Raw genomic sequence first — 57,671 nt, 5'->3', positions numbered from 1 at the left:
GGGTTCAGCAGGTTCACAGGACCTCTGGTTTAACTATTACAATACTCTCGCACAGTTCCGCGAGTTGGAACGTATATACGCAAGCAGGCCTACTGCTGAGCAAAACGATAAAAAGGTTTTCCTGATTACTGCGAAAATCTATTTGTACGATTACACGCAGCGCCTCGTCGACATCTATGGTGCGATTCCGTTCACAGAAGCGGGTATGTTGAGCGCGAATAATGGGGACTATGCTTCTTCAATAGCGAAATTTGATTCGCCCGAATCAATATACACATTGATGTTGGACGATTTGAAATTAATCGCATCAGAATTAAACACCATTAATGCTAACCCAGGTTTTCAAAACTATCAGAAAGCATTCCAAACTGCTGACATTGTAAACAAAGGTAGCCTGGACTTGTGGAAGCGTTACTGCAACTCGCTTCGCCTGCGTATGTTGAACCGTGTTTCAGCAGCCCCGGCTTTCCAGGCAAGAGCTAAGACAGAGATGGGAGAAATCCTGACCAATGCGGGCACTTTTCCCGTGGTGGAGACCAACGAGCAAAACATTCAGATGAATGTTTATGATGTCAATACAGATATTAACTCAAAAGGCTTCCAAGATGGTATCGCTTCCGGCGGGGGCGACTGGTTTGGAAACACTGCAAGCAAGAAAATGATTGATCACATGAATACCAATGCAGATCCACGCTTGAAAATTATTTTCGAACCTGGTCAGAATGCAAAAGGTGTTTATGCAGGTATTGACCCACTTGCAACTTCTTCAGTACAAACGGCACAATACCAGGCAGGAACCGTTGCGATCTACAATCGATTCACATTGAGCCACAATCAATTTTTTCCAGGTGTGATTATTAACGCAGCTCAGGTGAATCTGATCAAAGCTGAATATTACCTCAATCAAGGAAATGATGCATTAGCGAAAACAGCTTATGAAACAGCAATCGCACAATCAGTAAACTTCTATAACAGCATCCTGGCAATTACGAATGCTACAGGTATAACCAATGCTGCAAAGCCTGTTCCGGCACAGCCGGCTTCCATCACGCAATACATAGCAGGAAGTGGTGTAAGCTGGGCAGCCGCGACAACACCGGCAGAGAAACTGAACCGCATTGCTACTCAAAAATGGCTGCACTTCAACATTGTTCAGGCATACGAAAACTGGGCAGAAGTACGCAGATTGGATATGCCAGCGTTACAGTTCCAGACTGATAATGCAAACAACCAGACTTTGCCTCCTGTAAGATGGACTTACCCGGGCAACGAGGTTACCTACAATCCTATCAACTATGCTGCAGTTAGGGATAATGATAAATTGACTCAGAAGTTGTTCTGGGACGTGAAATAAGGATAAGAGATTACAAATAGATTTAGTTAAAATCGGAAAGAGGCGGGCCGCTTGGCTTGCCTCTTTTTTCGTTGCTACTTGTCGTTTTTACGATTGGTGAACACCAGGAGCTGAGGAAAGGAAACGGTGCCGCGCGCCATCAGTTTGCTTACTTCGCCGATCGTGTGAAAATAGGAGCCGAGTACAATGTCGATATCTCCGTCTTTGTCCAGATCGCCGGCTTCCATGGTCAGCCATTTTCCTGCACCTGCCAGCGGGGTTGATGCAGCTTTGAAGTTCATTTTTCCTTCGTTGGAGAGATATGCAAACCCATGCGCTGGATTTTCCAGGTCAGTGTAAAAAGAAGTGGCTGCGATGTCGATATCTCCATCATTATCAAAGTCTCTTGCAATCGCCTTGCTTGCGCCGTAAAACGGATAAAACCAGGCGAGCTTGAAATTGTCTTTGCCATCGTTTAAGTAAAGTCGTACTCCGTGGTAGTTTTTCGGCACATTGGAAAGGTCCCAATTATCTCCATTGGTAACCAGGATATCCTGAAAACCATCTTTGTTAAAGTCCACAAGCTCGAAGTAGCTCATTCCATACGAAGGTGGAAATTGCACTAGCACCTTCTCCCTGAACTTCCCATTACCAAGATTATAGAAAATGGAAATCTCCTCCCGTGCTTGCGCCATTAACGCAATTACATCCGGTTTTTTGTCTTTGTTAAAATCAGCGATCTGCGCACGCCGGGCACCGGGCATTTCTTTCAGGATATGTTCCTTCGCAGGGTCAAAGCCATCCAGCCAGAACAGCTTTCCGGAATGGTTTCCAAACCCGCAAATCAGCGCATCTGCTTTTCCATCCATGTTCAGATCTCCGGTTGTAAACTGTACCGGCCGTGGCAAAGCCTGAATATTCACCAGCGACTGCGCGGGTACCGGAGATTTGGAAACTGCCATTAATCGTCCTGCCCGCCGCTCTGATGGAGCAAAAACGCCAATCGTCAGCAGTCTTGGCGGTGCATTTTCTGGAAAATCAATGTCCGTGGGAGCAGAGTCTATCCAGTAATTTTCTTTCAGCTGCATTGCATTATCCAGTACAAATAATGCTTGCTGATCATCACCTACGTACAATTGTGAGGTACGCGGATCGAATTTGAGCAGCGTGGTTTTAGGTATTGCATTATCTGAAACGGTCAGATGCTGTCCACGGAATAATGGGAGTGAATCAGAGATCACCAGGTTATCTTTTTGTGGAAGCGGTTCCGCAGGCGCTTCATGCCGGTAGTAAGCCATTATCTTTTCCCAATCCGGTTGCGTGATTAATGCAGTCTCCGGGTAAATAGCAAGCCAGCGAATCGCTTTTTCGTCTTCGGGAAGCAGGTCTGCAAATGGGTCTTTGTCAGAAAATCGCAGGCCGAGCCGCTGTCCCATGTTCGGAAGCACGCTGGTAACCCACGTATTTTTATCCAGTAATGCAGGTTTGGGAAAGAGGTGACAGCGCGTGCAATAAGCTTTGGCCAGCTGTCTTCCTTCGGCAACCGAATCAGCGCTCAGGCTTTTAGTGACAAAAACAGAATGCTCCGCAGGCGCTTTCCAGCCTGCATTGAAGGAAAGGCAAACGATCCAGATAAAGGAAGAAATGAGCAATCCTCTTTTGGCGGTAAGCATCGGTTTTATTGACCTAGCAATTGATCCAGGGCATTTTGTACTTTATCATAACCAAAAGCAGCAAGTTCTTTCTGCATTCTCTGCGTGATTTCAGCAGACTGTAAATTGCCGATACTGCCTTCGTGTGTATGTTTCAGTTCACGCGGCGGGCTGTATGTACCTTCGCCGATTTCAGCACCTACCTGCCGGTACGCATCGCGGAAAGGAACGCCGCTGATCACCAATTCATTCACACGCTCCACACTGAACAGCAGGTCGTATTTGGGGTCGGCAAGCAGATTTTCTTTCACTTTCATGTTTTGGAGCATAAAAGCAGCTATATCGAGGCAGTCCAGAATCTCGTCGAATGCGGGCATCAGAATTTCTTTCAGGAGCTGCATATCGCGGTGATAACCTGATGGAAGATTGCTCAAAACCATCGTCACTTCCATCGGCAGCGCCTTCATGCGGTTGGTTTTTGCACGAAGCAGCTCAGCTACGTCCGGATTTTTCTTGTGCGGCATAATGCTGCTGCCTGTCGTAAGATCATCCGGCAAAACAATGAAGCCGAAATTCTGGCTGTTGTACAGACAAACATCCATAGCAAGCCGTGAAACAGTTGCTGCGAGTGACGAAATGGCGGTCAATGCAGCCTGTTCTGTACGTCCGCGGCTCATTTGGGCATAAACCACATTATAATGCATTCCTTCAAAACCCAGTAACTCGGTAGTGAGCTGCCGATTCAATGGGAATGAAGATCCATAACCAGCTCCTGAACCGAGCGGATTGCGGTTCGCCAGGCGATAAGCTGCATTCAATTGAATGATATCGTCGATCAAACCCTCTGCATACGCGCCAAACCAGAGCCCGAAAGAAGAAGGCATCGCGATCTGCAAATGTGTATAACCCGGAAGAAGGTCATTCTTGTGCTGTTCTGATTTCTGGATCAAAACATTGAAAAGCTTCTCTGTCGCCTGCACCACATTAAGCAACCGTGCGCGTGTAAAAAGCTTCATATCCACCAGCACCTGATCGTTGCGGGAGCGGCCGCTATGTATTTTTTTGCCAGTATCACCCAGCTTTCTGGTCAGGAGCAGCTCCACTTGTGAATGCACATCTTCTACGCCGTCTTCAATGACAAACTCTCCTTTTTGAACCTGGGTATAGATATTTTTCAGCTCTTCTTTCAATGCTTTCAGATCTTCGGCAGTCAGCAAGCCAATGGTTTCGAGCATGGTCGCGTGAGCGATATTGCCCAGCACGTCAAACCCGGCCAGATGCAAATCCATTTCCCGGTCTTTACCCACCGTAAACTTTTCTATTTTTTCAGAAGTGACTGTATTTTCCTTTTGCCAGAGTTTCAAAACGAATGTGGTTAGCTGATTGAATTACGGGAACAATTTGTCAAAAATACTTCCAATCCGGATTATACTGCAATAGCGGTCTGTCGAAATCGAAACTATTGGCGTTTATCGGCCAAACCGAAAGTCAGCGTTACTTTCCCGCAGATTCGGCGTCCAAATGGTTCATCAAAAGAAATCATTGATATGAGCTGGACAAGCATCTGGGTACATCTCGTTTTCGCAACCAAATACCGCCATCATTTCCTTCATGACGCAATCAGGAGCAAGGTATTTTTTCACATCAAAAAGAATGCGGAATCAAAAGGGATTCATATTGACGTGGTGAATGGATATTTTGACCATGCGCATTGTTTGATATGCCTTAAACGGGAACAATCGATCAGTAAAGTCGTGCAGATGATTAAAGGCGAGTCCGCTTGCTGGATTAATCAGAACAAAATGACCGAGCGCAAATTTGTCTGGCAAGACGATTACTGGGCAGTGAGCGTAAGCGAGCGGCACGTTGTTAAAGTGCGACATTATATCCTAAATCAGGAAGCCCACCACAGCAAACAAACCTTTACAGAAGAAATCAACCGCTTTGCCAAAAAATACAATTGGCCCCTTTTTCCGTCGGCTGAAGCCGACGGCTAGAGATAGGTGGGCAGCTTGGCTGCGTTTGCGCTGATCTATTTCCGTTCGCGGAGGCGAAGGGAAACGGGGTTTCTTCGCGCCCACTATGCCAGCTTGGATAAATTTGGAATCTCGCATGCGGCGCAGCCCGCATCAATCTATTTCCGCTCGCTTCAGCGAACGGGATCGGGGGTATCTTGGCACGAAATAGACCAGCTTGGATAAATTTGGAATCTCGCATGCGGCGCAGCCCGCATCAATCCATTTTCGCTCGCTTCAGCGAACGGGATCGGGGGTATCTTGGCACGAAATAGACCAGCTTGGATAAATTTGGAATCTCGCATGCGGCGCAGCCCGCATCAATCCATTTTCGCTCGCTTCAGCGAACGGGATCGGGGGTATCTTGGCACGAAATAGACCAGCCTGGAAAAATTTGGATTCTTCCATGCGGCGCAGCCCGCATTAATCTATTTCCGCTCGCTTCAGCGAACGGGATCGGGGGTATTTTGGCACGAAATAGACCAGCTTGGATAAATTTGGAATCTCGCATGCGGCGCAGCCCGCATCAATCTATTTCCGCTCGCTTCAGCGAACGGGATCGGGGGTATCTTGGCACGAAATAGACCAGCTTGGATAATTTGGATTCTTCCATGCGGCGCAGCCCGTATCAATCTATTTCCGCTCGCTTCAGCGAACGGGATCGGGGTATCTTGGCACGAAATAGGCCTGGCAATGCTAAAACAGAAATCTAGCGGAACAACATCGAAAGCCGCCTTATTCCGCTGACAAAATCCGTTTTACGGCAACAAAACGTTTGTGGTAGTAAGATGCGTTGAGCAGGTCGTAGCGAATGCCGCCTTTGAATGCGGAATGGATGAATTTGACATATCCCGGCGAGACTTCCGTAATAATGCCGACGTGACCGATGCGCTTGCTATTGGCACTCTCGCCTTTAAAGAAAATCAGATCCCCTGGCTTGGCATTATCCAGCTCAATAATTTTACCATGCTCTGCCTGGGCAGCGCTGGAATGCGGAAGCGTGATATTCAGCTTATCAAAACAATACCGAACAAAACCCGAACAATCAAAACCTTTCTTAGAAGTGCCGCCAGACCTGTAAGGAATGTGCAGGTGCTTGGTAGCAAATGAAACCAGGGATTCAACATTGCCGAGTGAGTCGGACTTAACTTCATTGGAGGTTAAACTCTTGCCAAACGATCGGTTATCAACAGCATTAAGAAGCAGTAACCCGGCAAAAAGGAAAACAAAACGCTTTACAATTGTCATGAAGGGTGGTAGAATAGCAACTCTTAACTCTCAAACAATAGGTTCTATCGTTTTCGATCTTTGAAACGATATATTGTAAAGCTAAACCCTTCTTTTTAAGTATCCTATATTATTTTTGATTAAAAAATAAGAACATTTCGTAAGTTGCTGATTACAATGAGCTAAGGCGGAAGTCATTAAAGTAAAGCTTTAAATGGCTTTTTGCCTACTTTTGTGGCTGAAAGGAACTGACCGATAATGACCCAGCAAATCAAGAATACCGACCGTTACCTGCAACGCGGCGTCTCGGCTTCGAAAGAAGATGTACATAAAGCCATCGAGAAAATCGACAAAGGGATTTTTCCAAAAGCTTTTTGTAAGATAGTACCGGATACCCTCGCCGGCGATCCCGATTATTGTACCATCATGCATGCAGACGGCGCTGGTACCAAAACATCCCTCGCATATCTCTATTGGAAAGAGACCGGCGACATCTCTGTTTGGAAAGGAATCGCGCAGGACGCAATCGTTATGAATACCGATGATCTGCTTTGCGTAGGAGCCACCGGGCCAATGCTTTATTCGTCCACCATCGATAGAAATAAAAACCGCATTCCCGGTGAAGTAATTGCTGAAATTATAAACGGCGCGGAGGAGGTACTGGAAATGCTGCGCAGCTACGGAGTAGAGATTTACAGCACAGGCGGCGAAACTGCGGACGTCGGTGATCTCGTCAGAACAGTTACGGTTAATAGTACTGTAATTGCCCGAATGCGCCGCGACCAGGTTGTGGATAATGCCAATATCCGTCCGGGTGACGTAATCGTAGGGTTTGCTTCGTACGGTCAGGCGAGCTATGAAGAGCAGTATAATGGGGGAATGGGCAGCAATGGGCTGACCTCTGCCAGACACGATATTCTGGGTAAATACCTCAAAAAATATACAGAAAGCTTCGATCCCGAAGTCAATGAAGATTTGATTTACAGTGGGAGCAAAAATCTGACCGATCCTGTGGAGGGTACGCCGCTGAATGTAGGTCAGCTAATTCTTTCTCCCACACGCACCTACGCGCCGCTGGCGAAGGCACTGCTGGACGAGATCAGACCGCAGATTCATGGCATGGTACATTGCAGTGGAGGCGCGCAAACCAAGATTCTACATTTTGTTGATAACCTGCACATCATCAAGGATAACCTGCTTCCCATACCTCCATTGTTCCGCATGATCAGGGAGGAAAGCGGTACCAGCTGGGATGAAATGTACAAAGTTTTCAATATGGGGCACCGGCTCGAAATTTACCTTCCGGAGCAGTACGCCAGTCAGGCAATCGCGCTTGCTGAGTCCTTCGGAATCGCGGCCCAGGTTGTCGGGAGAGTGGAAGAAGCTGCTTCAAGGAAACTGACGATACAAAGTGAGTTTGGGACATTTACCTACTAGCAAATAGAAAAGCACACAGGTGGAGCCTTCCGATGGATTCGGGAGGCTCTTTTTTGTGCCGCCCACTTTCGCAGGGTATAAATTTTGTAGTACAATTTTATTCTTATAGAAGTATTGTTACGCTTTTCATCAACTAAATGACTGATTATGAAAAAACTTAAACAATTACACTTCATTGCGCTGATCGCATCCTGCCTGTCGATCCTGACATTCGCAAACGCATTTTCGCAAGTTCCGGACATTCAGATCGACGCTGACAATCCCGACATTTCCAATCTGGACGAAGCAATGCAGCTCACGCACGCCGGCGACGGATCTAACCGCATTTTTATTGCAGAACGCGCCGGGTTGATCAAAGTTTTTCTTCCGGCAGAGCCTACTACGGCAGTAGAGTTTTTGAATATGAACAGTCCGTCACCCCGCGTAGGAGTGGAAGGTGAAGGCGGTCTGCTAAGTATCACTTTTCACCCCAACTTTGAGTCCAATGGGTATTTGTACACCTACTTTACCGATCTCGCAGGTGACCTTGTCATCGGGCGCTACACAGCATCAGGTAATACAGCTGCGTCAAATACCTTTTTCGAAATCATGAAAATCCCGCATCCGATTAATAGTAATCACAACGGCGGTGCAATCCATTTCGGGCCTGACGGCTTTCTTTACGCGTCGATCGGTGACGGTGGCGGGCAGAATGACGTTTCCAACAACGGTCAGAACCTGAACAGCCTCCTTGGGAAGATTTTGCGGATCGATGTAAATGTGCCCGGCGGTGTAGCCCAGTCTTACCAGATACCTGCTGATAATCCCATTGCAGGAAGTCCTGTATTCGCTTCCGGCCTGCGGAATCCATTCAGGTGGAGCTTCGACAGACTTACCGGTGACGCGTGGATCGGCGATGTGGGGCAGGGGGCCAAGGAGGAAATAAACTTCCGCGCAGCCGGCACTTTGGGCGGTTCTAACTTTGGCTGGCGGTGTTACGAAGGAGATATTCCCACGCCCAACATTGACCGCACGGGCTGTCTGCCTGCATCCAGTTATATCTCGCCCATTTACACCTACGTAACTGGAATTGCCCGGGGGCGCTCTGTAATCGGCGGGCGGGTCTACCGCGGTACAAGATCAGCTTTAATGCAGGGCTGGTACATCGGGACGGACTTTTTTTCCGGTGAAATTCACAAGATCCTGCAAGGTCAGTCTTACACTGGCTATGAAGAAGGTGAGCTGGCTGGAACGCGGGAGATAGGAGAGGACGAAGCAGGTGAAATTTACGCAGTGAAAGCGGATGCGGTTTACAGGATTTTTGCCGATGAACCATTGCCGGTAACGTTAACCAATTTTCAGGGATCAAAAGGAAACGAGGGAATTAACCTCACCTGGAATACGACTATGGAAGAGCGTTTCAGAGGATTTGATGTGGAGTTTAGCAGGAATGCAAAAACTTTTGAGACTGTCGGATATGTGCCAGCGGGAAATCTGGCAAATGGTACTACTTACCGATTTTCACATTTGACTAAAAACTCCGGAAACCTTTATTACCGGCTCAAAATGATTGATACCGACGATAGTTATGAGCATTCAAGAATTATTACGGTTAAAACCGACGATACAACCCCTGTGAATGTCTACGCCCGGCCGACTATTATCAGCAACAATGAACTGAATCTGATGCTCGACCAGCCTTTTCAATCTGTTGAGCTGGTAAATGCGAGCGGTCAGGTGTTTCTAAAAGAGGAAATTACAGGAAAAAGCGGCGCGGTAAGTATTCCGATTCACGAGGCTGCGTCCGGACTTTACATTGTCAGACTGGAAAACGAGAATGGGGTTGTCCATGAAAAGGTATTGATCACTGATTAAGACCGGGTAGGCAACAGGTCTTTTGCTGTTGTATTCTCACCAAATAAAATGGAAGCTAAACCATCGGGCGCATCGCTTTTGCTCCGCTCATGAATTGTGAAATGACGCACGTTAATGTGCCTGTAAGCAGAAACACCTTGTTCACACAGCGAACAAGGTGTTTTTAATTATACAACCCTAAACCCAATTTGATTCAAATACAAAATTGATATGCGAATATATGGAATATTTCCATATAAAAGGATTTAATCCAAAAAAGTTTAGACTGATGTCTGCGAGATCGTACCGTTACCTTCTTTCAGATTTAGCGTATTGATAAAGTAGATAATGTAATTTTTACTTAATCATATATGCTGATGAAAATGCATTTCCTGTTCAGATTGAGTTTGTTAACCAGTCTGTTTTTTATCCTGCCAGCATCTTTACAAGTGGCAAATGCGCAGGAGTCTTTCCAGGTAAAATGGTCGATGGACTACACACTCGGGGGGACTTCGAGCCATGCGAACTTTACTCCCGCGAATGCAACGCTGCTTGGAGGGAGCAATTCATATGCGCTAGAGTCAGTTTACAGCCCGGGTGGCGCGATCGGGACCGGCTATATTACCCGTCCCTGGCCGACCAGCTTTACTTCGGCCCGGGCAATGGAATTTGCATTTTCTGCCAATTCCTTCAAATACAGCATTACTTCTTTCACATTCCGCTTGCGCCGCTCAGCCACTGGTCCTGATAAGATCAAGGTGCGATCGTCGGCTGATCATTTTACCACGGATATCGACGCTTTTCTGATCAGTAACTCAAACCAGTTCAATACCTATGTTGTGCCGGTTAGCTATTCTTTTTTGTCTAACAACACCTTTTCATTCCGCATTTACGCCTACAATGCGCCGAGTATTCACGGTGTACTTTGGTTTGATGAAATCATTATCAATGGGCTGGTGCACCCGATTATTCTGCCGGTTAGTCTCACCTACTTCAAAGCGGTACCTGCTGAAAATCACGTCGATCTGCATTGGGAAACTGCATCAGAGCACAACAGCAGCAGATTTGTGGTTGAGAAAAGTGTTGATTTGATCCATTTTGAAGCAGTCGATGAAGTACCTGCTGCGGGTGAGTCGGAAGGGCGGAGGTATTATCAATTCAAAGATGATTTACCCGCGGCTGGGGCGAATTACTATCGGCTGCGCCTGGTTGATAAAGATGGAAGCTTCGCATTCTCTCAAACCGTCGATGCTTTGTTTGAAAACAACCACAATGCTTTCATTCAGGTAACGCCGAATCCGGCTGATCCCGAAAAAATTATAATCAGCGGAATAGCGGAAGATCCGCAGGGGCTTGTACTTACTTCATCGGCGGGTTCCAGAATTGCATTTGAATATCAGAAAACAGCAAATAACACGCTCGTTTTGCGGCCATTAACCCGCATTAGTCCCGGTTTATACTTCCTCATTTATCAGAAAAATATTGGGAAAGAACATGTTAAAATACTAGTTCGGTAAAAGATTCTATGCTTAATTTGTGTATATTAAGCATAAAAGATGGTGTATAACCATTTACAATTCACAACGTTCTGAATAATTTTAAAGGCCCGCAGCCAATGTTGAAAAAAGTGCAGCCGAAGGTTTGGTGGACAGCTCTCGCTGTCGTGGTGGTTCTGTTGATTTCCTGGGGATTGGTAAGAAAGAACAAGCCGGAAACAGAAGAAGAAGTAGCTGTACGTGCCAAAGCAATGTCGGGCCTTGACCCGGTTGTTATCAAAAATCCGGATGCGGCCACAGCTGAGAAAATCACCAAGATCGAGGATATTTTCAGACGGAAAAAGCGTGCTGGTTTTAATGGGAATGTATTGATAGTTCAAAGAGGAGAGATTCTTTACCAGGATTCCTTTGGTTTTGGAAACCTCCGTGAGAAAGATACGCTCAGCAGCGCGTCCAGGTTTCAGCTTGCCTCACTTTCGAAACCATTTACGGCAGTAGCTGTACTGAAACTGATCCAGGAAGGGAGAGTAAGTCTTGACGATTCCGTTCAACGCTTTTTCCCGGATTTCCCTTATCATGGTGTCAAAGTGGATATGCTGCTGAGCCACCGTAGTGGTTTGCCCAACTACATTTATTCATTTACAGACAGTATCCGTCACGGTCGCAAGTATCCCGACAACCTGGATATCATGGACTGGTATGCCAAAGTAAAGCCCACGCCCACACCTTATAACCGTCCAGGCCGCTCATTTAACTATTGCAACACCAATTATTGCGTACTCGCCGCCATCGCCGAAAAAGTGACAGGCGAACCCTTTGGCAAATACCTGAACGATCAGATTTTTACTCCATTGGGGATGATAAACACCTTCCTGGTGACAGATACCTCGGCCACCGCAAGGAAATTCAGAACAGTAGGGCACCAGTTTGGCCGCCGTCTTGACAAGGATTACTACGATGAAGTGGTGGGGGACAAGGGGTTATATTCCACTACAGGCGACATTTACAGGTTTTACAATGGGCTTACCAAAGGTTTACTGATTGACAAGAAGCTGCTGGATGAGGCTTTCAAGCCGCGCAGCTTCGAGCACGCGGGTATCCGCAACTACGGCTACGGTTTCCGGATGCACATTACGAAAGACAACAAGCCCCGCTTTATCTACCACGGCGGCTGGTGGAAAGGCTATAATACAATGCTCTGGGTTTCTCCCGAAGATGAAGCTGTGATCATTGTCCTTGGCAATTCTTACAACCGGTCTACTTATGATCTGAAAGAGTTGCTGGAAGTAATTCACGGTTCCGGTAAAATGGAGGATATCGAGAAAGACATCTAGCATTGTTTGAATTCGGCCACGAATTCAGGATATTTGCCGAAATCAACCAGTTCCCAGCCTTATGCCCGATTCTGCGTATTTTTTGCCGGCTTGCCTGCTGCTGGGAGTACCCTTTCTGGGGTTTCTTCTGCTCTGGTTGGGAGGCAAAAAGCTGAATAACGCAGCTGGTTATCTCGGCGCCGCAGCTACATTGACTGGCTTGCTAATCAGCTTCTTCTACGCAGATCCCAATGCAGTTCACATCGTCAGGTTGAACTGGCTCGTGATTGGAAATACCTCCATTGAACTCGCATTCCGCTTCGATTTTCTTACCTGCGTCATGCTCGCCATTGTGCATTTTGTGGCTCTCCTGGTTCAGCTGTATTCCATTTCCTACATGCACGGGGATACGAACCTGCACAGATACTATGCTTTCCTGCAGCTTTTCCTGTTTTCAATGGTAGGGATCGTGCTGGGAGGAAGCTTGCTGGTGATGTACATTTTCTGGGAACTGGTCGGCTTGTCGTCCTATCTGCTCATCGGTTTTTGGTATTTCAAAAAGCGGCCTGTCTGGGCAGCGCAAAAGGCCTTTGTACTCAACAGAATAGGCGACGCGGCCTTCCTGACAGGTATTTTAATGCTATTCTACTATACTGGTTCTACCGACTTTGAGGTACTTCTGGCCGCAGTTTTCAACCTTTCGCCTGGTCTGCTTACTGCGATCGGACTCTGCTTGTTTGGCGGATGTGTGGGTAAATCAGCGCAATTTCCGCTTTCGGGCTGGCTGCCTGATGCTATGGAGGGGCCGACTCCCGTTTCTGCATTGATCCACGCAGCTACCATGGTCGCCGCCGGTATCTTCCTCCTGGCCCGCATTGATTTTCTGCTCACATACGAAGCCAGGCTGGTCATTCTTGCAATTGGCACAATTACCATGCTGACGGGCGCGATCAAAGCTTTGAGAGCCTGGGATATCAAAAGGGTACTGGCTTACAGTACCATGTCACAACTTGGATTAATGGTGGTAGCAGTAGGTTTCGGCAGCTGGCCAACTGCTTTTTTCCATTTGGCGACACACGCATTTTTCAAAGCCGGTCTTTTCCTTTCAGCAGGTTCTGTCATTCACGCAGTAACTCCGGCTGAGGAAGACAATGCATTCGATCCGCAAAATATGCGCACAATGGGCGGGCTTCGGAAAAGCTTACCTGTAACCTTCATTTGCTTCTCAGTTTGCACGGCTGCATTGGCTGGTCTTCCATTCTTTTCGGGCTTTTTGTCCAAAGATGCCATTATAACGGCGGGGTTTGTCTGGGCTGCGGAAGTGGGTCCAGTAGCTTACATTTTCCCGATCCTAGTCATTTTCTCTGCCGGGCTCACTGCCTATTATATGACGCGACAGCTTTGGCTGGTGTTTTTTGGTGAAAAAAGATATACAGCCGCATCAGGTGTACACCCGCACGAATCGCCTGTTATCATGTGGCTGCCGATGGTTTTGCTTTCGGTACTATCCCTTTTCGTCTGGTTTTCATGGAATCCCTTTGATGCGAACGGCTGGTTTTTGCATTTTCTTGGTCCGGAGCATTCCGCGCATTTAAGTTGGGTTCCATTCGTGGCCAGCGCAACTACTTTTCTTTTTATCTTCCTGGCGTATCGGCAGACTAAAGACGCAGATCCATTCAGTTTGGAATCAAGTAGAATGGAAACAGAAACCGGGAAAAGATTTGCATTCAACTGGCTGCGGGACTACTCACAGGAGCGGTACTTCATTATACCATTTGAATTTATTGCCAATACTTTCAAAAGGTTTGAAAAGCGCTTTATCGACTCGGTTGTTGACTTTGTTGCAAAAGGCAGCGTGGTTGCCGCACATGTGATCAGCTGGATTGACAGGAATGTGGTCGACGGTGGGGTGAATCTCACTGTATTGTCGATACGCTCGGCTGGGAATGCGGCAAGGAGTCTGCAAAACGGCAGGATTCAGTCTTACTACCTCGTGACCGTGGCAGGCTTATTTTTTCTGATATTGTGGCTCGTACTGGCTTAGCAATGCCGGCGAAGCTTTAACTCAATTTTGATGATTGACCATATACTTTCCTTACTCATTGCCATTCCGCTTCTGGGCGCTGCTGCTGTGGCTGTGTGGCCAACTCAGAACACCAGCAACTTCCGGGTAATCGCACTGGTCGCGCTACTGCTTGAAGTGCTCGTTTCGGCGATCCTGTACATGAATTTTGATAACCAAAACCCCGGATTTCAACTTTCCGAAACAAGCGACTGGATCACGCTGCCGATTGGTTCCCTGGGGATCGTTTCCATTGATTACGCGCTTGCAGTAGACGGAATCAGTTTCCCGCTGATTTTGCTGGCTGTCATCGTTCTGCTGGTCGGGGTGATCAGCTCGTGGAATATTTCGCAAAAAACACGCGCTTACTTCGCATTATACCTGTTGTTGTCTGGTAGTGTGGTGGGCTGCTTTCTGGCGCAGGACTTCTTTCTTTTTTACCTGTTCTTTGAATTCATGCTTCTGCCGATGTATTTTCTGATCGGATTATGGGGCGGTCCGCGACGGGAATATGCGGCGCTTAAGTTTTTCATTTACACCTTCTTCGGCTCACTGCTGATCCTGATCGTCATGATCGGCTTGTATCTGTCCGTCATCGATCCGATCGAAACTGCGCGGGTAGTCGGCATTATGGGAGCAGACGATGTGGTTCATCCTGATCTCATCCCGCAAATCCAGCAATGGCTGATCGACGGAAAAATTGCCCCTGAACAAATCGTACACACATTCCGCTTCCAGTTTTTGGCCGACCCCGGTAACTACCTTCCTGGCTCGCTGCTGCATCTGGCTTCCCAATATTACATTGGCGACATTCCGCTGCGATTGCTCGCATTCTGGTTCCTTTTTATTGGTTTTGCTGTCAAGCTGCCTGTTGTACCGGTCCATACCTGGCTGCCCGACGCGCACGTAGAAGCCCCAACGCCCATTTCGGTCGTACTGGCGGGGATCTTGCTCAAAATAGGAGGTTACGGATTTATCAGGATCGTTGATGGATTTTTCCCTTTGGAAGCCCAGTACAGCGCCATTCCGCTGGGGATTCTGGGTATGATCTCGATCGTTTACGGAGGCTTCAATGCACTGGGTCAAGCCGACCTGAAAAAGATGATCGCTTATTCTTCGGTCTCGCACATGGGATTCGTGCTGCTTGGTATAGCCGCATTTACAGCGGAAGGAATGAATGGGGCGATTTACCAAATGGTAAGTCACGGGGTACTTTCGGCAATGCTCTTTTTACTGGCCGGCGTTGTTTATGATCGTACCCACGATCGTAAGATTGAGAACTACCGCGGGTTGATCGGCGTCATGCCAAACTATACTGTTATTACCGGTATCGCATTCTTTGCGTCACTCGGTTTGCCCGGCTTTTCGGGCTTTGTTGGAGAGCTTTTTACATTAATGGGCGCATTCCAGTCCAACCTGCTGCCTGCCTGGATTCCCGCACTCTCTACTTTGGGTATTGTGCTGGCGGCCGGCTATTTCCTCTGGACTTACCAGCGTATGTTCTTCGGCTCATTCTGGTATCAGAACGGAAATACTTCCGTCCTGACCGATCTTACAGCAAGGGAAAAAGGCTTGCTGCTGCCGCTGGTGGTACTGACGATTTTAATCGGAATTCTGCCGGGGATTGTGTTTGATATGACTGGTCCGACCATAGAAGCCTGGCTGAAAACCGTTACCCGCTAATAGCATAATTCCGGGTTGTAAGCTTTATCTGCCGAAAAGCTGATCCAGACTAAACCTGCCTTTTTTCGATAATGCTTCGAGCCGCTGCTGCTGCTCGGGAGTAAGTACTTCGATGATCTCATTCCGCTTTTCCTGCGCGAGCATTTTCTTGTCCCGGCGTTTTGTGCCATCACGTCTCGACAGCTTTCTTTCCATTCGGCCGTATCTCCGGTCAATTTTTTTCAACTGTTTTTGTTGCCGCTTACTTAGTTCAAGCTCGCTTGCGAAGCGATCCAGGTTCTTTTCAAGCCGCTTGTTGTTGAGCTTGCTGTTGGTTACTTCGTCGTCGGTACGCAGACTTTCTTTCTTACCAAAAACCTGTGCGTGCGCCGGAGTGATGTTACCAGCCGACCAAACTGACAATGCGATAAGACAAAGCAAAAAGACTTTTTTCATGTGCAAATAACAGATTAGAATGTTGCAGCTAATAACGAAAGCTGGCATCGGAGAAATATAAAAATTTGATTTTTGATACCGTGTGCGGCTGCTACCTGCTGAGCAGAAGCCTGTCTTTCAGTAGGAATTGCACATCCAATCGAAATAAATATGTTTCTCGGCAGGGTATAAGTGGTATTATTTAACATCTTTACAGTAAACATTATTAGTTTTATTTCAAAGTTCACCGCTTTGACCAAATTTTATTTCCTTCTTCTTTAATTGCAAATGAAAGAGAGTACTCCTCCGCAAAGACTTTTGTCCCTTGACACATTGCGCGGTTTTGACATGTTCTGGATATCAGGCGGCGAAGAGATTTTCCATGTGCTGGCGAAAGTAACAGGCTGGTCGTGGGCAATTTTCCTGGCGCACCAATTTACCCACCCGGATTGGAACGGATTTCGAGCTTATGATCTGATATTCCCGACCTTCCTGTTCATGGCGGGAGTTTCAACTCCATTCTCACTAGGCAGCAGGCTCGAAAAAGGAGTACCTGCAAAAGAACTCCTCCGCAAAGTAGTGCAGCGCGGTCTGCTGCTGGTGTTGCTCGGAATCATTTACAATAATGGCATTTTCCAGACTGAATGGGAGAATATGCGCTACCCGAGCGTACTGGCGCGCATAGGTCTGGCTGGTATGTTTGCCCAGATCATCTATTTATATACAGGTAAAAGAGCAAGGTGGATCTGGTTTGCTGGTTTGCTGATCGGCTACTATCTGTTTATGACGTTTTACCCGGTACCCGCCTGCGGTGCTGGAATCATGACGATGGAATGCAACCCGGCCAGTTATTTCGACAGAATGCTGATCCCCGGCCGACTCCACCTGACTATCCACGATCCCGAAGGATTAGTTTCCACAATCCCGGCGATTGCGACGGGTTTAATGGGGATTTTCGCGGGAGAATTGCTCAGAACAAGTGAAGAAACGCTTAGCAAGAACACCAAAGTTACTTATCTTGTTTTTGCAGGAATTGTCAGTTTGCTTGTTTGCGTAGTTTGGGACTACTTTTTCCCGATCAACAAGAATTTATGGACCAGCTCGTTTGTGCTTTGCGCCGGCGGATTCAGCGTTTTGCTGCTTGCATTATTTTACTGGATCGTAGATGTACTGAACTATCGCCGCTGGACTTTGTTTTTTGTCGTAATTGGAATGAATTCCATTGTGATTTACATGGTGGGCAGGTTTATTTCATTCGGTTACACGGCCGAAGCGCTGTTCGGAGGTATCCTAAGCTACTTCCCCGAACCCGCAGAAGCAGTAGGAGAAATCATCGCCTTCATAGTAGTACAATGGGCGTTTATGTATTTGTTGTTCAGGAATAAGTTGTTTTTGAAGGTATAGAAGAAGGAGGATGGAGAAAGGGGTAGGAAATGGCTTTGTCACCCTGAGCGGAGTCGAAGGGTAGGCACCATGTTACCCTTCGACTCCGCTCAGGGTGACAAAGCAGACGACTACTCACTCATTCACTCATTCACTCATTCAAAATTGAAATAAATGTCCATCCAGGTAACAAATCTCAGCAAAGTGTACGGTAGCCAGCGGGCTGTTGATGGGATATCTTTTTCTTTGAAAAAGGGAGAGATTGTAGGTTTTCTTGGACCGAATGGGGCGGGGAAATCTACGACTATGAAGATATTGACCGGGTACCTGAAACCTTCCGACGGGATTGCGAAGGTTTCGGATTATGATGTGGTGAGCCAGGCAATGCCCGCGCGCCGCTCGATTGGCTACCTGCCCGAGCATAACCCGCTGTACCTGGATATGTACGTGACCGAATTACTGCTTTTTTCCGGAAAGCTGTACGGAATGCACGGGGCTGCATTAAATGCACGCGTTAATGAAGTAGTGGCGATGTGCGGACTGGAAGCTGAAAAACGCAAGAAGATCGGACAGCTATCCAAAGGTTACCGCCAGCGGGTCGGTCTGGCGCAGTCATTTTTGCACGATCCCCAGGTACTTATCCTGGATGAACCTACCACAGGTCTAGATCCCAACCAATTACAAGAGATCAGGGAGGTGATCAGAACGGCGGGAAAAGACAAAACCGTGCTTTTTTCGACCCATATCATGCAGGAAGTAGAAGCGCTCTGCGACCGGGTGATCATTATAAATAAAGGGAAGGTCGTCAATGACAGCACGCTGGAAGCATTGCGGCAGACCGGGAGCTCATTGGAAGAAACGTTTAGAAATCTTACACAATCTACTGAAAATCACTAGATAGTTGTCTGGACTATAATCGCGAAAGCAATTATTAGAATTGCATTAAAACACGATGTTTGTTGCATTTATTGAGACTTAAAATTGTTATTATTGTAACTATCGAAAAACTGCCATGTTGTTTTTGAAGTCAGATAACCTAACATTCCCTCTTTAAAGTCAGTGATCTCAGGTATGAAGAAATGGTTTTTAGGCCGATTTCGTGTTATTGTAAGCATAGTCATTCTCGTTTTTTTAAGCACAATGGTTTCCGTTGCCTGGAAATTCATAGGTGCCAGAGAGACAAATGCAGTCGCCGCTCCTGAAAAGCTTGAAAAAGTCGTGGCAAAAGCGCCGAAAAGGAGAGCAGATCCGGTTTTGGTATTACCCGAAAACGAATGGGTAGATAGTACCCTGCAATCAATGAGCACCGAAGAGAAAATCGGGCAGTTGTTGATGGTCGCCACCTTCTCCAACCGTGACGAATCACATTACAAATACATTGACAAGCTGATAGACGAGTACCACCTCGGCGGACTGATTTTCTTTCAGGGCGGTCCGGTTGCGCAGGCTTCTTTGACCAACAGGTACCAGTCACATTCAAAAATTCCATTGTTCATCGGCATCGACGGTGAATGGGGATTGGGTATGCGGCTGGACAGCACGATTTCTTTTCCCAAACAAATGGTACTAGGCTCGATCCAGAACGATGAGCTGATCTATTTAATGGGCCGTGATATTGCGAAGCAATGCCGTAGAATGGGTATTCATATCAACTTTGCGCCTGTATCCGACATTAACAATAATCCAGCAAATCCGGTAATCGGTATACGTTCTTTCGGTGAAGATCGTGAGAATGTAACCCGCAAGGCGATTGCGTATATGAAAGGTTTGCAGCATAATAAAGTGATCGCGACGGCTAAGCACTTCCCAGGCCACGGCGACACAGATGCAGATTCACATTTTACATTGCCTGTACTCAAACATTCTGTCGAGCAGTTGCAGGAAACGGATATCTATCCCTATCGCGCGATGATTGCCGACAGCTTAATGGGCGTGCTGAGCGGACATTTGAACATTCCTGCACTGGATGACAATTCAAATCAGGCGAGCTCGCTTTCTGAGAAGGTAATTACAGGTTTGTTAAGAAAAGACCTCGGCTTCCGTGGGCTGGTTTTTACCGATGCGATGAACATGAAAGGTGTTTTGAAAAACGGAAAAGCAGCCGACGTAAACCTGAAAGCACTTGTTGCCGGAAACGATATTCTCCTTTATCCCGAAAACATTGCGGAAACGATTACAAGGATCAAAGGCGCGATTGATCAGAAAATAATCAGCGAGAAGATCATCGACGACAAGGTAAAGCGTGTATTGCAGGCTAAATATTGGTCCGGACTAAGCAAATACACACCGGTCGACATCAATAACCTGTACGCTGACCTCAACAAAGAAAGCAGCAAAGAGCTTTACCGTGCATTGAGCGAAGCGGCTGTTACCGTTGTTAAAAACAATAATAATATTCTTCCGATCGGATCTGTGCTGGATAATGGAATTGCGTCGGTAAGTATGGGAGAAGGCAGCAGCGTGGCATTTCAGAAAATGCTCTCGACTTACAAGCCTATGCGCTCCTACTCTTTCTACGACAGCCAGGCATCGCAGGAGCAGATCAGTGAAATGCTGAACTACCTCAACCCTTATCATACAGTGGTTGTAGACATTCACGGGATATCTTCCAATCCTGCGCGTAATTACGGGGTTACCAAAAGCATGACTGACTTTGTGAGTCAGTTGAAGCAACAAAACAAAAAGGTGATCCTCTGTATTTTCGGTACGCCTTATAGTATTGGCTTCTTCCCCGAGGCGGACGCATTGATCTGCGCCAATCAGGATGGGAGAGACCAGCAGGAAATTGTACCTCAAATTATATTCGGCGCATTGAGCTCAAAAGGTACGCTACCGGTTTCAGTGCTTGCCTACAAAGCCGGTACCGGCGTTTTTACTACGGCCATTAACCGCATTGCATTTGGTACTCCTGAAAGTGTGGGAATGGATGCGGCTTCTCTGAAAAAAATCGATGAAATCGCGACTGCTGCATTAAATGACCATATTTTTCCAGGCTGCGAAGTGCTGGTGGCGAGAAAAGGGAAAATCGTTTATGACAAACAATTCGGCGGCTTAAACTACCGGACTGGCGAAAGAGTTACTTCGGAAACTATTTATGACCTGGCTTCATTGACCAAGGTATCGGCTACATTGCAGGCGATAATGCTACTTTACGATCGCAAGCAGATCAATCTGGATGAAAAAGCCTCGGCTTACTTACCTGAACTGGTCGGTACCAACAAGCAGAACTTCACGATTAGAGAGCTGCTGCTGCACCGTTCGGGCCTCGTCTCATTTTATCCTCCGCTTTGGGACCGCACCAAAACCAGTGGAGGCGGCTTGCTGCCGGAGTATTATAGTGCGAAAGCGGATACCACCTATTATCTGCAGGTAGCGCCGAAGTTGTTTGCAAAACCTGCATTGCGCGATTCGGTATGGAAATGGGTAATCGAATCGCCGATGAACAACCGCCGCGATCGCTCGGGAAGTTATGGCTACCTGTACAGCGACCTGGGTTTCCTGACTTTGCAAAAGATCGTTGAACGAGTAACCGGGCAGCCGCTGGATATTTTTGTGGCGGCCAATATTTATGAGCCGCTGGGATTGGGCTATCTCGGCTTTAATCCGCTTCGCCGTTTTTCTGAAAAGCAGATTGCGCCGACAGAGAATGATTATCGTTTTCGCGGGCAGTTGCTGCAAGGGACAGTTCACGACCAGATGGGCGCGATTATGGGCGGTGTAGCTGGTCACGCGGGCTTGTTTGGTACCGCCCGCGACCTGGCTGTTTTGTTCCAAATGAACCTTTGGAAAGGAAGCTATGCTGGCAAGCGGTATTTCGAGCAGGCCACGGTTCCTTTTTTTTCAAGAATGTATGATGAATCCTACCATCGTGGGCTGGGGTGGGACAAAGCGCCGCTGGACGGAAACAGCTCCTACGTTTCACAGCTGGCATCTGTCAATTCTTTCGGTCACACCGGGTTTACCGGAACAATGGTTTGGGTAGACCCGGAAGAAGATCTGTTGTTTGTTTTCTTGTCAAACAGAGTAAATCCGGACCCGGAAAATACGGGAATAACGACGCACCGTACCCGCCGGAAAATCCAGGATGTGGTATACCGTTCTTTGCTGGAAAGGAAAAGTCAGCTTCCTTAAAGTGGTGGAAGTGTATTTGAAAAATATCTCTAACTTTACCAATTAAAAAAAGGTTAGCGGAAAGATATTCAGATTGATACATGAAAAAACCATTTACCCTTCAAAGTGCCCTAATTACGTTTTTAGCCACATTTTTCTATGCGGCAACAGCTTTTGGACAAACCACAATCACAACAGGAGTACTAAGTCCGACCACGGTTTGTGCGGGTGGTGAAGTCTCTGTACCATTTACTATCACAGGCACTGCATTGCCGCTCACAAGCTACGTTGCGCAGCTCTCTGACGAAACGGGTTCATTCGGTGCTAATCCGGAAACAATCGGAACGGCAACAGCCAGTCCGATCACTGCTACGATCAAGGCGAATGCAAAGCCGGGCACAGCTTACAAAATCAGGGTGGTCTCTTTTTTGGCGCTTGTTCAGGTTACGGAGGGGACTGAAAGCGCTGCATTAAGAATCAATGCGATACCTGCGGCTCCAACTGTAACTTCTCCGGTTAAAGTAGAGCAGGGTAAAGCAGCAACGCTTACTGCAACAGGAAGTGGTTTGAAATGGTACGCTGCTGCGACTGGTGGACAAGAACTTGCATCGAAGCCTGTTCCCAACACTGATAACCCTGGTTCAATCAGCTATTTTGTTTCTCAAACCGAAGGTGGCTGCGAAAGCGAACGTGCCGAAATTGTGGTGACTGTCGAAGCATGCACACCGCCTGCGAAACCGACAGTAGCAAATGTAAGTTACACTGTCGGCGCCACAGCTCAGCAATTATCAGCGACCCCAACAGATGGTTTGCTTTGGTATACAGCAGATACTGGTGGAGTTGGTTCCGCAACAGCGCCTACACCATCTACCACAGCTGCCGGCACTCAGGATTTTTATGTAAGCCGGACAGTTTCGGGATGCGAAAGTGAGCGCGCTAAAATCACCGTAACTGTCAGCGCTTGTGCGACACCTGCACCGACAGTTTCAAATGTAAATTATACTGTCGGCCAAACTCCCGCGGTACTTAGCGCAACGGGAACCGCTTTAAAATGGTACACTGCTGCAACAGGCGGAAGTGGCTCTGCCACGGCTCCAACACCTACAACAACATCGCCAGGTCAGCAAAGTTTTTATGTATCTCAGACGGTAGGCGGCTGCGAAGGCCCAAGAGCAGAAATTATTGTTACGGTAAGCTGTGCAACGCCGAAGCCGGGTGTTCAGAATCTAAGCTATACAGTAGGCCAGAACGCGCCGGCGCTCACAGCAACAGGTGATAATCTTAAATGGTATTCAAATGCAAGTGGAGGTACAGGTTCAGCTACCCAACCAAAACCTTCCACAGCTTCGGCAGGTACAACCAGCTATTTTGTTACGCAAACACTTAATAACTGCGAAAGCGATCGTGCTGAAATTGTAGTGACTGTAACTGCCTGTAACCCGCCGGCAGCTCCGCAGGTAAGCGATGTTGCGTATTGTATCGGGACAACAACGGTAAGGTTAACTGCCGTAGGTTCAGGTTTAAAATGGTATACAGAAGCTAGCGGAGGCACGGCAAGTACTACTGCTCCGCTACCTTCAAGTGCGACAGCCGGTATCACTTCCTATTATGTGACGCAAACAGTGGGTGTTTGTGAAAGCGCAAGAGCTGAGATAAAGGTTACTATTAATCAAACGCCAGCGCCCGTTGTTGAAGCTTTTGAGTACTGTCTTAATACGACTGTTCCGGCACTTACGGCGACAGGTACTGCATTGAAGTGGTACGCCGCAGCAAACGGTGGCAATGGTTCTGCAAGTGCACCTACGCCCACCACCAATGCGATTGGAACGAAAAGCTATTACGTAACACAGACATTAAATGGTTGTGAAAGCCCGCGGGCTGAAATTAAGGTTACAATCAAAAATGCATCTTCACTTCCGTCGGTAACTGCTACATTGAATATTTGCCAAAACGCTACTGCTACCGCGCTTACTGCAACAGGTACTGCATTGAAATGGTACACCGTCGCAACCGGAGGAAATGCTTTATCTGGCGCACCGGTGCCAGCAACAGCAACAGCCGGCACGACGAGCTACTACGTAAGCCAGACAGCATCAGGATTGTGCGAAGGTCCGCGGGCGAAAATTGATGTCGTAGTAAAAGAAACACCTGCTGCACCTGCTGTAACCACCCCTCTTAATTACTGCGTCGGCACAACTGCTGTCGCATTGACTCCATCGGGAGCTGCATATAAATGGTATGCAAATGCAACAGTTGGAACAGGGACAATTACCGCGCCGGTGCCGAGCACAACAACTGTTGGCACAATTTCCTATTATGTGACTCAATCTAATACTTACGGCACTTTGACTTGCGAAAGCCCGAAAGCAAAACTGGATGTAGTTGTTAACCCAACCCCGGCAACGATTCCTACACTTTCAGAAGCAATTTGCCAGGAAAGAACCGATAAGAATTACAGCTTCGCAACAAGCCCGGCACAGGGTAATACATTGAACTGGTATACCGCTCAAAACGGCGGAACCGGATCTGCAACCAAGCCTTCTGTAAACTTGAAAACAGCTGGAACTACGACCTATTATGTGACGCAGAAAACAGCGCTTGGTTGTGAAAGCAGAACCCGGGCAGTACAAACAATCCGCGTCAAGCCACTTCCGGCAGTACCAACCGTAACTACTCCAACGATCGAGTATTGCCAGTTTATCAAAGCAGATCCATTGAAAGCTACTCCAATGGCCAATGCGACACTGAGCTGGTTTGGTACCAATGCAACCGGCGGAGATCCTAGCACTGTAGCGCCGGTTCCGTCGACTGCCGAGGGAGGAACGACTTCTTATTATGTTGGTCAAACACTCGAAGGTTGTTTGGGAGACCGCGCGAAAATCGACGTGAAAGTCAACACAACGCCAAAGCCAACTACTAAAACTTACCTTGAATACTGCCAGGGTGCAACTGCCCAGATTCTGGATGCAACCGGAACTGTTTTGAAATGGTACCGGACGGTTGACGGCGAGTGGCAGGGTTTTCCATTTACGCCGTTTACAGACAAAGTACAAGACTACTCTTTTTATGTAACGCAGACTGGTCTTGAAAACAAATGCGAGAGCCCGAAAGAAGAGATCAAGATCCATATCAAGTCTAAACCTTCTGCAACGATTTCCGGCAATGCTAACATTGATCTGGGCGCTACCGCAACAATCAATATCAGATTCACTGGCGACGGGCCGTGGGATTACATCTTGTCTGAGGGAACAAAAGGAACAGCGAACGAGGCTAATCACCAGGTTGCTGTAAAGCCAAGTACGACCACTGTTTACTTGTTGACCGAGGTTTCTAATGAATGCGGCAAAGGCACTCCCATTGGCCAAGCTGTGGTTACCGTGAAAATACCTACTATTAACACTGGCAACTCTTCGCTAAGAGAAGCTTGTGCCGGTAAATCTTTCGACGTGCCTTTCCAGCAATCGGGCGATTTCCCCGCTGAAAATTCATTCAAAGTTCAGATTTCGACAGAGAACGAGGACAGCAAATTTTACACAATTCCTTCCGTAGCAACGAATAACTCGGTGACGGCGACCTTCCCGGATACGACAAAAGGAGGTAACTATTATCTGCGGGTGATCAGTTCGGGCGCTAACCCTGCATTCATGGTAAAGGGAAGCGTAAGTGCGATCACGATCATGGCGAGTCCGCTGCCTGTTGCAACATTATCCGGCGCACAGACTATCCTGGCAGGTGAAAGCGCAACGTTGAAAGTAGAAACCACCGGCAAAGCACCGTGGACATTTACGCTAAGTAATGGAGCCAAAGACACGCTGATCACAGCCAATGTGACCCCATTTACGTTTAAAATAGCGCCGCCGGCAACTGTGATCTACAACATCACAAAAGTTACCAACAGCTGCGGAACAGGTACTGGCGCAGGCTCGGCCAGGGTGCAGGTGGATCCAATCCTCGGCGTTGAGCCCCAACAGCGGTCAAACTGGGTGAAAGTGTACCCGACATTGATCCAGTCTGCTGTGACTGTCGAAGTGTCAGGTAACATCAAGCCGAAGCAGGCGCGGGTGGAAGTAATTGATCTGAATGGAAGGTCACGAGCAATCCAGCCGATTGAGCAAAAGACAACAGAAGTTAACTTCGCGAACTATCCTTCGGGATTGTATTTGCTGAGAATCCAGAATGGAAATCTCAGTACAGTTCAGCGCGTGATGAAACCTTGATTTTTGGTAAATAAATAGACACCGGGACATTCATTAATACAATGGATGTCCCATTTTTTTGGTACAATGGACATTCAGGCGGATATACTCGACAACTATTTTATGGCCGAAGCCATGCGAATGGCGGAGCAGGCTTACGACAAAGGTGAAATACCCGTAGGAGCAATTGTGGTGCTGGGAGAGCGGGTAATTGGCAAAGGCCACAATCAGACAGAGCGCCTGAACGATGTAACGGCACACGCTGAGATGATTGCGATTACCGCTGCTGCCGATCATCTTGGTTCGAAATACCTTTCGGATTGTACGTTATACGTGACGCTCGAACCCTGCGTGATGTGTGCAGGCGCACTTTACTGGTCGCAAATGCAACGGGTGGTGATAGGCGCAAGCGACGAAAAGCGTGGATTTTCAAGGCTGGGAAAACCCGTTTTACATCCCAAAACGCAGTTAACGAGCGGGATTCTTGCACTGGAATCCCAGGAGCTGCTGCTCAAATTTTTTAGGCAATTAAGAACATAAAGCGTTTTTCTGCTGTTAGCCATCTAGTCCTACATTCATAATTAATCATTAAACTACACTAAAAATGGCATTTACACTTGATCCCTTACCCTACGCGAACAATGCATTGGAGCCGCATATCGACGCATTGACAATGGAAATACACCACGACCGTCACCACCAGGCTTATGTTACCAATTTGAATGCAGCGGTAGCAGGCACTGAGCTGGAAGGAAAGAGCATAGAAGAAATTATTGCCAATATCAGCAAGGCGCCAGCAGCGGTACGTAACAATGGCGGAGGTCACTGGAACCATGCATTTTTCTGGAAATCGCTTTCTCCAAACGGCGGCGGCGAGCCTACTGGCCAGCTTGCTGAGGCAATCAATGCAAAATTCGGATCATTTGCCGCTTTCAAAGATGAGTTTAAAAAGGCAGCAACGGGCCGTTTTGGTTCAGGCTGGGCATGGTTGATCAAAACCGGTGATGGCGTTGCGATTACTTCCACTCCAAACCAGGATAATCCATTGATGGACATCGCGGAAGCAAAGGGAACACCTGTAATCGGCCTTGATGTATGGGAGCACGCATATTATCTGAAATATCAGAACAAGCGTCCTGATTACATAGATGCATATTGGAATGTAGTTGACTGGAAAGCAGCAGACGCACTTTTTACTTCGGCGAAGTAAACATCTGATATATAAGTAGAAGGTTTGCAGCGTGTAAATTTTTAGATGAAAACTCTTGCAAGCTGTAAACCTTTTGCTACTTTTGTATCCTCGAAAAACGGAGGTTGTAGCTCAGTCGGTTAGAGCGCTAGATTGTGGTTCTAGAGGTCGCGGGTTCGAGACCCGTCTCCCTCCCTTGAAAACAGTTCAAAGTCAAACAAAATGCCTGTAAATCAATGATTTGCGGGCATTTTTGTTTTTCAGATTATATCAAAAAATGCAAAAATTCCCATGTTTTCAGTGAGTCTTTCGTGTAGTTCACTCACTTTGAGAAAAAGACTCACTGGAAACGGCATAACAAATTGATAGCAAGATGTTTACGGCGTAAACATCTTGATTGGCAAGCGTGGTAATTCGATATTTAACCACTTTTAAACGCTTGAGTTATGTTGGAGAAAACATTTGGTCTGCTTTTCTATTTAAAGCCCGCCAGAAATCAAAAAGGAACAGTTCGCTACATCTATCTGCGAATTACCGTCGACGGCAAGGTCGCCGAACTATCTACCAAGAAGTTATGGAATACCGAAAGGTGGAATTCCTCAGTCGGAAGACCTGCTGGAAACAAGGAAGATGCCAAAACGCTCAATGCGTATTTGGACTTGCTTACCGCCAAAGTTTATCAGGCTAAAAAGATTCTTACCGAAGATGACAAAGAAATTTCTGCGGAAGGCCTGAAAAATATATTGCTTGGCAAAAGCAATGAAACCCGTACAATCCTCGAAGTGTTTGCGCACCATAATGAGCAGATGGAAGCACTCGTCGGCCAAGAGTTCGCGCCGCTCACTTTGAAGCGATACAAGACGGCTAAAGAGCATACCGCCTCCTTCATTAAGTGGAAGTACAAGAAGGACGATATGGCGATCAAAGACCTGAATTTCGAATTCATCACAGAGTTTAATTTTTGGCTCCGTAGCGCACGAGGTTGCAACCATAACTCTGCGATCAAATACATGAGCAATCTGAAAAAGGTTGTGCTGATCTGCGTCAATAATAAGTGGTTGAAGAAAGATCCGTTTCAAGGCTTCAAGTTGACGAAGAAAGAGGTTGTTAAGAATCCATTGTCTAGGGATGAGCTGAAACGGCTGACGGAAAAGGTCTTTGAAGTTGAGAGAATCGGCCAGGTGCGGGACATCTTTCTATTCTGCTGCTACACCGGACTCGCTTATGTAGATGTGAAGCAATTGAAGACGACAGATATTGTTGTCGGCATGGACGGCGAGCCGTGGATTGACACGACCCGGCAGAAAACGGATGCCCCTACACGCATTCCGCTTCTGGATACGGCGCTGGAAATTATTGAGAAGTATAAGGATCATCCGCAATGCTGCGCTGCTGGTGTTGTGCTGCCGGTTCTGAGCAATCAGAAGATGAATGCTTATTTGAAGGAGATTGCCAATTTGTGTGGGATTTCAAAGACGCTGACCTTTCATATTGCCAGGCATACGTTTGCAACCACGGTGACGCTGAGTAATAAGGTGCCGATTGAGACGGTTTCTAAAATGCTTGGGCATCGGTCTTTGAAGCAAACTATGATTTATGCTAAGATTTTGGATGTGAAGATTAGTGAGGATATGAAGGGGCTGCGGGAGCGGTTGAAGGGGATGTGACGCATTTGAGACGCAAGCGCTAGCGGTAGTTTAGTGCTTGCTAATCTTATAGCATTGTAAATTAGTGAAACGACGCTAGATTACGCTTAAATTTACTTTGCAGATTTATAGATAAACTAAGCCGACCGGTAAGTTAGTTTTACATTGCATTTTTTCTACCTTCTGTTGGCGGGTCGCCATCTTTTATCATTGAGCCGCTTCGTTCGTTAGCTTGATTAGGTGTTTAAGGTAGTTGCGGCTCGCATGTTTGCGTTTTTCCTGAACCAGCCTTAGGTATCGAATCGGCGATAATGGCCACAACTGCCATTCTGCACCTGTATCTTCACTAACGCATCTGCAAGCGAAACATGCATTACTCAAAACATCCTCAAACGGGTTACCACCGATGAAACGGTTTCGCCCGGTTCGAAATCCATATTCGTCCAATGCCTAATCCTTTGAAACGATCGGCAGAGTAAAACGCGGCGCCAGCTCAGAAGGGGTTTTAGGCCACTACCGTTTTCTCGACCACGAGTCCCAAAGCATGCTTTATTACCGCTTAAAAATGATCGACACAGAAGGCAACTTTAAGTTCTCGAAAATCATTCAATCCAAAATAGTGAGCGATCCGGCGTAGGTGGGTGAATTCTTTTCAAGTCCAGCCCGGGAAGCGACCACCATCGAAATCGACGCACCCGAAAAATCAGAGTGGCTCATTTTCATAATGGATAACTCAGAAAAATTGCTGCATTCACAATAAGCTAGCCCCTCCCCTGGCATCAATAAAATCAAGCTGACAATGCCCAATCTGTATATAGCATCCTCCGGACAACAGGATTCCGGTACTAATTATCGGTGCCCTTAAACCAGAGAGGTATGTTAGTTTCATTTTTCAGTTTCAATCTTGAACCAGTTTAAAGCCTCCACCATGGAGAACATTGCTAGGCAGCACAAAGCAGAAGGCCGAAAAGGCAACACTAATACGGGAGCGAAGCCGAATGGAGCGGGCAGTGCATTTGACGCCTAGAAGGCTTTGTGCAACTTGCATTGTTCTTCCACAAAATCAAGTAACTGAGAATAAACGTGAGATCAGGCTAAATGCGACGCATCCCCTAATCCGCCGACGGGTACAAAATTTCGATAACAGGCGTTATGCTGACCATGGGGCATTTACCCTATCCGTAAAACTACAAATACTGTAAAGCTATACAATCAACTCTATCTTCCTTTCACAAAATACAATAAGCGGGATTTTTTAAGAAGGTTCAGGTAATCGATTGGTGGATGCAATCAGTGACAGTAATATTATACTATAAGTTTGATTGAAATGTAATGTCAATATGCAATGAATTTGTAGTCGATGTTCGGTATTATAACTATCAAATAATTTTAATGTTGCTATTGCATTTTAAGTTTATTTTATTGTAACTTTTGGCCACAAACAATCTTTATCACCATGGTTAATGAACTAAACCTTCGACTAATTAGAGATGCCAAAAATCTTAGTACAAGAACCGTAGCAGACAGGATTGGTGTTTCTCAAAGCACTTATTTAGGCTGGGAACACGGACGATCCTCACCATCTCTAAAGATGTTGAATGCCCTTGCAGAAGCGATAGAAGTGTGCCCAATAAGCTTTGTAGCATACTTAGGTGGGCATATAACTATAAGGGAGTTGCTGGATTTTAGTAAAAACGTATTTAACATCAAAGAGGCAGTTTTATTATATCAGCGCCAGAAAGACGGTATCGTTATTGAAAATTTTGATTCTTTGAAAGAAGCAATTGTAAACCTTACCTGTACGATTAATAATCAATTAAATTCTTCTTCACTTTGACGATTTTCCCTTAGATATTAAGTCGGATATTTAGCCAAAAATCCTATCTATGTATCTCCTGGGGAAGGCAAATAAATCACAAATGCATACTTTTTACTAATATGTACTCAGCAAATTAGTATTTGAAGCAGTCTGTTCTAGCGACTAACAATAGACATAATATACTAACTGAAGAAACTTTTTCTATATTTTCCCTATTTCAACTGCAATCTCCATTGTCATATACTTCTTGGTACTATTATATGTGCTATGCCATATGATTTGACTACCTAATTTAAAGTAATTCAATATGATCACAATTCTATATCATATTGAATACTTCCTGTTGAAAGAATTAAACCGATTTAGTGTAAGTTTGCTGATACTACAATCAATAACTATGTAATGTCAGAAAAAAATACATTTTTATTATATATCGGGCCTATATTATGAATTTGATCAACAAATATTTCCCAAAAGAGGGTGTTATCGAAATAACCATCAAGCTCTTAAAGGAATTAAAAATACGAGTAACAGATCGTACTGTAGAGAACGATCTTCGTCAACATCCAGATTATCCGAGCTTACTGAGCATTAAAGAAACCCTAACTTTATACGGAATCGATAGTCTTTGTTTTAGGACAGATATAAGCAAAATCAATCAAATCCCTTTACCCGCTATCCTGCCTTTGGATACGAATAGCTATGACTCGAAATTTGTCATTTTACTATCGGCAGATGAAAGTTTTGTGAAGTATTACGATCCAGATAGTTGTAAAAGTAAAATACTGCGAAATGAGGATTTGTCTGAGGTTTGGGAATCAGGAGTGGTAATGGTTGTAGATGGACAACAAGGCCGAGATGAACCAAATTATATTACAAAGAGAAATTCTAAGTCTTTGCACATTTTAGGTCTTTTCGCAAGCTCGCTATTGATTATTATTGCCGCTGCTTCAAGAATCGCTGAAGGATTTATGCTGAATGGATCATCGGCATTCAACACCTTATTTCTTTTTGTTTTAACAATTACGGGAATTGTTGCAACATCTCTCATATTGCTTCATGAAATTGATAACGCAAATCCACTTATAAAGCAATTGTGTAAGGCCGGAGAGAGCAGCAGCTGTAACGAAATACTTCACTCAAAAAGCTCAAAACTGTGGGGTGTTAGTTGGGGCGCCATAGGGTTTACTTATTTTTCAGGCAGTTTTATGTCTTTGTTAGTATTACCTGCTACCAGTACAACCGTTCTTTTCATCATTGGCTGGCTAAGTTTATTTTCTGTTCCGTACATTCTATTTTCTCTTTATTACCAATGGCAAGTTGCTAAACAGTGGTGTATACTTTGCCTTTCTGTTCAGTTAACCTTGGGTCTACAATTTATCTCTATAACTGGTTTCGGATCAAATATATTATCTCTCAATAATTTGATACTTGTAGATATTAGAGTGATAGTTTTTTGTTACACGCTGCCTGCTGCCATTTTAATGATATTGATACCGTCGTTGAAGAGAAGTCAATTGACAAGAAATAAAATATTTAGCCTTAGCAGGCTAAAATATAACAAGCAGATTTTTGAAACGCTTCTATCCAAACAAAAACAAATTCAGAGTGATTCGGAAGGACTGGGTATCACATTAGGCAATAGAAATGCTAAAAACAAAATAATTAAAGTTTGTAACCCTTATTGCGAGCCTTGTGCAAAAGCTCATCTTCCGCTTGAAGAACTTATGATGAACAACCATAACATTCAGGTTCAGATAATATTCACTGCGTCTGTGGAAGATTCCGATGTCAGGAGAGAACCTGTAAGACACTTTCTGGCAATACAAGAAGAATTCGGCTCAGACGGCGTACACAAGGCACTTAAAGACTGGTATCACCAGGAGGAAATGAGCTATCCGTCCTTCGCAGAAAAGTATCCTGCCGGCGAGCGCTTGATGAAACAAAATGATAAAGTTAATGCAATGAAGTCCTGGTGTGACGAAACCCAGGTATTTGCTACGCCGACTTTCTTTGTAAATGGCTATCAGCTGCCAGATGTATATAGTGTTGCAGATCTCCGGTTTTTTCTCTCTGCATAGTTAATAGCTAACGAAATTCTTTGCCAGGTGGCAAAGTCTTAATCAATCAATTAAAACATGTTAGTATCATGAAAAAGTTAAAGTTAGACGCAATCAATTTTGGCAATTTGGAGATTCTCACCCGCGAGCAACTAAGGGGCTTGGTAGGGGGAAGCGGAAGTGGCAGTGGAAGCGGATCTACCAATAATTGCTATCAGTGTTGCAATGGGGCGGGATGTAGTCAGTGCGTCAATTTTAGGGCGGGAACCACACCAATATGTGGTCAGGGAGCAACATTGAAATATTGTCCTATCTGCATTTAATAAGTCTATCATTGATTCAATGAGTCCTTTTGGATTAGTAGGGGAGGCTCTATTAATTCAAAAGGACAGGCGGATTACATTCTGTTAAAATGAGCGTTTTTCTGTTGGCAGGTTCCTAAGATAATTTTGTAGATCAGTTTTATAGATGAATAACATCGGTTGTTTCCCCGTATACATAATCAATCTTTCAGAGAGGGTCGACAGGTTAGCACATAGCCAGTGGCAATTCAAGGCAAGAACTGAGTTTTCGCCTGTCTTTTTTAATGCTTGTAAAGATAAAGTGGGTGCAGTAGGATTATGGATGAGTGTTTGCAATATAATAAAAGAGGTATATAGCGATGAAAGCGATTTTGTTATCATTTGTGAGGATGATCATGAGTTTACGGTTCACTATTCTTACGAAGTACTAAATAAATGCATTAACGAAGGAAGACAGGTTGGTGCGGATGTTTTGATTGGCGGGGCGAGCGCTGTCAGTAGCTTGTTTAAAGTTTCGGATAGACTCGTGTGGCTGGATGGATTTACCGGAACTCAATTCATAATAGTATATAAATCGTTTTACACGACATTATTAAATGCGGACTTTCACAAAATAGATTCGCTGGATTACAAGTTAACAGAATTATCGGATCGTATATTGATGATATATCCATTTATTTCAATACAGAAGGATTTTGGCTATTCCGATGTTACGGTATTGAATAATAGCCTGCGGAGAGTTGATGGGTTGTTTCGTGATGCGTCCGATACTACCAGATATTTGCTTGATAATCAAAAGTACTATTCGAATTGCCCGGCTTTAGTATTAAAAGGGGATATCGAAAATATAAGCGTTCCAGTATATATTCTGAATATATCAAAGAATGATAGACATTGCGACCACATTAGCCGACAGTTTTTTGGAAAATCAGAATTTGAAGTGAGATACCTGAATAATGGCAAGTATGATAGTGATAATGCATCGGTCCTAGAAAGTTTTCGGAATATTTTCCAGAATGGACTAACTGATGGAGACGACGTCATTGTGGTCGGGCGCAGTGACTTACAGTTTACGGATTCCTATTCACGGGACATGCTGTTTTGTCACATTATGGAAGCGCATACGCAAGGATGTGATATATTATTTGGAGGCGTAAGCGGTGGTTTTGACTACGCGCTTCCGGTATCTGACATAAGGTTCTGGATAAACGATTACCGGTCTTCTTCATTTGTGGTCTTTTTCCGCAAATGTTTTCAACGCATACTTGATAGAGATTGCAGCTGGGAACAATCGATGGAACGGTTTATATCGGAACTATCCGCAAATAAGATGGTGGCATTTCCATTTTTATGCACACAGCACGATTTTGGCCTTTGTATTGATGAACAAGATCAGAATATATATGCTGGATTGCTTAACAGTATGTATCTGGATTCCCACAACCGACTTCAAAAGATAAAAAAGGCATATGATAAATATGCTTTGATGCACTATGCAATTTGATTGTTCTGTATCCGTAATTATGCCTTGCTTTAACAGCTCCAATTTTATACGGGAGTCAGTTGTAAGTATTTTGGGACAGACGTTTTCTGATTTTGAATTGATCATTGTTGATGATGGTTCTTCCGACAATACTATTTCAGAGGTAATGGGTATATCCGACCGACGGATCAAGCTATATCAGCGTACGAGTCACACGGGAAATTACCCGTGCCGGAATTTCGGTACTGCAATGGCAAAAGGGAAATATATATGTGTTATGGATGCGGATGATATTTCTGAGCCGGATCGGCTACGCAAACAATGGGAATTTATGGAAAATCATCCCGAAATAGGTTTGGCTGGCACTTGCGGGACTTTGGTTGATGAAGTGGGGATTGGCACCGGTAAAATCGATCGGGTTAATAGTTATGCCTCTTTGAAGGTGGGATTATTAGGTGACAATATGGTTATTCATCCCAGCATGTTCGTTCGAAGATTTCTGCTCAGAAAATATAGAATCGCTTACAATGAAAGATATGTATATGCTGCCGATTATGATTTTGTGGTAAAATGTTCCAGGTCATTCAGAGTAATCAATATGCCAGACTATCTGATCAGATATCGTGTGCACGATAAACAGATATCTTTCACAAAGGCTGCAGAGCAACTAAAATATGCTGACCGGATCAGACTTAATCAGTTAAAGCTATTTAATGCAGTATTAACTGACTACGAAGAAGATTTGTACGTCCGATTAATGAACGGTACAGGTATTGTAAAAGATGAGCTGGCCGCATGCGAAATATTATTTAACAGATTGCTGCGTGCAAATCTGCGAAGGCGACTTTATGATAAAACGGAACTTAACAATTACTTCTACTCGGTAACCTTAGGTGCCTGGGCTAAAGCAAATATACTACTCGATATCCGCTAGCATGAACGGGAAATTTAGTTGTTACCGCCAGTTGGATCAAATGGATTGTGGCCCCACCTGTCTTCGTATGGTAGCCAAATATTATGGCATGCATTACACAGCCCAAACATTGAGGGAAAAGGCAAATATCAGCAGAGACGGCGTGTCTATGCTTGGGATAGCCGAAGCTGCGGAAAGTTTGGGGTTCAAAACGCTGGGCGTAAAGATCAGTATCGGCAGATTGATTAAAGAAGCACCACTCCCGTGTATCCTGCATTGGGGCCAAAATCACTTTGTAGTGCTAACTGGTGTCAAAAAGCGTCAGGCTGTGCTAGGGAAAGGTATGTTAGATGCGATTCGGGGCGGGAGAAATGTACCCAGAGATTTGAATGAGTTTGCATCGGAGGGGTTTGGTACTTTTGGGATGCACGAACAGAGATTTACGAACAACGAAACGGAAAGCAGGATTTCTAAAAAGGCCGTTTTTACCGTTGCAGATCCTGCTTCCGGAATGGTGTCATATTCGCAGGAGGAGTTTGAGCTTAAGTGGCTCAGCACGAGAGGATCCACAGATAAAGAGGGCGTTGTTTTGTTGTTGGAACCTACTCCACGATTCTATCAAGAAGAGGAGGAAAAAGGGCGGGGACTGCAGTTACAGGAATTGATCAGCTACTTGTGGCGCTATAAGAGGCTTGTGTTTCAGTTGGCGCTGGGGATGGCGATCGGGACAGGTTTGTCTGTTTTGTTGCCATTCCTCACTCAATCGGTGATTGATGTGGGGATCGGCACACGGAACCTTCCCTTTATTTACATTATTCTCATCGCTCAGCTCGTGTTAATGTTCAGTATGTCAGCAGTTGATTTTCTCAGAAGCTGGATACTCCTTCACATCAGTGTTAGACTTAATCTGACAATTTTGGCTGAGTTTCTTTCGAAGCTAATGCGCTTGCCAGTGGCGTTCTTTGACGCGAAGCAGTTTGGCGACATCATGCAAAGAATAGGCGATCACCACCGCATCGAGTCTTTCTTGACGGGACAAACATTAGGGACGTTTTTCTCTCTTTTTAATCTGGCCATTTTTGGAGTCATTCTGGCTTGGTATAACATTACCATTTTTATTCTGGCGATTTGCACTTCGATACTTTACGCGTTGTGGGTGATATTGTTTCTAAGAATACGGAGAAAGTTGGATACGAAACGATTCGAGATATCATCGAAAAATCAGAGCAAAATAGTGCAACTGATACAGGGCATGCAGGATATCAAGCTTGCGGGGGCGGAAACATTGAAGCGCTGGGAGTGGGAACGGATTCAGGTGCAACTTTTCAAGTGGAACATCAGGAATTTGTCGCTGTCACAAATCCAGCAGGCGGGGACTGTACTTATCAACAATGGTAAAAATGTATTCATAACGTTCCTTGCTGCCAAGGCTGTTCTTGATGGAGAACTCACACTGGGCGGAATGGTGTCCATCCAATATATTCTGGGACAGTTTAACGCACCGATAGAGCAGCTGATCAGCTTCTTGCAGGCGTGGCAAGATGCGCAGATGAGCGTAGAAAGACTAAATGAAATACATGCATTGGATGACGAGGAGCCCGAAAATATTCAAACGCGCTCGACATGGGACCACAAACGGCATATTTCTGTTGAAAAGTTGAGCTATGCGTACCCAGGGGCAGGAAATGAGCCTGTGCTAAAAAATATCACACTCGACATATGGTCTGGTAAAACAACTGCCATTGTCGGCACGAGTGGAAGTGGGAAAACTACGTTACTCAAGCTTTTGCTTCGGTTTTATGAGCCTGTGCATGGTAAAATTTTACTGAGTAACAAACAAACGTTTGACTCAGGTGATTGTCCGTTTCCACTTACCAGTGAGAGAAATATGAGTATAAAATCCATTTCGCATAAGGCATGGCGCTCGCAGTGCGGTGTTGTAATGCAGGACGGGTTCATATTTTCAGATACAATTGCGCGGAATATCGCTGTTCACGAAGAAGTTATTCAACAGGAAAAGTTGTTTCATGCAGCCCGCACTGCCAATATCCACACTTACGTCGAATCGCTTCCGTTAGGGTATCACACGCGCATAGGGGCAGAGGGAAATGGGATCAGCCAAGGACAAAAACAACGCATCTTGATAGCCAGGGCCGTTTACAAAGATCCGCAGCTATTGCTTTTTGATGAGGCAACCAATGCATTAGACGCCAACAACGAAGCGATCATTATGCAAAATCTCAAGGAATTTTTTGTGGGAAAAACTGTCGTTGTGGTAGCGCACAGGCTGAGTACGGTTAAGCATGCAGACCAGATTGTGGTGCTCGACAAGGGAGAGGTCGTAGAGGTCGGAACACATAGAGATCTGGTAGCATTACAAGGCAAATATTTCGAGCTGGTAAGCAATCAGTTGGAACTGGCAGAGGGATAGCAATACTGTGAATGGAATTTGAGTGTACGGACACATTTCAAAGAGGATTACAATGCACAAAACTGAGTATCATAAAGACTTACCGGGTTTTTTTTCCGAAATCAGGAGTGATGAGGTGTATGAGATTATCAGTAGTCCACCTAACTGGCTAGTACGTTGGGGAATTACCTTGTTCTTCTTATTCTTTGTGATATTGATTTCCGCTTGTTGGATTATCAAATATCCAGATATTGTTACTGCCCCATTTTCACTCACAGCTAGCGATCCACCCCGCGGTGTAATTGTTAGGAGCGACGGAAAACTTAAAAAGTTGCTAGTTGTTGACGGCGACGAGGTGAGGGCGGGACAACTTTTGGCTTACTGTGAGACAACGGCTGATCCTATTCAAGTTTTAAAACTGGGTAAGGCCGTTCACGAATTTAATCGCTCAATTTCAAAAGGACGTTGGGAAGTAGTGAAAAACTGGAATGGTGCGGAGTATACCATGTTGGGCGAAGTCCAGAGGGATTTTCAGATTTTTAGTCAAAAGTTGAACGAGTTGGGGACCTTTCTAGAAAACGGGTTTTACCAACAGAAAAGGGTATTATTACTAGAGGAACTCGAAGATCTGGGTTACCTGGAAAAAAACCTTTCCGAACAAGTCAGTCTCCAGCAGCGAGAATATGAGCTTGCGGAGCAGGAGTTCGGAATTCAGGAAACGTTGTATAAAAAAAAGGTAATTCCTATACTGGAATATAAAAGAGAGGAAGCGAAAGCATTGGCAAAGCAAATTCCTCTCAAAAACCTGGCGTCTGCAATGATCCAAAACCAATCATCTCAAACTGCCAAGCGAAAAGAAATTATGGAACTGGATAATGCTGTATTCCAGCAAAAAAATGACTTTTCACAAATACTTCAGTCTCTGGAAAGCAGTATTTATGATTGGAAGCAGAAATTTGTACTGACAACGCCGGTCGCTGGGAAAGTGTCATTTTCTGCCCCCTGGTCAGAGGGACAATTTTTGGTTACTGGCCAGGAATTTTTAACAGTGGAGCCAAAAACTGAAACCGTCCAGGGATTAGTTCGCATTCCTCAAAACAACCTTGGAAAAATTCGCGAAGGCCAACGTGTCATAGTTAAATTGGATGGTTACCCATACAGAGAATACGGAGTCCTTGAGGGGCATCTCAGCAAAATTTCCCTGGTTCCGCGTGCCGATAGCCTATATTGGGGCTATGTCTCCTTACCATATCAACTAAAAACATCTTACAACCAAGATCTTTTGTATCGTAATGGTATGAAGGGCTCGGCCGAGATTGTCACAAGCGACAAAAGAATGTCAGAAAGAATTATATCTGTACTTTACATAGGCAGATAGCACAAATGCTACTGAAAATCGGATGACACTGAGCCGATTTTCGGGTATCCAGCCAGGTATTGGACATTTTCTAAGCGGATTTTTTTGTACGGGTGCCACTTAAAAGGTATGTACGATAAACTGCCCATCTGGGTGGACGTATCAGTTCCCTCAATATACTCAGAAAATCTACCCCCATCGCATTCCACTCAACCATGAGTTTGATTAGTGCAAAAGTTGCTCGGCCCAGGCGATCTATTCGCCATACGATAATTACGGCTCCTCTTCTTAACTCTAAACCGTCTTCGTATACTCCGGCGGCTACTTAGATGCACCCGATATCTTCTCATGAAAAATCTTCTCGTAACCTGCCTTTTTAGAGCATCAAATTGCAGGTCTTAGTTCTGCTCATTTTTCGAAACGCTTGTCTAGCTAAAAATCATTTCAAATTACACTTTAACCCTAAGCCAACTAAATACGGTAATTTGATTTAATGTACAACTGAAATGAACTCATTTATCACCGTTTTTTTGCCTTAAGTTAATCACCCCGGCAGGCAGAGAGAGTACAGTTAAACCCCACCGTTTGATCGAAAACACACCCGTCCTAGGTAGGGGAGTTGTTTAGCTATGGGCATCAGCGTCTTCGGGAAGCTATCCCTTAGACCAAACTCGACCATTCTCGACTGTTTTCGACCAAATTTGACTTTTTTCAGACAGCCAGACTGCCGCTTTCAAAGCTTCTACCCTAAGTCAAATTTACTCAGCATGGGAAAATCTCACTTCTATAAACTAGCTTCGGAAACTCGAAATCGAAATGAGCCGCCTGCTTTGCGCGTCTGGCCAGATGTACGATTGTAATACAATCGCCGGTTGCTGCGCACCCGATCTGGCCTTCCCCTCCAAAGTCGGTCCAGGTTTGTAAAGGATTTTTTAATGTTTGAAAGTGTAGATAGGATCGTGATGAAAGAAGAAAAATCGAACAAGACAAGGCAAGTAATCTTCCGGTTAACACCCAAAGAATACGCCGCATTGGAAGCCAAACGTGGTCGCACCACATGTCGAAAATTAAGTGAATTTTTAAGGCTCTTGATCTTCAACAGGCCGGTTACTGTGATCGAAAGGAACGGTTCGCAAGATCAGATGATTGGTGAATTGTCGGAGCTGCGCGAAGAGCTCAACCGGCTTGGCAACAACTTCAACCAAGCGACAAGACGCCTCAATGCTGTCAACCAGATTTCTGAATTTAGAACTTGGATATCTAGCTACGAAGCTGAAAAAACATTCCTGTTTTCAGTTCTGGACAAAATCAAATCGCAAACCGATAAACTGGCAGACCAATGGTTGCAGTGATCCACACCAGCAGTCGGCTTCGGGCTGTGCTGCAATACAATGAGAACAAACTGGAACAGGGACATGCGGAATGCATTTCAGCTATCAACTATCCAAAGGATGCGGATGCGCTGAGCTTTGATCAAAAGCTGAACCGGATTCAGTGGCAACTGGCTTTAAACAAAAGGACCAAGGTCAATACGGTTCACATTTCCTTGAACTTTGATCCGTCGGAAAAGCTGAGCAAAGAGCAGCTCGCGGAGATTTCAAAAGCCTACTTACAGGGTATCGGATTTGAGAAACAACCCGCGCTCGTATACGAACATCGGGATGCCGGTCACCCTCACGTCCATCTAGTGACAACCAACATCAAAGCAGATGGTAGCCGGATCTCGCTGCACAACCTGGGCAAAAATCAATCGGAGAAAACCAGGAAAGAGATTGAGATAGATTTTGGTTTGGTGAAGGCACAAGATCGAAAAGCGCAGGAGTTTAATTTGAAGCCGGTCAGCCTCAAAGCAGAGTATGGAAAATCAGAAACCAAGAAGGCCATTGCCAATGTGCTCGAAAAGATTTTGAAAGATTACAAATTCACAACAATTGGCGAATTGAATGCAGTGCTAAACCAATATAATGTAGCCGCAGACATCGGATCTCAGGATTCCAGGATCAGAAAGAATAATGGAATTCTGTATCGGGTGCTTGATAAGAATGGCAATAAAGTTGGCGTGCCGATCAAAGCTAGCGACTTTCATTTTAAACCTACGCAAAAACACCTTCAGAGGCTTTTTCTTGAAAACGAAACGGCTCGCCAAAGTGGTTTTTTGCGAATTAAAAACGGCATTAGCATGGTGCGCTATGGCTTGAAGAATCCGACTCTGCCCGTTCTAGCCAAGAACCTTTCTCGGGACTCTATTGATATAGTGCTCCGGCGAGGCGAAGAGGGTGCTCTATACGGTGTTACTTTCATAGATCATCGAACTAAAGCCGTCTTTAACGGAAGCGCACTAGGCAAAGAATACAGCGCGAAGGGGATTACCGAGTGGTGCCCAGACACAGATTTTTCTTTTCATCAGCAAAAATCTGAAAGGATTGTGAAGGATTTGGGCTATGCTACTGGTGTGGGGAATGCTTACCATGGCGGAAGTATTACTTCGTTAGAGAATGATAAGTCTCTTGAATCTTTGTTGTCTCCCGTCAAGGATGGTGAGTATGTGCCGAACCAGTTGAAGAAGCAGAAAAGGAAGAAGCAGAAAGGGTTTTCGATGGGGTTTTGAGAAAATGCGCGGTAACATAAGTTTTGATCAAGCCATTCAGAATTGAATCCCTTGATCAGTTCTGATTTAATGGTTTTGATCAGAAGGAAATTCGAGTCAGCTTGGGCAGTTGTAAATTCACCTAACTACCTCTATGAAACAATTTTTCCTTGCATGTGTCCTTATCTCCATTTTTCTATCACAAATTTCCTGCAAAAGTTCTCGATATATAACCGAGCAGTATATCAAGAACAATATCGAAGATCATCAACCGGAAAATACGTCCAGCATTCGTACTTACAGCATATTCAAGGGTAACACCGCTAACACTGGAAGGTATTTGGAATTAACCGGTTACAAGTTCAATTTCAAAAAAGGCTTGGTGATCGGTGCTGATAGATCTTACATAACTAGAAAAATCAGTAGTCGGGCAGGAACCATCACTGAGGCCGAAACTTACATCGACTACATTCAGCTAGATCTGGATCAATGCAGCGCGATTTTGACAAATTACAAAACACTTCAAGACAGGCTAAAAAAGGAAAAGCCTCGATCAAGCGAAGAGGTGTATCATGACTACACTGTCTCTAAAGATTGCTTCATAAGCTTTCGTAAATCCGGAAATGGGGATGGTTCTGGCATTGAGTATGTAAATTTCTGGGTGAAGGGTGAGAAATATAGGATTAATACCAATCTCTTTGTCAAAAAGTTGAAACAGTTCTTGGAATATTGATTTAACTAGATATGGAAGCAAGTGAAGTTTTTGCCTTAAAATTTGAAATATAGGAATTGCTTTGTGCCAATACCCCCTAGCAAGAAGAGACCAAGTAGCAGGAAGTCAATAAAGACCACCTCTGCCCACAATAACCTGCCTTTGTGGGCATTTGAACTGGCAATTCTAGATGGAATGCCTTTATGATCTATTACTAAAAAAGCAAGGGCTGCCGTTAACAATAAAACGGAATACGTTAATGTAACTTCCGTGGTTAATTTAAAAGCCAGTCGACTCACTAATGTCCGCAAATCGTGAGTTCGAAATACGATCCAGGTTAGATTGATCCAAAGTAGGAAGGCAACCCATTTTAGAAAAGCTATCATTTTTGAGAAACCATTTGTAGCGGTCTCAGAGTGGCTCATCATATAGATGCCGATGAGGTAGTGAAAGGAATGCATACAAGCCCAAACTAAAAAGTTCCAAGAGAACCCGTGCCAGAAGCCGCTTAATATGAATACAAAAACTATTAGAACCGGTAAGCGTTTTTTATCTCTATTGCCACCGAACGGAATAAAAATGTATCGCCGAAACCATTCAGTCAACGATATATGCCATCTTTTCCAAAAATCTTTGGTATTACTTGCAGCATAAGGCTTATTAAAGTTCTGAGTTAGATTCAGCCCAAATAGCATTGCTATTCCTATAACGAGATAGGTATAACCAAGAAAATCGAAGTAAATCTGCATAGAAAAGCCAATCGAGCCCAGGAATAGGTTCAAGGCTTCAATTTTTTCATTACCATCAAAAACAGGTTCAACAATTTCCGACAACCGATCTGCCAGAACTAATTTACAGAAAAGGCCATAAATCATGTGCTTAACAGCAATCCAAGTCCTGTGCCTTGAAAAGTTAACTCCATCTTTCAATTGAATAAGGAGTTTAAGAGAATTGTCAATTGGGCCAGCCAGCAGCTGAGGGAAAAAGGTAATGTATAGCAGGAGGTTATGAAAGGTTGGCAAGATCTTCAATCTTCCAACCTTAACCTCGATTAGATAGGCAATTGCCATTAAGCTGTAATAGGATATTCCTACCCAACTATATTGTACCCCAAATATGCGATCGCTCCCCTGCCTGGAAAGTATAAGCAATGCGAGCACTAAGGCAATTCCTGTTGATAGCCAGTACTTTGCGCTAGCCTCTTTTGATAAAACTAATAGCCTACTACAAATAAGAATTACTAATGTGACAGCTATAGCAACTAAAGCGCTTGCTAAGTTATAGGTCGACAGAAAGGCAAGACTAACGAATGCAAGCCAGTAATTTCGAAAGCGAATTGGAAGTATGTAAAAGAGGATTACTTCTATCGGCAGAATTATACCTAGATGCTCCGCCGAGTACAAATCCATAGTGATTTATTTTTGTGAAATAGGTAGGCGATATATACCATTTCTCAATCCAAAAACACCAGCAAAATAGATATAGCGTCCATCTGGTGAAAAAACAGGATCCCATTCGTCACCGGGTGTTTTAGTCATCCGGGTAGATTTCCTGGTCCTAAGATCAAGAATAAACAAATCCCAGTTATCATCAACATTCATGGAAAACACCAACTTCTCTCCATGCGGCGAAAAATTTGGATCCCATATCTCATGGATGCCATTGGTGAGTTGGCTTTCCTTTTGAGTCTTTAAACTATACATATATAAGTTGAAAATACGACCACGCTTTGATATGTAAACTAGTGAATCACCAAACTGAACGGGCCGCCAGCTCTCATACTCATCATTTGTTATCATGCGTGTTTTTCCGGATGCTAAGTCACTAGACACAATTACCGGGTTAGTCATTCTGCCATCATTAGCTTTGTTCCAACGAGCGTAAGCTAGTGTATTTTGCTTTCCGATAGACGGTATTGCTCCGTAGTAATCTTTATCCAAGTAAGATCTCGTGCCTCCGCCAATATCCAAAATGCTTAATTTCGTATCGCCAATGTCTTGGTCACCTTCGGTAAAAATGATCTTGGAATCTCCCTCTAAGAATGACGGATGAAGCTCGTCGACTTGGTTAAAAGTCAGCCTGGATTCATTGGTCATATCCACGTCCGATATAAACAATTCCATGTTCTGATCTCTCACAGACTGGAAACACATTGATTGACCATCACTGCTAAAACTAGGATATCTGTCACCTGCATTATGTTTACTTAGATATTGGATGGAGCTGCGATCACTCTTCATGAATTTTCCTATCGCTGACGACATGGCCATATGACCAGCAGCATTCAGATGCTCGTCGTACTGATAGAACACCTCAGATTCCACCGTGCTAAAAGCTTCAAACAAATCCAGGTACTTGATTTTTTTGCTATTGCACAGGTCGTTCAAAAATTTGTTTGGCAGGTGCATATCCAACTGCCTAATATCCAGCTTAAAGTTGCTCACGACTTCTGCCAAGTAATGGTAGTATAGTTGCTCTTTGGTAGGGATTTGTAAAACAATCAATTCCCCTCCAGCCTTAATGACATCTTTGGATAGCTTATCAAGAAATTCTTCAAAATTTTTGAGATCCTGCCTCTTTTGTTTTGATTGCTGTTTGTAAAATATGTTGTAGTCAGCGTTAGCCTGCTGGCCAGGATAAAATGGCTCCGTCCATCGGCCCAAAGGAAGTTGAGCGGGATTAGCGAATTTGATAGGATAAACGAGGTAACGGTAAAAGTTAGAGTAGTTCATGAAATAGTCGGTGAGATTGCTTGTGCGCTCTTCGACCTTCATGAAATCATTAAAATTGCAGATCTGCAGAAAGACCTTTTTGGGTTTAAGTTTATACCCCTTTTGCTTGAAAAAATGGTACTCGTCAGCGATACCGAAGCCGCTGATGCCTGCATTCAAAATTATCTTATTAGGAAAGTCTCTGTACAGTAGCGATGTGTACAGCTGCTCGTTTGACACTTGTGCACCTTGTGTGTACGAATCACCCAGAAACAACCAGTCAACCTTTTCTACCGTCGTCTCAGGATCATCCTCCGAACCTATTCTATAACCCTGAGCATTCGTGACATAATCAACTATGAATTCTTTGTCTACAAATCTTTCCCTCAGTAGCGGTTTATTAAAATAGTAGTGCCTTTCTACCGAATAGATATCTCGGATGTTGTAATCAGCAAATACAAAGGAAAAAACTGCCTCTGCTTGAATGAAAATGCCAATCAAAAAAACAAAATTGAAATAATACACCTGTAATCTTGGCACCTTATAAATTACAAATGCGAAGGTCAACAACATGACAGCTTCGCTTAGTAACACAAAGAAGAAGTTCTTTGTAATTAAGAACAACAAAACTGGATTGATAAGTAGTAAGCAAAACATCAGTAAAGCTATCGGTCGAAAATAATCTCTTGACATGCCTTTTACTGAGGATTTATATTTAAACTTACTTTTCTCGAAGTCGCGAAAATTCCGCCACAATCCGCTTTCACGAGGCACCTGTCACATTCTGGCAGAAAATGCCTTTTCCAGTCAGAAATTGACTTTACCGAGAATCTCCACATTGATTTTGGCAATAAGCACAATGGATGATTGTAGATGGAAACATTTATACCATTATTATTTAGGTAAGTTACAGCTATATTCAGCTCGTCGGCATATTCCAAAGGATCAATCCAAAGTAGTTTGTCATTATGCGGTGTGTAACCTGTATACTCTAGTCCCATAAATGCAACCTGCTCGACAAAAGGCAAGTTAAGGAAAATGAATTTTGCCAGTTCTGGCAATCTTTTAAAAGTTAGTTTGTGCAGCACGACGCGAAGTTCTATTCTAGCTCCGATGGATGCTAAATTTTGCAAGCCCAAAACAGTCTGATTGAACGCATGGGAGGCTTGAACAATATAATCATGATCCACGTAGTAGTCGGAATACAATGGAATTCCTAAGACGAGATTTGAGGAATTCACAGATTCAAACCGGGCCGTAAAGTTTTTCCATGCGAACGACCTGCCGTTGGTCAATATATGTATTGTTGTAGCTGGTAACTTTCGGTTTATATGGCTAATCATGTCGAAAAAGCGTTTCCCCATAAGCGTAGGCTCTCCGCCCGTGATCCCAATGATTTCAGTGGTGGGGGGAATCAGACTTATGACCTGATGATTCACATTATAATAGTATTCGATGTCATCAATGTCTTTTGGTGGCTGGGAGCACATCAAACAATTGCTATTACATCTATCCGTAGTAAATAATGTGTTATCCAAAGAGTTGACTCGAAATAGTGTCTGTATTATTCCATTCGGCAGCATCATTATGACGTCACCTTCACTTAAAGGTTGAATAGAGGGTATTGAGTGAATAATAGGACTCAAATGTGTTGTGACTGAACGTTTTGTAAGCACAGCCAGGTGCCTATCGCTGACATCGGTATTATCGAGACTATGATCTATTAAAATGGATGATTCGGCAGCTAGGCCATAAGTGATTCTGCCTATGATTGGTTGTGTGAAAGAAAGGGGTTTTCCTTTTGATCTAAGTTCCATCATGACTATGCTGCCGGTTTATGTATCCACGATTGGAATGTCGATTCAACATATCCCTTCCTGATGTCAAGCATCTCAAAGAGGTAGCGAATGATCTCCATGTTTTTTTTGCAAAATATGGAGAACGCACGATGTCCCTGCATATCATTTTGCGTAGCATAATGGAGAACCGGATCGGCTCCGCAATAGGTTAAAAACGCGCAATCGCTACAACCTGCCAGACATTCTGCTATACCATTGTCAAAAAATTGTTTCGCCTTTTCTCCCAAGAACAATTCTTCATAAGACTGAGAGATGTGGCCGAGTTGAAAGGTATAATCTTTGATTTCAGCTAGCATTCTAGATTCATCTGACGCATAGACAAAGCCGTCATAGTTGAAAACAATTACGCTACCGACTAACCCCGTAGGTGATTGCAAATCCACATAGTTGCCAGTGAAGGGCGTAAGGATTTTTTGAAGAATTATAGAGGTATAATCTTCTTTGAAAAAGACACCTTGCGCGTTAAGATTTAAGATATGTTCTAATCCTTGCTTGTAAAAGTCGAGAAATTCTGCTGTTTGATAGTGATTCTTTCTTTGATTCTTCAGAGCAAAACCATACGGGCTTATTGGCCTCAGGAATATGTTTCCAAAACCGTTCTCAGCATAATTGTCTATTATCTCCTTGGGGTATTTCAAACTTAGTGCTGTAGTGGTCATCAAAGCTGATACCTTATCATGACCCAATGCTTGGCGCATTCTATTAATTCCTTCGATTACTAAATCATAACTGGCCCGACCCGACTTGAACCTATTTGCGTTATGAATGAAAGCCGGTCCGTCAAGTGAAGTTGAGATTAGGATATTATAATTCTTACAAAACAATAATATTTCATCATTTAGAATAGTCGAATTTGTACAGATCACATAACTAATATCCTTTTTAAAGTTCTCATTTAGCAGTTGAATTCGCTCAACAGCATATCTAACTTTATCGAAGGCCAGGAGAGGCTCACCACCTTGAAATTCCACTGTTAGCTCCTCTGAGGGAGATAAGAACATATGATTAATCCCTGCGTCGAGGTCTTTGTATGAAATATCAAATTCGCTTTTGCTTTCGGCCGCGCGAGAAACCTGACAATAGTGACAGGAATGATTGCATCTTAAAGTGACTACAAAAATATGAAGCGACGTAAAGCTTTCAAGTGATCTTTTCTTTGTTCGATAGCGAGTAGAAAGAACATTCAATAATTCGGGTACAGGTGTAGGGCTAATGAAAAAGTTGGCAACAAGATCACGGTAGAGATTGGAAGAAGAGTCAATTTCTCTATTGACTATTGCCTTTGCGGTTCCCTGAGGTACTATCAAATAATCCCCTACCTCATTCACAAGTACCTCCCGATCTGTACTAATTGAATGGAATTTAAAAGGCAGCAGAAAATATATCCTTTCAGCCTCGCTTTCGAACGTTGATATGCTTCTGAATTTTCGTGAGTGTGTATTAGAAATGATGCTTTTCATCGGATTGGATCAAAGCCTATTGGATCACTAATCTGACTTTGAGGCTCGATATCAAGAGACCCATCATTGTCAAAAGCTTTGGCAATGATCATACTACGTACAGAATTTGTTTCTTGATTGATTAGATCTCTCACCTTGAAGTCTACCAATCCCTTTCTCAATTGAACCTCGATTTCCTTTTTAATTTCTTCTGAAAATGAAGCTGCATTTGGCCTAGCTGCGATCAAAAACGACTTAGGAGGAAACTTTGAAATATCAAATGAAGCAATTGGAGCAAGCCAATATATCGTTTTGAATATTACTGTCTCACTGTAAATTTCTCCGTCCACAATGAATTCTATCAATTCGTCTGTGGCTACAATCATATCCATATTGCTAATTGTTCTGTTTTAAAAGGTAGACTGTCTGGGTATTGACAATGCCGTTAGCATCGATACCATTATCCGATTGAAAGCGCTTGATGGCATCCTGGATAACGTCCATATATTCCATTTCAATGGTATAGACCTTTGATTCATCAACTGCAACAAGATACTTCTTCCTTAAAAGTATATTTATAAGCTCAGTCACGTCCATGCCTTTCATTCCCAATCTAATAATGCGATCTCCCAACTTGAATACTTTTGGATCCGCAAGCTTAAATGCTGGTTGCTGTGACTGATATGATGAACTCGACGGTGTCGACTGATACAGGCTGGAAGGGGTCGTGCTTGAAGAACCAGAACTTCCCGAAGAAGAGCTTGGGCTTCTGTATGTGGATCCAGAGCTGCTTCCGGAAGAAGAGCCACTACTTCCCGAATAGTGAGAGCGATGCGAACTATGAGACCGGTGACTTCTATGAGACAGATTTAGTGCATGGAACTCGTCAAATCGCTTTAAAATAAATGGCTTAGTTAGCTTGGGTTTATCCAATAAGAAATTACTGTGCGCCGTAGATTTGTTTGGCTCTTCGTTTTCATCTACCCCTGAGCTTCCAAGTTCAGATATGTGCTCAGTAGAATATGCTGATGATACTGAAAGGCTAGCCAGCGAACTGAGAAAGATATCTTTCAGAAGTTTACGTAAATGTTCTTTCATTGATAGAGTGGAGGTTACATTTTAAATCTCAGGAAATAAAACGTAAAAATCAAATTAATTCTAATCTATCTACGATTGACCCTATATCTAATGAGGATTTGTCAGCCAGAGAATATTTAAACTATATCGGAATAGCTCTAAGTGGATAAAGAAGACCTTGATTGAAAAGCTCTCGGCCTTTACCTCAGCGCAACGAAATGTACAAAGCAAAAAGTGACGACTTCAAATCCAAGAGGCTATTTACCGCGGCTTTCGCCGCTCCTTAAACCGCCTCATGGATTTGCAGCCAAGGGGTAAACCCCCGTTACTTTTCGCTTTGAGTGAGAATGGGCGATTTCGCTGAGGTGAAAAATAACAGTTTTAAATTAAATGAAAATCCAAACAGTAAATGGGAGGTCGGCAACATGGATCTATTGCAAAGCGTTCGAAGTCATTCCAGTCAACCGCTAACCCGCCAGCTGCTAACATCGCTTCTCAAAAATCAGGAGTATTCCTCTGATAAGATCAATGAACTAGTTTCAATGGGATTGCTCGATAATGTAAGAGATGGCCTATATCTACCCACTAAACAGCTTTCACCTTTCCGTCCTGAACCCTTCCTTTTCGCAAACCACCTATTCGGCCCGAGCTACGTTTCACTCGATAGTGCGCTATCCTACTACGGGCTCATTCCTGAGCGTGTGTTTGAGACAACCTCGGCGACTACAAAAGCTTCCATGCGATTCGATACTTCGGCAGGCGCATTCAGCTTTACACATTTACCATTGCCATATTTTAGCTTTGGAATTTGTCAAATGGAAGTTGCGTATCGCCAGAATGTCCTCATGGCATTACCAGAGAAAGCCTTGTTCGACAAGGTGGTCAGCGCCAGAGGTCTGAGGTTGACCGGAATAAAGACTACAATCGAATATCTGATAGAAAACTTGAGAATCGATAAGGATGATCTGATCAAATTAGATACGGAATTAATGAAAACGTGGCTGAACGATGCACCGAAGCGAGAAAGCTTGGCACTGATCGTAAAGCTAATTGAGGGCCTGAGCTGATGACCGTTTATTCTTCGAATCAACATTACATAGACAGATTAACTGCTGTACCTTATCGGGTATAAACTGACCTCTGTAATTTTGATTATACCCGATATAGCATAGGAGTGCAAATTTCGCTATATTTATATCATAAACGGTATAACATGTCTAGTTTCTCAACATTTCTAAAAGAACGCCGCAAAACCGTCGGCTTGACCCAGGAGGAACTTGCATCCAAAGCTGGCGTGGGTTTGCGCTTTGTACGCGACCTGGAACAAGGTAAGAAGACACTTCGGCTAGACAAGGTCAACCAGGTGTTGTCATTGTTTGGGAAGGAAGCTGGTGTGGTAGATCTTAAATCTTAATGCTATGGCTAAGCAAGCACTTGTTTACTATAAAGACAAACTCGCTGGGGTTCTGATGGAAAACGATGAGGGATATACGTTTCGGTACAACGAATCCTATCTTCGATCATCTCACGCTATGCCTGTGAGTTTGACTTTACCTCTGCAAAGTGGTGCTTTTGAAAGCCGGGTATTATTTCCATTCTTCGACGGGCTCATTCCGGAAGGCTGGCTGTTGAACGTAGCCCAAAACTATTGGAAGCTGAAAGGAAACGATCGTTTTGAGCTGCTGTTAGCTTTGTGCCGGGATGCGATTGGAGCTGTAAGCATTTTACCGCAGGAGGAGGTCGCCGGTGTCTAAATGCCTGTTTTGTTACCAAAAATTGGAATATGACCAACAGTATCACGCCCGGTGCTGTAAAAAGTTCTTTGGAACCAGCACGCTACCTGAGCTGCATCTCGACAAACAAATATTGATTGACCTGGCGACCAGGACAGTTAACAAACGCATTGCAGTCACGGGAGTTCAGCCTAAACTTTCGGTGGATCTGGAAAAGGAAATTGGAGGAGAGCGGCTAACAATCGTTGGCTTATGGGGACAATACATCCTGAAACCGCAGCATGATGAATTTCAATTCATGCCCGAGACTGAGGATTTGACAATGCATTTGGCGGACTTATTCAAAATCAGAGCCTGCCAACACGCACTGATACCGACGACTGAAGGCAAGTTGGCCTACATCGCCAAGCGTTTTGATCGTGAAAGGGGCCAAAAGATACATGTTGAAGATTTCTGTCAGATCTCAGGATTTCTGACGGAGCAGAAATACAAAGGTTCTTACGAGAAGATTGGTAAGCTGATTGCTCAGTACTGCACAAATAGAGGTTTGGATACCCTAAATTTCTTCGAGTTGGTCCTCTTCTGTTATCTCACGGGCAACAATGATATGCACTTAAAGAACTTCTCCGTGATCCACCATAGCGACCGTACAATTTCCCTTTCACCAGCTTATGATCTCCTTAATGTAAATCTGGTTTTTCCTGATGACGCTGACGAGCTGGCGCTTACTTTGAATGGCAGGAAGAGGAAAATTACCAAAGCTGATTTCGATAGTTTTGCAAAAGGGTTGAATCTGCCTGAAAAGGCGGTTTCGAATATCTATGTGAAGTTTGCAGGTGCGAGAAAAAGAGTTGAAGGTGTAATACAATCTTCTTTTTTGCCGGAGGATTGGAAGCAGCGGTATTTGGAGATATGGGATAGTAAATCCGGATTACTTATGAAGTAAATCATTTGATCTCAATTTAATGAAGATACAAATCGTTGTCTGTCTTTTAATAATGTCTGTTTCTTGTCGCCACGGGCGGAAAAATGACATGATTAATTCTTCAATTCAGCTTGACAGCTCAGTCATCCACTTCGTCGAACAATTCCTAGCCGAAGAGCATTGCGAAGGTGCTCTCAACGATATCACAATCGATAAGATTTTACCTGACAGTACAATTATCACGGTTCGAACGATGACAGCCTATAGACGTTATTTTAAGGAATATCCCAAAAGGAGAACGGTATTCGTCGGTAAAGTTCCTTTCTACTACTATGACGGCTCGGAGGAGTTCCTGCAAAACATCCCGATAGATACGAACGAAGTCTTCTTTAACCCGCCACCCAACGGAGATTTAGCATGGACTTATGTATGGAGCAAAGGGAAGGCAACAATCTATAAAGACGGGGGCGAACCGTTCTTCTACTCCTTGTTCTGTCTACCAAAGCCCAAAGTTAAGTTCATGCCCCCAGAATGATGGTTAAAAAGCAAAGTGAAATTTGTAACTTTACCCCAGCAAAATCGCAGTTACCACCGCCAAAAACCACAGGCATTTTCCAAACTTTGAACACCAAAAACCACCCGAAAACTCACCCAAAACCGGCGAAAACCCAGACCTAAACACCTCAATTTTCGCTAAAAGAATTATACATAACAAATATACTGTTGTACTATATGTATAAAAAATAGTGAGTCTTTCGTGTAGTCCACTTCAAATACAGGAGACAAAACCTTGATTAGTAGCTAATTAAAGGTAAAGTTCGAGACCCGTCTCCCTCCCGAGCATTAAGGTCCTGATTTTTCAGGGCCTTTTTTTTGTGGCCTCTCGAGACCCGTCTCCCTCCCGCGCGGCGGCCGCCTTGAAATAAGTTCAAAGTCAAACAAACGACCTGTAAATCAATGATTTGTGGGCATTTTTGTCTTTCAGATCATATCAAAAAATACAAAAATTTCCATGTTTCCAGTGAGTCCTTCGTGTAGTTCACTCACTTTGAGAAAAAGACTCACTGGAAACGGCATAACAAATTGATAGCAAGATGTTACGGCGTAAACATCTTGATTGGCAAGCGTGGTAACTCGATATTTAACCACTTTTAAACGCTTGTGTTATGTTGGAGAAAACATTTGGCCTGCTTTTCTATTTAAAGGCCCGCCAGAAATCAGAAGGGAACAGTTCGCTACGTTTACCTGAGAATCACCGTCGACGGCAAGGTCGCCGAGCTATCTACCAAGAAGCTATGGAACACCGAAAGGTGGAATTCCTCAGTCGGACGACCAGCCGGAAACAAGGAAGATGCAAAGACGCTCAATGCGTACTTGGACATGCTCACCGCCAAAGTTTACCAGGCCAAGAAGATTCTGATTGAGGATAACAAGGAAATAACAGCCGAAACATTGAAGAATGCCCTGCTTGGCAAGAGCAATGAAACCCGCACTATTCTGGAAGTCTTTCAGCATCACAACGAGCAGATGGAAGCGATGGTCTTCCAGGAGTTCGCGCCACTCACTTTGAAGCGGTACAAGACCGCGAAGGAGCACACCGCCTCCTTCCTCGTATAAAGATAATCCGCAATGCCGTGCTGCTGGCGTTGTGCTGCCTGTACTTAGCAATCGAAAGATGAATGCTTATTTGAAGGAGATTGCTACCCTATGTGGGATTTCGAAGACGCTTACTTTTCATATTGCGCGGAATACGTTTGCCACTACCGTGACGCTGAGTAATAAGGTTCCGATTGAGACGATATCTGAGATGCTCGGACATCGGTCTTGAAGCAGACTATGGTCTATGCTAACATCTTGGATGTGAAGATCAGTGAGGATATGAAGGGGTTAATGGAGCGGTTGAAGAGTGGATAAGCTTCTCTAACCCAAGTATGCATGGTGCACATCCCTCTTGTATAATCTTACTACTTCATTAAAATAGTAGTTATTGTTTTTTGACAAATATTGAACTGGCAAAAGCCCCGTTACCATTATTTGGCAATACAGTTGGTACTCCATTTTTCCAATACATAGGACTCTTCATTGCATTGTCAGAACCTTCACCTGCCACATATACGTCATTGTTAAACACAAAAACACTGGAGACCCGAATGGCCCCGGGAAGGCTCTGAGATATTCCATTCTTCCAAAGTTTTGCGACTCTGGTATTGTCGTAATAATGCAGGTTCCCAATACAATACACGTCTTTACCTGAAACGGCTACATCAACTGCTTCTGAACTGTATTCTGAGCCATCTGTAAGATAATTCCCTGCCCCATTTTTCCAATATCTGGCCCTGGACCCACCTTTAAATCCTTCACTTCCTACAACAAAAATATTTTTCCCGGATACAGCAACTGAGTTAGCGAAGGAAGTGTTGAGAGGATCACCCAAATTTACAACTGCTCCGTTTTTCCAATAAACGGCGGTTTCATTTTGGAAGTTAAGTGAACCGGCTACATAGACATCGTTTCCAGCCACAAAAATTCCTCGCGCGCGAGAACCTCTAACATCAGCTTCATCGAGCGGTATTGCAACGCCATTTTTCCAGTAGGCCGCTTGCATTCTGAGTTGCATAGTATTAAGCCCATCTCCAGAGACATACACATTTCCGTCAGAAACTACAACGTCATATAACAGCTTAGCAGGTATACCACCGTCGACATTTGATACAGCCCCATTATTCCAATATTGTCCAGTAAAGGGAGAAAAAACGATATTGGAAGTCGCTGAGGCGTCCCCCACAACGTGTATGTCGTTTTCTGATACAAAAATTGCTCTGGCGTTTGCGAAAGAATTAGTAGTAGCCAGATTTACCATTTCACCATTTTTCCAATATTGGCCAAAGCTACTGTAGGTATTTGATAAAGTGACATAGACATCTGCCGGTATAAGAGGATCTATATCTGATTTTGACTTCTTTCTGCAAGACAGACAGAACAGACAAAGGAAAAAAACGGCAAAAATATATACTTTTTTCACAGGTATGATTACACAAAAATCTATCACGTCCAAAGATACGTGCATCGGCACAATTAGCAAAGTAACGATACGACTACCAGGTCGTAGCGATCCTTAAACAATATGAAGGTGGCCGAGAAGCAAGGGGCGTTTGGCGTGAATACGGTATCTCCAAGACAACCTTGTTCAACTGGCGAAAAAAACCTAGATTTCATCCGCACTAAGCATTGGTTGACTTAGCACCGGCAGCGTTTTACCAAGAAGCTAGAAATAAATAAGTTAAACGCCCACTGTCCCCATTAGAGTAAGGCTTCAATCTCCGTAAACTACAATCTCTTTTAAATGAAAAACATAGTTCTACTGTTTCTTTTGTTTTGTTCATTAACTTCTTGCAGAAAAAACCGTGAGCCAGATTTGGCAGGAAAATTCGTAGGTGAATATTATGGATCCAAAAAAGACAGCACCGGAAATTCAACCGAAACGTGGAAAATAACTAAGCAGGATTTAAATCATGTAAATATCGTTTTCTTCTTTACGAATACTTACCCGGATGGAAGCGTTACACGATCTAAGTACGATACTTACATTCCTAACGTAACCGTTTCCGACAATAATGTTCTGGATATCAATAACCGATTTGTTGCCGATCAGTTGGAGTACAGCATCATTGGCAAAGCAACACTTATAAATGACACTCTGGATTATGATATCACCATCAAGAGTGAATACAATACTTCAAAAATGAATAACAAGATTTACAGACGGTAATTTTGTAAGAACCTCGTTTCTCAGACAGTCATTTGTTGGTGAACTTCCTTTTTCACCTTAGGAATCGTTTGGAGCCAACACTATTATGTTTATCCGTAGTAAGGGAGAGGTTGCCTACCCGGCCATTGTAAAATTACACCATTCCATATATGTATTTGTTTTATTATGTCATTGCAAACACATTGTGGATTAACCGATTTGTAGAATGGAACTGATTGAACGAGTGGTCGGTAACAAATGGATATTAGTTCTCTGCTTTATAGTTTCATGCGAATTTTCCTCATTTTCTCAAATCTCCAAACCGGCAACCGCACCGGAGAATATTGGCTTATTCCCCAAGCCAGGGTTTGAGCCGCTCGAACCCCACAAACCACGGGTTCGGAATAATTCAAACTTTAAACCGGAAAATTTTCAATTTTCCCAGGCATCAGGCACAAGCTTGAACGATCGACTGGAAGCCGGGATAAGTGCAGAAACGGTCGACTGTAAACCGTCCTGGGGGTTATTTAAATTCAGGGTTAACGGCAAAGGTCAAATCGACAGCACTTGGTTTGATGGCCACCTCCCCAAAAAGGTCTCTTTGCAGATATTAAAGAACATTCGGGCCACACAAGGAAGTTGGATTATAGCACCAGGAACCAAAGAATCAGATGTTGCCTGGTATGTCTATTTCTATTCTGATACCCGGGCACAACTGACCAAAAACCTAAATTGCTCAGAATCTGACAAAGAACTTCAAAGAGCAGTTTCGTCGATGACTTCGTACTTTTACAACATGTACTATTGGGTCGGAGAAGACAAGGCCATGATCATCAGGCCAACAAGTAACGACGGCGCACCTAGGAACTAGGCTGTTACTTAGATGAGATAAAGGAGGAATACGCTAAATGGTAGCATAGAAAAAAACGGCTTCATCTTTTCGTTCACGGTCGGATTGGGGCTTTTTCGGTTGAAATCGCAAACGGCTGGCAATTGGTGTAAAGTGAAGAGATTAACAAAGCGGCCAGGCAGATGTATTCATTTAAATTTTGTCGCCACGCATTAATGTTATATACTACAAAAAAAGGACTGTCGCCAACAGTCCTCCAATCTCTAAGCTTTCGCCCCCATTTTTTCGAGCCCCTCCCAAAGTACTTTAAGGTCAAACAGCGCTGACTTTTCAGCTTGATCAAACGGGATATCCGAGTGATAAAGCGCCAGTGTAAGTGCCCCGTTTTTCAGACAGTCATTTGTTGTTGAATTACTTTTTTCACCAGCAACTCCTTCCACTCAAATGGGGTCAAATTGCCCAGTCCTTCGTGCGGCCGTCGCTGATTATATTCTTCGATCCACTCAGCTGTTAGTTGCCTGACCTGATCCAGGTCAAAGAACAAATATGCGTCTAATACTGCTTCCCGATACAGTCGGTTAAATCGTTCGATATAGCCGTTTTGAGTTGGCTTCCCCGGCTGTATATACCTAGTTTCAATGCCTTTCTCCTCACACCAGATTGCAAAATCTTTGGAGGTGAATTCCGGCCCATTATC

46 protein-coding genes, 1 tRNA gene and 1 pseudogene (1 of these 48 running past the window's edge) are annotated in these 57,671 nt (G+C 44.3%); 35 read left to right on the top strand and 13 right to left on the bottom strand.

The window, feature by feature from the left end:
- A protein-coding gene (locus tag Q369_RS0116225; RefSeq protein ID WP_031528841.1) for a SusD/RagB family nutrient-binding outer membrane lipoprotein crosses the window boundary here: on the top strand, positions 1-1,354 show its 3' portion. It extends 260 nt beyond the left edge of the window; only the last 1,354 of its 1,614 coding nucleotides appear in the window; its start codon lies off the left edge, out of view; its stop codon occupies positions 1,352-1,354.
- Positions 1,355-1,428: 74 nt separating this feature from the next.
- On the opposite strand, the gene Q369_RS0116220 is transcribed toward Q369_RS0116225, so the two are convergent.
- On the bottom strand, positions 1,429-3,006 hold the full coding sequence (locus tag Q369_RS0116220) for an FG-GAP repeat domain-containing protein (protein ID WP_051664094.1): 1,578 nt from the start codon (positions 3,004-3,006) through the stop codon (positions 1,429-1,431).
- A gap of 5 nt (positions 3,007-3,011) precedes the next feature.
- Positions 3,012-4,349, bottom strand: a complete 1,338-nt coding sequence (gene argH, locus Q369_RS0116215) for an argininosuccinate lyase (protein WP_031528839.1) — start codon at positions 4,347-4,349, stop codon at positions 3,012-3,014.
- 183 nt (positions 4,350-4,532) lie between these two features.
- Here argH and tnpA point away from each other — a divergent pair, with 183 nt between their 5' ends.
- Complete coding sequence (gene tnpA, locus Q369_RS0116210) at positions 4,533-4,982, top strand: IS200/IS605 family transposase (RefSeq protein WP_031528838.1); 450 nt, start codon at positions 4,533-4,535, stop codon at positions 4,980-4,982.
- A gap of 753 nt (positions 4,983-5,735) precedes the next feature.
- On the opposite strand, the gene Q369_RS0116200 is transcribed toward tnpA, so the two are convergent.
- Positions 5,736-6,248: a C40 family peptidase gene (locus tag Q369_RS0116200; protein WP_031528836.1), complete on the bottom strand. Its 513-nt coding sequence runs from the start codon at positions 6,246-6,248 to the stop codon at positions 5,736-5,738.
- Positions 6,249-6,485: 237 nt separating this feature from the next.
- On the opposite strand from Q369_RS0116200, the gene Q369_RS0116195 reads away from it, so the two are divergent.
- The 6 genes from Q369_RS0116195 (at position 6,486) to Q369_RS0116170 (ending at position 16,051) form a co-directional block, all read left to right on the top strand.
- On the top strand, positions 6,486-7,664 hold the full coding sequence (locus Q369_RS0116195; protein WP_031528835.1) for an AIR synthase related protein: 1,179 nt from the start codon (positions 6,486-6,488) through the stop codon (positions 7,662-7,664).
- Between the two features lie 147 nt (positions 7,665-7,811).
- Positions 7,812-9,518: a PQQ-dependent sugar dehydrogenase gene (locus Q369_RS0116190; RefSeq protein WP_031528834.1), complete on the top strand. Its 1,707-nt coding sequence runs from the start codon at positions 7,812-7,814 to the stop codon at positions 9,516-9,518.
- A 356-nt stretch (positions 9,519-9,874) separates the two neighbouring features.
- Positions 9,875-11,014, top strand: a complete 1,140-nt coding sequence (locus Q369_RS0116185; RefSeq protein WP_031528833.1) for a T9SS type A sorting domain-containing protein — start codon at positions 9,875-9,877, stop codon at positions 11,012-11,014.
- Positions 11,015-11,112: 98 nt separating this feature from the next.
- Complete coding sequence (locus tag Q369_RS0116180) at positions 11,113-12,327, top strand: serine hydrolase domain-containing protein (protein ID WP_031528832.1); 1,215 nt, start codon at positions 11,113-11,115, stop codon at positions 12,325-12,327.
- Positions 12,328-12,388: 61 nt separating this feature from the next.
- Positions 12,389-14,350, top strand: coding sequence for an NADH-quinone oxidoreductase subunit L (gene nuoL, locus Q369_RS0116175; protein WP_031528831.1), 1,962 nt, complete (start codon positions 12,389-12,391; stop codon positions 14,348-14,350).
- A gap of 30 nt (positions 14,351-14,380) precedes the next feature.
- Positions 14,381-16,051, top strand: coding sequence for a complex I subunit 4 family protein (locus tag Q369_RS0116170; RefSeq protein ID WP_031528830.1), 1,671 nt, complete (start codon positions 14,381-14,383; stop codon positions 16,049-16,051).
- Positions 16,052-16,075: 24 nt separating this feature from the next.
- Here Q369_RS0116170 and Q369_RS0116165 read toward each other — a convergent pair whose 3' ends face one another.
- Positions 16,076-16,486, bottom strand: a complete 411-nt coding sequence (locus tag Q369_RS0116165; protein ID WP_084165764.1) for a hypothetical protein — start codon at positions 16,484-16,486, stop codon at positions 16,076-16,078.
- A gap of 267 nt (positions 16,487-16,753) precedes the next feature.
- On the opposite strand from Q369_RS0116165, the gene Q369_RS0116155 reads away from it, so the two are divergent.
- The 14 genes from Q369_RS0116155 (at position 16,754) to Q369_RS0116075 (ending at position 39,354) form a co-directional block, all read left to right on the top strand.
- Positions 16,754-17,869 carry an acyltransferase family protein gene (locus tag Q369_RS0116155; protein WP_031528827.1) on the top strand — a complete coding sequence of 372 codons (1,116 nt, stop codon included), beginning with the start codon at positions 16,754-16,756 and terminating at the stop codon, positions 17,867-17,869.
- 153 nt (positions 17,870-18,022) lie between these two features.
- Positions 18,023-18,745 carry an ATP-binding cassette domain-containing protein gene (locus tag Q369_RS0116150; protein WP_031528826.1) on the top strand — a complete coding sequence of 241 codons (723 nt, stop codon included), beginning with the start codon at positions 18,023-18,025 and terminating at the stop codon, positions 18,743-18,745.
- A 243-nt stretch (positions 18,746-18,988) separates the two neighbouring features.
- Positions 18,989-21,979, top strand: a complete 2,991-nt coding sequence (locus tag Q369_RS0116145) for a serine hydrolase domain-containing protein (protein ID WP_229206862.1) — start codon at positions 18,989-18,991, stop codon at positions 21,977-21,979.
- Between the two features lie 80 nt (positions 21,980-22,059).
- Positions 22,060-26,175 carry an Ig-like domain-containing protein gene (locus tag Q369_RS0116140; RefSeq protein WP_051664093.1) on the top strand — a complete coding sequence of 1,372 codons (4,116 nt, stop codon included), beginning with the start codon at positions 22,060-22,062 and terminating at the stop codon, positions 26,173-26,175.
- Between the two features lie 45 nt (positions 26,176-26,220).
- Positions 26,221-26,694 (top strand): nucleoside deaminase, encoded by a 474-nt coding sequence (locus tag Q369_RS0116135; RefSeq protein WP_229206861.1) that lies wholly within the window; start codon positions 26,221-26,223, stop codon positions 26,692-26,694.
- A 64-nt stretch (positions 26,695-26,758) separates the two neighbouring features.
- Entirely contained in the window at positions 26,759-27,364 is a 606-nt protein-coding gene (locus Q369_RS0116130; RefSeq protein WP_031528822.1) for a superoxide dismutase, read from the top strand.
- A gap of 99 nt (positions 27,365-27,463) precedes the next feature.
- A tRNA-His gene (locus Q369_RS0116125) sits at positions 27,464-27,539 on the top strand.
- Between the two features lie 250 nt (positions 27,540-27,789).
- On the top strand, positions 27,790-29,010 hold the full coding sequence (locus tag Q369_RS0116120; protein ID WP_031528821.1) for a site-specific integrase: 1,221 nt from the start codon (positions 27,790-27,792) through the stop codon (positions 29,008-29,010).
- A gap of 1,435 nt (positions 29,011-30,445) precedes the next feature.
- Positions 30,446-30,826, top strand: coding sequence for a helix-turn-helix domain-containing protein (locus Q369_RS0116100; protein ID WP_031528820.1), 381 nt, complete (start codon positions 30,446-30,448; stop codon positions 30,824-30,826).
- A gap of 428 nt (positions 30,827-31,254) precedes the next feature.
- Positions 31,255-32,889 (top strand): vitamin K epoxide reductase family protein, encoded by a 1,635-nt coding sequence (locus Q369_RS0116095; protein WP_031528819.1) that lies wholly within the window; start codon positions 31,255-31,257, stop codon positions 32,887-32,889.
- 447 nt (positions 32,890-33,336) lie between these two features.
- The gene (locus tag Q369_RS28390; RefSeq protein ID WP_051664092.1) at positions 33,337-34,674 is read left to right on the top strand and encodes a hypothetical protein; all 1,338 of its coding nucleotides are present in this window, start codon (positions 33,337-33,339) and stop codon (positions 34,672-34,674) included.
- Positions 34,664-35,587, top strand: coding sequence for a glycosyltransferase family 2 protein (locus Q369_RS0116085; RefSeq protein WP_031528817.1), 924 nt, complete (start codon positions 34,664-34,666; stop codon positions 35,585-35,587). The genes Q369_RS28390 and Q369_RS0116085 overlap by 11 nt, the downstream gene beginning before the upstream one ends.
- Position 35,588: 1 nt before the next feature.
- Positions 35,589-37,997: a peptidase domain-containing ABC transporter gene (locus tag Q369_RS0116080; RefSeq protein WP_031528816.1), complete on the top strand. Its 2,409-nt coding sequence runs from the start codon at positions 35,589-35,591 to the stop codon at positions 37,995-37,997.
- Positions 37,998-38,049: 52 nt separating this feature from the next.
- The gene (locus Q369_RS0116075; RefSeq protein WP_031528815.1) at positions 38,050-39,354 is read left to right on the top strand and encodes an HlyD family secretion protein; all 1,305 of its coding nucleotides are present in this window, start codon (positions 38,050-38,052) and stop codon (positions 39,352-39,354) included.
- Positions 39,355-39,424: 70 nt separating this feature from the next.
- On the opposite strand, the pseudogene Q369_RS29890 reads toward Q369_RS0116075, so the two are convergent.
- A pseudogene (locus Q369_RS29890) lies at positions 39,425-39,613 on the bottom strand (recombinase family protein); the annotation flags it as partial.
- Between the two features lie 682 nt (positions 39,614-40,295).
- Between Q369_RS29890 and Q369_RS0116070 the strand changes: the two are divergent.
- The 3 genes from Q369_RS0116070 (at position 40,296) to Q369_RS0116060 (ending at position 42,653) form a co-directional block, all read left to right on the top strand.
- Positions 40,296-40,685, top strand: a complete 390-nt coding sequence (locus tag Q369_RS0116070; protein ID WP_031528814.1) for a plasmid mobilization protein — start codon at positions 40,296-40,298, stop codon at positions 40,683-40,685.
- Entirely contained in the window at positions 40,673-41,941 is a 1,269-nt protein-coding gene (locus tag Q369_RS0116065) for a relaxase/mobilization nuclease domain-containing protein (protein ID WP_031528813.1), read from the top strand. Before Q369_RS0116070 ends, Q369_RS0116065 begins: the two co-directional genes overlap by 13 nt.
- A 133-nt stretch (positions 41,942-42,074) precedes the next feature.
- Positions 42,075-42,653 (top strand): hypothetical protein, encoded by a 579-nt coding sequence (locus Q369_RS0116060; protein WP_031528812.1) that lies wholly within the window; start codon positions 42,075-42,077, stop codon positions 42,651-42,653.
- Between the two features lie 35 nt (positions 42,654-42,688).
- Here the strand turns inward: Q369_RS0116060 and Q369_RS0116055 are convergent, their stop codons facing one another.
- Genes Q369_RS0116055 through Q369_RS28785 form a run of 6 tightly spaced genes read right to left on the bottom strand, consistent with a single transcriptional unit; the run spans position 42,689 to position 49,739 of the window.
- A complete protein-coding gene (locus Q369_RS0116055; protein ID WP_031528811.1) occupies positions 42,689-44,041 on the bottom strand; it encodes an MBOAT family O-acyltransferase in 1,353 nt (450 codons plus the stop codon).
- A gap of 6 nt (positions 44,042-44,047) precedes the next feature.
- Positions 44,048-46,036, bottom strand: coding sequence for a DPP IV N-terminal domain-containing protein (locus Q369_RS0116050; protein WP_084165762.1), 1,989 nt, complete (start codon positions 46,034-46,036; stop codon positions 44,048-44,050).
- A gap of 5 nt (positions 46,037-46,041) precedes the next feature.
- Positions 46,042-47,163 carry a His-Xaa-Ser system radical SAM maturase HxsC gene (gene hxsC / locus Q369_RS27785; RefSeq protein WP_205624330.1) on the bottom strand — a complete coding sequence of 374 codons (1,122 nt, stop codon included), beginning with the start codon at positions 47,161-47,163 and terminating at the stop codon, positions 46,042-46,044.
- Positions 47,164-47,165: 2 nt separating this feature from the next.
- On the bottom strand, positions 47,166-48,662 hold the full coding sequence (gene hxsB, locus Q369_RS0116040; RefSeq protein WP_031528808.1) for a His-Xaa-Ser system radical SAM maturase HxsB: 1,497 nt from the start codon (positions 48,660-48,662) through the stop codon (positions 47,166-47,168).
- The gene (gene hxsD / locus Q369_RS27780; RefSeq protein WP_035333577.1) at positions 48,659-49,033 is read right to left on the bottom strand and encodes a His-Xaa-Ser system protein HxsD; all 375 of its coding nucleotides are present in this window, start codon (positions 49,031-49,033) and stop codon (positions 48,659-48,661) included. Before hxsD ends, hxsB begins: the two co-directional genes overlap by 4 nt.
- Before the next feature lie 4 nt (positions 49,034-49,037).
- Positions 49,038-49,739: a peptidoglycan-binding domain-containing protein gene (locus tag Q369_RS28785; protein ID WP_084165761.1), complete on the bottom strand. Its 702-nt coding sequence runs from the start codon at positions 49,737-49,739 to the stop codon at positions 49,038-49,040.
- Between the two features lie 326 nt (positions 49,740-50,065).
- Between Q369_RS28785 and Q369_RS0116020 the strand changes: the two genes are divergently transcribed.
- The 7 genes from Q369_RS0116020 (at position 50,066) to Q369_RS29500 (ending at position 54,204) form a co-directional block, all read left to right on the top strand.
- Positions 50,066-50,785: a type IV toxin-antitoxin system AbiEi family antitoxin domain-containing protein gene (locus Q369_RS0116020; protein ID WP_229206860.1), complete on the top strand. Its 720-nt coding sequence runs from the start codon at positions 50,066-50,068 to the stop codon at positions 50,783-50,785.
- A 146-nt stretch (positions 50,786-50,931) separates the two neighbouring features.
- Positions 50,932-51,132, top strand: coding sequence for a helix-turn-helix transcriptional regulator (locus tag Q369_RS0116015; RefSeq protein ID WP_031528804.1), 201 nt, complete (start codon positions 50,932-50,934; stop codon positions 51,130-51,132).
- A gap of 4 nt (positions 51,133-51,136) precedes the next feature.
- Positions 51,137-51,472, top strand: a complete 336-nt coding sequence (locus tag Q369_RS0116010) for a HipA N-terminal domain-containing protein (RefSeq protein WP_031528803.1) — start codon at positions 51,137-51,139, stop codon at positions 51,470-51,472.
- A 22-nt stretch (positions 51,473-51,494) separates the two neighbouring features.
- Entirely contained in the window at positions 51,495-52,397 is a 903-nt protein-coding gene (locus Q369_RS0116005; RefSeq protein WP_229206859.1) for a HipA domain-containing protein, read from the top strand.
- A 19-nt stretch (positions 52,398-52,416) separates the two neighbouring features.
- Positions 52,417-52,911: a hypothetical protein gene (locus Q369_RS0116000; protein WP_031528801.1), complete on the top strand. Its 495-nt coding sequence runs from the start codon at positions 52,417-52,419 to the stop codon at positions 52,909-52,911.
- A 710-nt stretch (positions 52,912-53,621) separates the two neighbouring features.
- Positions 53,622-53,993 (top strand): Arm DNA-binding domain-containing protein, encoded by a 372-nt coding sequence (locus Q369_RS29505; protein ID WP_310589009.1) that lies wholly within the window; start codon positions 53,622-53,624, stop codon positions 53,991-53,993.
- Between the two features lie 58 nt (positions 53,994-54,051).
- The gene (locus tag Q369_RS29500; protein WP_229206858.1) at positions 54,052-54,204 is read left to right on the top strand and encodes a tyrosine-type recombinase/integrase; all 153 of its coding nucleotides are present in this window, start codon (positions 54,052-54,054) and stop codon (positions 54,202-54,204) included.
- A 156-nt stretch (positions 54,205-54,360) separates the two neighbouring features.
- Here the strand turns inward: Q369_RS29500 and Q369_RS0115990 are convergent, their stop codons facing one another.
- Positions 54,361-55,398, bottom strand: a complete 1,038-nt coding sequence (locus Q369_RS0115990) for a hypothetical protein (RefSeq protein WP_157488208.1) — start codon at positions 55,396-55,398, stop codon at positions 54,361-54,363.
- Between the two features lie 89 nt (positions 55,399-55,487).
- Here Q369_RS0115990 and Q369_RS29885 point away from each other — a divergent pair, with 89 nt between their 5' ends.
- The 3 genes from Q369_RS29885 to Q369_RS0115980 all read left to right on the top strand — a co-directional run bounded on the left by Q369_RS29885 (position 55,488) and on the right by Q369_RS0115980 (position 56,995).
- Positions 55,488-55,601 carry a transposase gene (locus tag Q369_RS29885; RefSeq protein ID WP_084165773.1) on the top strand — a complete coding sequence of 38 codons (114 nt, stop codon included), beginning with the start codon at positions 55,488-55,490 and terminating at the stop codon, positions 55,599-55,601.
- Between the two features lie 118 nt (positions 55,602-55,719).
- Entirely contained in the window at positions 55,720-56,145 is a 426-nt protein-coding gene (locus Q369_RS0115985; protein WP_031528799.1) for a hypothetical protein, read from the top strand.
- Positions 56,146-56,350: 205 nt separating this feature from the next.
- Positions 56,351-56,995, top strand: coding sequence for a hypothetical protein (locus Q369_RS0115980; RefSeq protein WP_031528798.1), 645 nt, complete (start codon positions 56,351-56,353; stop codon positions 56,993-56,995).
- A gap of 367 nt (positions 56,996-57,362) precedes the next feature.
- On the opposite strand, the gene Q369_RS0115975 is transcribed toward Q369_RS0115980, so the two are convergent.
- Positions 57,363-57,671, bottom strand: a 309-nt coding sequence (locus Q369_RS0115975; protein WP_035333576.1) for an integrase core domain-containing protein, incomplete at its 5' end; no start/stop codon positions are given.

Source organism: Dyadobacter crusticola DSM 16708 (assembly GCF_000701505.1).
Taxonomy (GTDB): domain Bacteria; phylum Bacteroidota; class Bacteroidia; order Cytophagales; family Spirosomataceae; genus Dyadobacter; species Dyadobacter crusticola.
This window is presented reverse-complemented; position numbering and strand designations above follow the sequence as displayed.

What these genes read in the sequence shown, in the direction of transcription:
- Q369_RS0116220 (WP_051664094.1), bottom strand. Translation starts at nt 3,006, where the DNA reads ATGCTTACCGCCAAAAGAGGATTGCTCATTTCTTCCTTTATCTGGATC.
- tnpA (WP_031528838.1), top strand. Translation starts at nt 4,533, where the DNA reads ATGAGCTGGACAAGCATCTGGGTACATCTCGTTTTCGCAACCAAATAC.
- Q369_RS0116200 (WP_031528836.1), bottom strand. Translation starts at nt 6,248, where the DNA reads ATGACAATTGTAAAGCGTTTTGTTTTCCTTTTTGCCGGGTTACTGCTT.
- Q369_RS0116195 (WP_031528835.1), top strand. Translation starts at nt 6,486, where the DNA reads ATGACCCAGCAAATCAAGAATACCGACCGTTACCTGCAACGCGGCGTC.
- Q369_RS0116190 (WP_031528834.1), top strand. Translation starts at nt 7,812, where the DNA reads ATGAAAAAACTTAAACAATTACACTTCATTGCGCTGATCGCATCCTGC.
- Q369_RS0116185 (WP_031528833.1), top strand. Translation starts at nt 9,875, where the DNA reads ATGAAAATGCATTTCCTGTTCAGATTGAGTTTGTTAACCAGTCTGTTT.
- Q369_RS0116180 (WP_031528832.1), top strand. Translation starts at nt 11,113, where the DNA reads ATGTTGAAAAAAGTGCAGCCGAAGGTTTGGTGGACAGCTCTCGCTGTC.
- nuoL (WP_031528831.1), top strand. Translation starts at nt 12,389, where the DNA reads ATGCCCGATTCTGCGTATTTTTTGCCGGCTTGCCTGCTGCTGGGAGTA.
- Q369_RS0116170 (WP_031528830.1), top strand. Translation starts at nt 14,381, where the DNA reads ATGATTGACCATATACTTTCCTTACTCATTGCCATTCCGCTTCTGGGC.
- Q369_RS0116165 (WP_084165764.1), bottom strand. Translation starts at nt 16,486, where the DNA reads ATGAAAAAAGTCTTTTTGCTTTGTCTTATCGCATTGTCAGTTTGGTCG.
- Q369_RS0116155 (WP_031528827.1), top strand. Translation starts at nt 16,754, where the DNA reads ATGAAAGAGAGTACTCCTCCGCAAAGACTTTTGTCCCTTGACACATTG.
- Q369_RS0116150 (WP_031528826.1), top strand. Translation starts at nt 18,023, where the DNA reads ATGTCCATCCAGGTAACAAATCTCAGCAAAGTGTACGGTAGCCAGCGG.
- Q369_RS0116145 (WP_229206862.1), top strand. Translation starts at nt 18,989, where the DNA reads ATGGTTTCCGTTGCCTGGAAATTCATAGGTGCCAGAGAGACAAATGCA.
- Q369_RS0116140 (WP_051664093.1), top strand. Translation starts at nt 22,060, where the DNA reads ATGAAAAAACCATTTACCCTTCAAAGTGCCCTAATTACGTTTTTAGCC.
- Q369_RS0116135 (WP_229206861.1), top strand. Translation starts at nt 26,221, where the DNA reads ATGTCCCATTTTTTTGGTACAATGGACATTCAGGCGGATATACTCGAC.
- Q369_RS0116130 (WP_031528822.1), top strand. Translation starts at nt 26,759, where the DNA reads ATGGCATTTACACTTGATCCCTTACCCTACGCGAACAATGCATTGGAG.
- Q369_RS0116120 (WP_031528821.1), top strand. Translation starts at nt 27,790, where the DNA reads ATGTTGGAGAAAACATTTGGTCTGCTTTTCTATTTAAAGCCCGCCAGA.
- Q369_RS0116100 (WP_031528820.1), top strand. Translation starts at nt 30,446, where the DNA reads ATGGTTAATGAACTAAACCTTCGACTAATTAGAGATGCCAAAAATCTT.
- Q369_RS0116095 (WP_031528819.1), top strand. Translation starts at nt 31,255, where the DNA reads ATGAATTTGATCAACAAATATTTCCCAAAAGAGGGTGTTATCGAAATA.
- Q369_RS28390 (WP_051664092.1), top strand. Translation starts at nt 33,337, where the DNA reads ATGAATAACATCGGTTGTTTCCCCGTATACATAATCAATCTTTCAGAG.
- Q369_RS0116085 (WP_031528817.1), top strand. Translation starts at nt 34,664, where the DNA reads ATGCAATTTGATTGTTCTGTATCCGTAATTATGCCTTGCTTTAACAGC.
- Q369_RS0116080 (WP_031528816.1), top strand. Translation starts at nt 35,589, where the DNA reads ATGAACGGGAAATTTAGTTGTTACCGCCAGTTGGATCAAATGGATTGT.
- Q369_RS0116075 (WP_031528815.1), top strand. Translation starts at nt 38,050, where the DNA reads ATGCACAAAACTGAGTATCATAAAGACTTACCGGGTTTTTTTTCCGAA.
- Q369_RS0116070 (WP_031528814.1), top strand. Translation starts at nt 40,296, where the DNA reads ATGAAAGAAGAAAAATCGAACAAGACAAGGCAAGTAATCTTCCGGTTA.
- Q369_RS0116065 (WP_031528813.1), top strand. Translation starts at nt 40,673, where the DNA reads ATGGTTGCAGTGATCCACACCAGCAGTCGGCTTCGGGCTGTGCTGCAA.
- Q369_RS0116060 (WP_031528812.1), top strand. Translation starts at nt 42,075, where the DNA reads ATGAAACAATTTTTCCTTGCATGTGTCCTTATCTCCATTTTTCTATCA.
- Q369_RS0116055 (WP_031528811.1), bottom strand. Translation starts at nt 44,041, where the DNA reads ATGGATTTGTACTCGGCGGAGCATCTAGGTATAATTCTGCCGATAGAA.
- Q369_RS0116050 (WP_084165762.1), bottom strand. Translation starts at nt 46,036, where the DNA reads ATGTCAAGAGATTATTTTCGACCGATAGCTTTACTGATGTTTTGCTTA.
- hxsC (WP_205624330.1), bottom strand. Translation starts at nt 47,163, where the DNA reads ATGATGGAACTTAGATCAAAAGGAAAACCCCTTTCTTTCACACAACCA.
- hxsB (WP_031528808.1), bottom strand. Translation starts at nt 48,662, where the DNA reads ATGAAAAGCATCATTTCTAATACACACTCACGAAAATTCAGAAGCATA.
- hxsD (WP_035333577.1), bottom strand. Translation starts at nt 49,033, where the DNA reads ATGGATATGATTGTAGCCACAGACGAATTGATAGAATTCATTGTGGAC.
- Q369_RS28785 (WP_084165761.1), bottom strand. Translation starts at nt 49,739, where the DNA reads ATGAAAGAACATTTACGTAAACTTCTGAAAGATATCTTTCTCAGTTCG.
- Q369_RS0116020 (WP_229206860.1), top strand. Translation starts at nt 50,066, where the DNA reads ATGGGCGATTTCGCTGAGGTGAAAAATAACAGTTTTAAATTAAATGAA.
- Q369_RS0116015 (WP_031528804.1), top strand. Translation starts at nt 50,932, where the DNA reads ATGTCTAGTTTCTCAACATTTCTAAAAGAACGCCGCAAAACCGTCGGC.
- Q369_RS0116010 (WP_031528803.1), top strand. Translation starts at nt 51,137, where the DNA reads ATGGCTAAGCAAGCACTTGTTTACTATAAAGACAAACTCGCTGGGGTT.
- Q369_RS0116000 (WP_031528801.1), top strand. Translation starts at nt 52,417, where the DNA reads ATGAAGATACAAATCGTTGTCTGTCTTTTAATAATGTCTGTTTCTTGT.
- Q369_RS29500 (WP_229206858.1), top strand. Translation starts at nt 54,052, where the DNA reads ATGAATGCTTATTTGAAGGAGATTGCTACCCTATGTGGGATTTCGAAG.
- Q369_RS0115985 (WP_031528799.1), top strand. Translation starts at nt 55,720, where the DNA reads ATGAAAAACATAGTTCTACTGTTTCTTTTGTTTTGTTCATTAACTTCT.
- Q369_RS0115980 (WP_031528798.1), top strand. Translation starts at nt 56,351, where the DNA reads ATGGAACTGATTGAACGAGTGGTCGGTAACAAATGGATATTAGTTCTC.